Source organism: Thermococcus atlanticus (assembly GCF_054657855.1).
This window is the reverse complement of the sequence record NZ_BAAHXX010000001.1, coordinates 447,687-502,826: the sequence shown is the minus strand read 5'-3', so window position 1 is coordinate 502,826 and position 55,140 is coordinate 447,687. Positions and strand designations below refer to the sequence as shown.

The window sequence follows — 55,140 nt, the reverse complement described above, 5'->3', positions numbered from 1 at the left end:
CAGGCCGGGCATTAGGCCATTGCAGAGTGCGGCCGTGATAATACAAGGGGTGACATATCGTAGTGTGATATTTGCTTTTGTGAATTGTTTTTCAATTACGCTCTCTTGGCCACTACCGTAATTGCCGCAGTTTTGCTTGTTGAATGTTATACTTAGCACATAGCTCTGATATTTTGTACTATCTCCTTGTGTCTCGTTTATCAATTTGATTATATCTCCACATTTTTTATCCTTCCACTCCTCCGCATCCTCCACCCACACCCTCGGCTTTCCACCATCGAACTCTATCATGAAGTCGTAGTCCCTCTGGTCTGCCGGCCCGCCTTTCTTGGCGTAGTAGGCCAGAGAAGAGTATCCGACGTAGTAGTTCCAGTCGTATTCCTCCGTCTTGAATCCACCGTTCTTTGCACCGACGCCATCGCAGGGATCCTCTGCACCGAGCGCTGCCTGCATCACGGACCTTGTCACACTTGACAGGGGGGCAGGGATTAGTATCACCCTTTATTATTCCTGCCCGAATCCTAATAAGTTTTTCTTGGCGTGAATAAGTACGGAGCTTTCCAGAATGAACTTCATTTAGAGGGATATTGCATGTGAGATAATAGTTGGCCCCTCTTAACAACATTGGTGAGTGGAGATGAAGGTCAAGGTGGTTCTTGAGCCCCAGCCCGAGGGGGGTTATGTTGCCTACGTTCCGGCCCTTCCGGGATGCTTTAGTCAGGGGGAGACGAAGGAGGAGGTGCTCAAAAACATAAAAGAGGCTATTGAGCTCTACCTTGAAGTTCTCGAAGAGAAAGAATTGGGAAAGACGCTAAAGAAGTTTGTGCGCTCGGAAGGTAGCCAGATTATTGAGGTGTCCCTGTGACAAAGCTTCTGCGGGATGTTTCTGGAGAAGATGCAATCAGAGCCCTTCGAAAGTTGGGTTATTATCCTGTCCGCCAGAAGGATTCTCACGTTATTCTAATCGGTCCAACAGGAAAAATGATAACCATACCCTCCACAAAAGCTTAAAGACCGGCCTTTTGAGAGCCATCCTCAGGGAAGTGGTATTTCTGTTAGGGTGTTCATCGAACTCCTTGAGGACCCATGAGGCTCAAGGTTTCGATACTTATCATCATAAATCCTTTTTGAACGTCTTTTAATCTCGGGCCAATCATCGTCGAAGTCCCTGGTCAAGATATCAAAATGGGAATGGAATTTGTGTAAAGCTTTATCGAAGCCCTACGTCTCGTTCATCATCACCCTGAACCTCTTGGCATTGGCACACATGTCCGAGTTGTTGAAGAAGACGAAGCTCTCCCCTCTATTCCAGCCGAGGACGCGCTCCCTTATCTTCTGCAGCTCCTCATCGCTGTAGGAGTGGCGGTAGATTATCCTTCCTTTCTCATACTTCCCGTGAAGCCGGTAGTAGTTCACCTCGCCTCTGTGAGGCGGAACCCTCACGAGCGGGTCGGTCACGTCTATGACATCAAACTCCCTCACAAAGCTCTTAACACCGTTCTCACTCCAGCCCCTCAGCTCGACAGCTATCTCAAAGTCTCCCCTCCCCGCCACTTCGAAGAACCTTTCGGCGTTGGCGAAGCTCTCCTCGCTCTCCCTGAAGCTCCTCGGCAGCTGAATGAGTATGAACCTTGCTCCTAAAATTTCCGCTTCCCTGAGGGTTAAGCGCCAGAAGTGAAGGACATCGCTCGTTGGTCTCAGCAGGCCGACGCCTTTGCCCGGCTTTATGTTGCTCCTCCTCCATGTCGGGCTGTTCGGCGGATGGGTTACGCCCTGAAAGGCCTTGATGGCGAAGGTAAAGCCTTCAGGGGCCTCTTTACGCCAGCGTTCGAGCGTTTTTTCCCGGAGAACCCGGTAGAAGGTCTGCTGCACCTCTATCGCATCGAAGTCGCGGTAATAGCGGGAGTGACTCTCGCAGAAGCCGCATGTCCCGACGGAAATCATTAACCCCACCAAATTGGAATCAGCAGACCAAAAAATAAAGATATTGGTGAATCATAACTTCTGCTCCAGATGGGCTCTCCTGACAACCAGAACCCCCGAATACGTGTATCCGTCCCAGATTTTTTCAACTTCATCAAAGACTATCCTCGCCCTAAAAAACGGCGCGTCCCTGACGAAGGTCTCAAATTCCCCTCCTTCCCCGGCCACGTGAATTTTATACTTCCTGTGGAGTTTTAGGAGCTCCTCAAGCGCCTTCTCATCTATTTTTCTCCCCAGCCATCCCCCATCAAGGCCGTAAGCTGAAACCCCAACAATGACGGCATCGAAGATTCTGATTATCTCCCTCATGTAATCCACAGGGTCTCTGTGCCATGCGGGGGCAAAGCTCTCCAGTCCAAGCTCCTGGGCGACCATATCAACCCTTCTCTTCTGGTATTCACTCGCAAGAGCCCCTGCAACTATACCCTCCACATCCAGTTCCTCAAGGATGCCCCTGAGGTCTTCCACCTCCTTTTCCTTCTCACCGCTCGTGAAGCCCTTTATCAGCTGTATCCCTGTGGCCTCGGCCTGAAGCTCCGTGAGATGAATGTTCGGCACGTGATACATGTAGCTCTCCTCGCTTTCACTGATCATGCTCACGAGATATTTGACCTCAAACCCCTGATTCAGTGCCCAGTAAAGGGCATAGTTTGAGTCCTTTCCGCCTGAATAGAGGACAGCGACCCTCATAACACCACCCGAAAGTTTTAAATCACATTGGGTTAATTTAATTCTGTCTAAGAGTTCTCGGGTGGGCTTAAAAGTTTTTGGAGGTAGGACATTGAAAGCCGTGATTCTGGCAGCGGGCCTTGGAAAACGGATGGGTTACATGTCTAAGGGAACCATAAAGGTTGCGGGGAGGGAAATTTAACAAACCTTAGAGGCGACAGTCTGGTTGGTATGGAAAAATAGGGAGAACTAAACCAGGAACTCCAGCGCTTTCTCAGTCTTTTTATCGAAGAGGACAATTCTGTCTTCCCTGAGCTCCACGGTCACCTTTTCTCCAAAGCTGAAGTGCTCGCCCTCGGGTGCAAACACCTTAACAAACGCCCCATCAACCGAAACGGTGACAATCTGCTCCCTTCCCAGCGGCTCGAAGGAGTAGACCTCTCCCGCAAGACCTTCCCTTTTTTCCCTGAGGACCTCCGCATCATGCGGCCTGAATCCAAGGAGAACCTCCTTTATGCCGAGCTTTTCAACCAGTTCCCTGTACTGGGCCGGAACCGGTATTCTGCTGCCATAAACATTCAGATAGCCATTCTCAGCATCAACCTCCGCATCAACGAAGTTCATCGGCGGGTTTCCGAGGAATCCCCCAACAAACCTGTATTTTGGCCTGTAATACACATCATCTGGTGTTCCAACCTGGAGTATCTTACCCTCCCTGATAACCGCTATCCTGTCGGCCATTGCCAGCGCCTCGGCCTGATCATGGGTAACGTAGATGGCGGTAATGCCCAGCTCCTTTTGCAGCCTCTTCAGCTCTGCCCTGACTTCAATCCTGAGGAGGGCATCGAGGTTGCTCAGGGGTTCATCCAGAAGCAGGACATCGGGTTCTTTCACCAGCGCCCTCGCTATCGCAACCCTCTGCTGCTGGCCGCCGCTCAGCTGCCATGGATAGCGGTCGAGCAGATCCTCTATGTGGAGCATTCCGGCAACCTCCCTGACCTTCACCGTGATTTCCTGCCTCGGAACCTTTCTCAGCTCAAGCGGGAATGCTATGTTGTCGAAGACCTTCATGTGGGGATACAGCGCCCAGTTCTGGAAGACAAGCCCAACGTTCCTGTCCTTGGGGGGTATGTCCGTGATGTCCCTGTCATCAAAGTATATCCTTCCGCCTGTCGGTTTATAGATTCCTGCTATCGTGTACAGCAGCGTTGATTTTCCGCTTCCTGAAGGCCCCAGCAGAGCCATGAACTCTTTATCCTCAATTTTCAGGCTGATATCCCTCAGAGCAATAAAATCATCAAACTTCTTGGTTATGCCGTCGAGGATAATCCTAACCATCTCAATCACCCCTTAATTCCGCCCGAGTAACCCTGAAGGAGGAGCTGCTGGGCTGTGATGAAAAAGATTATAGTCGGGAGCAGGTAGAGGGTTCCTGCAGCAGCTATCATGGGCATGTGGGAGAATTCTGCCTCGATGTTTGCCTCGATGAATGTGGCAAGCGTCTGATCTATCAGGAATGTCCTCACGTAGATTATGTCCTGCCAGCCGGCCAAAAATGCAAAGAGGGCAACCGCCAATATGCCCGGCTTTATCAGAGGGAGCATGATTTTTCTCCAGACCGTTATCCTTGAGGCTCCGTCTATTATGCCGGACCACTCGAACTCCCAGGGTATTGTGTCAAAGAAGCCCTTCATCAGCCAGACCGACATCGGGATTTCAAGGGCAGCTCTCGCGAATATAACATACATGAAGGAATAGAGCCGGACGATGTCCATGCTCTGGGGAAATGTCAGGCGGTAGAGGAGGTAAACCCCAACAATCAGCGCAACTCCGGGGAATGCATGAAGAACCAGAAGGAGTATCATCATGTGCTTTCTTCCCCTGAAGTTGACCCTGGAAAGGGAGTAGCCGGCAAGGGCGCTGACTGCGGTTACAACCCCCGCAACGCCGAGGGCCACAATGAGGGTGTTGAGCGTTATCCTCAGGATCGGAGCCCGGATTCCTCCTGTCGTGGCCAGCTTCCCGTGGAAAACGCTGATCCAGTTCTCAAGGGTGAGGTGGAATGATGATGGATTCAGATTTGTCACCATCTCTGTGCTGAAGCTTGAGATTACGAGCAGGGAAAAACCAACAATCAGAGGCAGACTCGCGAGCAGGATTGCGAGTATTATAACCCTGCTGTACCTCCTCGGCCTTGTTTCAACGTCCTTCATCAGAAGTCACCCCTCGGTCTCTTCATCATTCTCTCAAACTTCAGAACCTTCAGGGTTACAAAGCCGCCTATTATGCCAATGACCGACAGGAGCACCGCAGCGGCAGCGGCCAGCCCCTGATCCTGCTCCCCCATTCCGAAGGCGGTGTTGAAGACATAGAGCGCCAGTGTTGTTCCGTAGTCCCCGTTCACAAGATCCCACTGCACGAGGAGGAAGAGGTGGGGATACGTCGTGAGGAGGCTGAGGAACTGCCATGTAAGGACATAGAGGAGGTGCCATCTAATCATGGGTATTAAAATCCTCCTCGATATCTGCCAGGAGGATGCTCCATCGACCCTCGCTGCTATCACAAGCTCCCTCGGTATCTGATTCAGGGCCGATGTAAAAACTATCATGCCGAAGCTAACACCCACAAGACCGTTAACAAAGATTATTATGCTCCAGGCCCCCCACGGGACAATCTGGCCCCATGGAATCGGCTGCGAAATTACGCCGAGCTTCATCAGAATCGAGTTCAGAGTTCCAATCTCGCTGCCGTGGAAGAAGTAGTACCAGACGAGGCTGTAAACGGCGATGGGAGACATTCTCGGCAGAAGCCACAGGAGCCTGAAGGCTGAGGCCGGTTTATCCTCTATGAAAAACGTCGCCAGAGCCAGAGCCAGACCTCCAAAAACATTGATGATGAGCGTAATCCCGACAAAAACCACCGTGGTCAGGAGAACCGCCTTAAACGTCGGGTCGTGCTGGAACATGTAAAGGAGTCTGTGATAGTTGTAAAAACCGACAAACTCCGTAAGATATTTGCTAACATTCCAGTTCCTCATCCGGGTGAAGCTTATATAAACCGTCATGATCAGGGGCACTAAATAGAAGAGCACAACCATAACCGCCATTGGAGAGAGAAAAAAGGAAAGGGTCGTGAGCTTTTCCCTCTTCACATTCATGAAATCACCCCGTCACTGCGGGAACTTCCAGTTCTCCGGAATCTCCCCGACAATTTCAACATTCTGGGCGAGCTCTGAATCGGCCTTCACCTTCTGGATTATAAAGTTAACCGCGTCTTTCGGTGTCATCTCTCCCCTGAGAACCCTGTCCACGGCCTCTTTGAAGATATCCGCAAGTGCCGGGTACTTCGGATGGGCGGGAGCAAGGTGGGTGTATTCGAGCATGTAGCTCACGTTTGCCAAAAACTCGGCGTTTATCGGGTTAACTGTAGCCTTCACGATGTCCTTTATGTTGTCCTTGACGGTTGGATCAAGGTCAAGGTTGAGCGCTTTGAGGTCATTGAGCCACTTTTCGTCCTTGATGAGCTTGGCAGCGGCCTTTCTGACCGGCAGGTGGGCTGAGATGACGCTGTGGATTGCATTTATATCCGGATCACTGGCCTTTACCACCATGAGGAACGCGAGCTCATGATATACGTCCTTGAGCTCATCGTATTTCGGGTTCTGCTGGCCGGCCTTGGAGTTGATCATCCAGATGAAGGGCTGGCTCAGCGTAACCGGCTTATCCCCCTTCTCTCCGGCCGGGAAGAGCGTGTAGTAGAACCACTTTTTAACTTCCTCGGGGGTCAAGCTTCTCCCATTGTAGTACTGCTTGGTCTGCCATTCCGTCCAGTACCAGGTTCCGCCTATGTCGAAGAGCGTTTTTCCTTCAACGACGGTTGGGTGTATCTGCTTGGCCCAGTCCCAGCTCATTATGTCCTTCGGGAGAAGGCCGTCACGGGCAAACTTCCACTCAACGTACAGCCACTTGTAAACTGCGGGAACGTCGACGACGAGCTTTCCTGTGTTAGGGTCATAGAGCTTTCCACCGAAGGCGAAGATGAACTGTATCAGGTCCGGGTGAGCCGAGCCCTTCCTGTGGATGAGACCCCACTCAACACCGCTTTCCTTGGCCTTCTTGGCCCACATGTAGACATCGCTCCAGGTAAATTCTCCATTCTTCACCTTCTCGTCAAGCCCGTTGAGGTTTAGACCTATCCTTGCCGCAACATCCTTTCTTATGTAGAGCGGCCTCGCCTCGGTGTCCTGCGGCAGGCCGTAGAGCCTTCCTTTGAACTTTGAAGCCTCGATAAGTGACGGGTAAAAGTCGTCGATGACGCTCTTGTATGCTTTGGCATAGTCGGTTATGTCGAGGATGTATCCCTCATCCGCCAGCGTCGGCAGGAATGCGTAGCTGTTCACAAAGAAATCTCCAGCCTGTCCGAGGGGCTGCTTGCTCAGATACTCCTTGTATGCATCCTGGAAAGAAGCGACATAATGGGTGTCCGTAATTGTTATCTTCACCTTAATTCCGTTCTTTTCCCAGATTCTGTTTATTCTCCTCGCCGCCTCAACGATTCCATAAACTCTCATGACGCTGTTTGGATCGCCCGAGCCCCATGCAGAAAACCTAACCTCGCTGATTCCGTTCTGCTGGAGAGCCTTACCCACGGCAACCGCATCCTTTGTGAAGTCTCCTGTAAGCTGGATTTTTGCAGAAGAAGTCTGCGTTCCTCCACCGCCGCTTATGCAGCCGCTGGCAACCACTCCGAGAAGCACCAGAGCCACCAGCCAGATAACCCTCGCCCTCATTGATATCCCCTCCAAAGCTTTCAAAACCAGAGCCCAGAAGGCTCTAAACTGTTATTCAAGAAAGCAGACAGGTGCCACCTTTTAGTTAGGATTTGTTATTTATAAAATTTTTGGAGTCCGGACAGATAATTTATAACCGAAAACTATTTAATGAACATAAAATATTGTATAGCAGAATAAGGAGGTGGAAAGATGGTGAAGGTTGTCATACTCGGACAGGGCTATGTTGCCAGCATCTTCGCGAGTGGCCTTGAGAAGATAAAGGCCGGAAAGATGGAGCCCTACGGCGTTCCCCTCGCCGACGAGCTTCCGGTTAAAATCAGGGAGATAGAGATAGTCGGTTCCTACGACGTTGATGCCTCCAAGGTCGGAAAGAATCTCCACGAGGTCGTCAGGAGTTACGACCCTGAGGCACCGGAGAGCCTCAAAGGCCTGACCATAAGGAAGGGGATTCACCTGAGGAGCCTCAGGAACCTTCCGATCGAGGCCACCGGCCTTGAGGATGAGATGACGCTCAGCGAAGCGGTAGAGCACCTCGTCAACGAGTGGAAGGAGCTTAAGGCAGAGGTGTTCATCAACGTCTGCACCACGGAAGCTTTTGTCCCCTTCGGAAGCAGGGAGGAGCTTGAGAAGGCCATCGAGGAGGACAACAGGGACAGGCTCACCGCGACCCAAGTCTACGCCTATGCCATAGCCCAGTACGCCAGGGAAGCCGGCGGGGCTGCCTTCGTCAACGCGATTCCAACGCTTATAGCCAACGACCCGGCCTTCGTCGAGCTCGCCAAGGAGAGCAACATGGTTATCTTCGGTGACGACGGAGCAACGGGAGCGACGCCGCTCACAGCTGATATACTCAGCCACCTCGCCCAGAGGAACAGGTATGTGCTTGACATAGCCCAGTTCAACATCGGCGGAAACAACGACTTCCTTGCCCTAACTGACAAGGAGAGGAACAAGAGCAAGGAGTTCACCAAGAGCTCGGTCGTCAAGGAGCTCCTCGGATACGATGCTCCCCACTACATCAAGCCCACCGGTTTCCTTGAGCCGCTCGGAGACAAGAAGTTCATAGCGATGCACATCGAGTACGTCAGCTTCAACGGTGCCAGGGATGAGCTCATCATAACCGGCAGGATAAACGACAGCCCAGCTTTAGCGGGCCTGCTCGTTGATCTGGCAAGGCTCGGAAAGATGGCGGTCGAGAAGAAGGCCTTCGGAACCGTCTATGAGGTCAACGCCTTCTACATGAAGAACCCGGGACCTAAGGAGAGGGGCAACATACCGCGCATCATTGCCAACGAGAAGATGCACATCTGGGCTGGCTTAGAGCCGAGATGGCTCTGACCTTTCCATCCATTTTCCAGGCGTGTCCAAAGTCGGGGTTGTTTCGTTTGATGCTTTATTGAAGTTTTTGCACTCCCAGGGAAAACCACCTGAGGGGCTAACCGCATAACTCAACCATCAACAATTTCAGACATTTTCCAAAAAGTTTTTTATTAAAGGCACAAACTTTTCTTGGGGAGGAAGAATGAGCTGGAAGAGGGGAGCATATCCGGAGTTCAGCCTTGAAGATGCACTTGCCGTTATCTTTATGCTGAAGAACCCGACTGGAAGAAAAGCCATATCCGATGAGCTCGGCCTTGGAGAGGGTAGCGTGAGGACGCTTTTAAAGAGGCTCTCGACCCTCGGAATCATAACCTCAACACAGAAGGGTCATTTTTTGAATGAAAAGGGGATTCAACTCCTCGGGAGAATAAAGGAGCTGTTCTCCGAGCCGGTTAAAGCTGAAAAAATTGATGGGATGCCAGCGGTCGCCCTGAAGGTCAGGAACCCGCCGGGATTCAAGAGCATAGAGCTCAGGGATGAGGCCATAAGATTCTTTGCAAGGGGTGCGATGATTCTGCTGATCAAGAACGGAGAAGCGGTTTTTCCGGAGGACGAGCGAAAGCTGAGGGAGACATTTCCGGAGATTGTCCGGAGCATAGAGTCCCTTGCACCCGATGAGGGAGATTTAATAGTAATCACATGGGCGGAAAAGGATGCAGATGCCCTGAAGAGCGCCATACACGTGGCGGTATCACTCAAGGAAGACGAGCTGCCCAGGGAAATCGTGAATCTGACGGGATGAAGGGGCAAATCATCAAGGGGCATGAGCTATCCGGGGATACCCTAAATCTAAAAACAAAATCCAGAATCCAAAATCTGAAGGGGTGGAATTATGAGCAGGTTGATTCTTGCGCTTGACGTGTACGAGAGGGAAAAAGCGCTGAAAATTGCCCGGGAGACCGGGGATTTTTTGTGGGGGATAAAGGTCAACTGGCCTCTGATTCTGGGTTCCGGCATTGACATTGTCGGAGAACTGAAGGAAGAAACAGGACTGCCAATAATAGCAGACCTGAAGCTCGCAGACATCCCTAACACCAACAGGCTTATAGCGGGGAGGGTCTTCGAGGCAGGGGCAGACTACATCATCGCCCACGGCTTCCCCGGGAGCGACAGCGTTAAAGCCGTGATGGAGCTCGGGGAGACGATAATCGTCGTGGAAATGAGCCACCCCGGGGCAGGGGAGTTCATCCAGCCGGTGACGGATAAACTCATAGAGCTCGCCAACGAGCTTGAGCCCTTTGGCGTTATAGCGCCTGCAACAAGGCCCGAGAGGGTCAGATACATAAGGAAAAAGCTCCACAGGAGCATCAAAATTTTAACACCGGGCGTCGGAGCGCAGGGAGGAAAGGCTAAAGAGGTTTTAAAGGCGGGTGCGGATTACATAATAGTCGGGAGGGCCATATACACCTCCGGGAATCCAAGGAGAGCCGCTGAAAATCTCTGGAGGGAGATGAATGCCGGCACTGAAGGTTAAACACCCCCTGAGCAAAAAGGAAGTTAAGGAGATAATGAGAATCATGAAGGAATCATTCGGAGAGGAAGCCGCTAAAAAGCTCATAAAGAAAAAAGATAAGGTTGAGCTGGCGGAGTTTGATAAAACAACCGAGATAATACTCGTAAACGGGAAGCCCGCATTCATAAAGAGGAGAGGGCTTATATTCCCCCTTGTTATCGCTCTCTACCGGATTTCAAATGAGAATGAGGAAGACCTCAGAAAATGGAGAAAGAGGGTAATAGTGGATGCCGGAGCGGTGCCGTTCATATTAAAGGGAGCCGATGTCATGGCGGCGGGAATAACGGATGCAGACGAGCAGATTGAGGAGGGAGATTTTGTTTTTGTTGCCGAGGAGGACTATGGAAGACCGCTGGCAATAGGTATAGCACTGATGGACGGAAGGAGCATGGTGGAAAAACCAAGGGGAAAGGCCGTTAAGGTCATCCACCACGCCAAGGATAAAATATGGGAGCTGACGGTGGGATAATGGGAACGGGAAGGAAAATAAGGGTTCTGGTTGGGGGGGTTTTTGACCTCCTCCACGTTGGACACATACACTTCCTGTCACAGGCCAGAAGCCTGGGTGACGAGCTTATAGTAATAGTGGCCCATGATGAAACGGTTAAAAGGATGAAAGGCAGAGAACCCATAAATTCAGCTGAGGACAGGGCGGAACTCCTGAGGGCCCTCAAGATGGTGGATGAGGTCTATATCGGCAATCCCAACGAGATAAGCTTTGAGCTGGTCAGGCGGATTAATCCCGATATCATAGCCCTCGGTCCCGACCAGTTCTTCAATGAGGAGAAACTGAAGAAAAGCCTGAGGGAGAGCGGAATAAACGCCGAGGTGATAAGAATACCGTACATGTACAAGAGGGACAGGGCAAAGACGAGCAAAATAATAGAGAGGATTGTAGAGACGTTCTGCGAGTGATTTCAGCATCTGATTTCATCACCGGAAGCATAACCCCGATTTGAGCGGATTAGGTTTAAATCCTGAGCTTTGATATGTGCTCCCTCAGGAACTCCGGATCCTCCCTTCTGACAACGCTCATAAGCTCGTCAAAGTTCTTTTCCCCGATGGCCTTTTTAAGGTAGTAATAGAGATTCACCGCGTCCTCAACAATTGTGCTCTGCCTTCTTCCCTCATCCCCGTAGAGTTCAATGAGCTTTCTGTTCATGTCGAGGCTTATATACAGCGTTTTCTGCTTCTTGATCTTCTTCATGTCCTCCTTCTTTTCACCTTTCTTTTTTGAAGGCCTTGTGAGCTCATTAACGGAGCCATCAAAAAGTTTGGGGATTTTATCCTTCTTACCCTTATCCCTATTATCCCTCGACAATTCCTACCACCTCTCTGGCGAGCTTGGCAAACGCCTTAGCGGCCCTACCATCACCCTCAAATTCAAATATGCTAACACCCTGTGACTGCGCCTTCTCAAGGGCTATTGACTTCGGGATTGTCGTGAGCAGGGGTGCATCGGGATACGTCTCCCTGAGCTCCCTGAGTCTGAGTGCTGGCACCTTCGTCTGCCTCGTGAATTTGTTGGGAACAAGCCCGAGGAGGGAGAGGTGCTCATTGGTCTCCTCGCGTATCATTCTCATCAGGTTAAACATGAGCTGCATCCCTATGACTCCAAAGTAGCTGAGCTCCAGGGGAATCAGCACATAATCCGATGTCGTCAGCGAATTGACGAGGAAAATACCCATGCTCGGAGGATTGTCTATGAGAACATAGTCATAGTCCGGCAGAACCGGCGTTATCGCCTTTTCCAGCCGCCGCTCCCTGTTGTATGCGTTTATTATCTCTATCTCCTTCGCCGAGAGGTTCAGGTGGGAGGGAACCAGATGAAGGTTTTTCCTGACCTCGACTATGGCGTCCTCAACGCTGCTCTCCCTCGTCATTATAGTCCCCACATTGTTTTCAGCATAATTCAGCACATCCATGCCTATGAGCCCGAAGGTCAGGTTGAACTGTGGATCAATATCAACCAGAAGAACCTTTTTACCCATCTGGGAGAGGGCAAACCCCAGGTTCAGCGCCAGGGTTGTTTTACCCACCCCGCCCTTTTGATTGGCTATGCTGATAACCCTTGCCATGCTATCACCTGACGGAGCTTAAAAGAGTAAAGGAAGATCAGGTCAGGTCCACAAAATCGCCCAGGACACGGCTGATTTCGGGTGAAAGCTTTCTTTTTCCTTCTCTGCTGCCGCTGACCGTCCTGAATATTGCGTCAAAGTCATTTTTCTTTCCGAGGAGCGGCTTTTCCAGCTCGGGCATTACTATTTTCTCCCCTGTTTGAAGGGCATTCTCCCCGCCGAGGATGTGCGGGGAATCCACACCCGTCATTATCACCATTGCCCTGACGACCTTACCCATGTCCTCATCGATCCTCGCACCCCATTTGATTTCGGATTTAGCGCCGAGCTTTTCGTAGACCAGATCCATAGCCGCGCTTATTTCGCCCAGGCTAACATCAGGCCCGACCGTGAAGTGAACCAGAGCTTTATCACCGCTGCCGAACTTGACATCGAGCATTTTGTTTTCAAGGGCGTTCTTCACGGCCTCGACGGTCTTGTTCGTGGAGTCGCTCTCCCCTATTCCAATTAACGCGGCACCCCCGTCCTTCATGACACTATAAACATCCGCAAAATCGATGTTAACCATCGACGGGAGCTTTATGGTCTCCGTTATCCCCTTAACCATCCTGGCTATAATCTCATCCGCAAATCTGAACGCCGCTGATATCGGCAGCTTGGGAACGAGCTTGAGGAGCTTGTCGTTTTCAATTATGACCACCGTGTCCGAGTAGTAGAGCAGGGCCTTTATACCAGCTTTAGCCTTCTCTATCCTGACAGTCCCCTCATTCCTGAAGGGAAACGTAACAACACTTATGACCAGAGGCTCCCTGAATCTGCCGTTATGCCTTGCACGCTCCTTTACAACCTTTGCAACCACCGGTGCAGCCCCGGTTCCGGTCCCGTTGCCCATCCCTGCCGTTATGAAAACCAGGTCAGCATCTCCTATTACCTCGGATATCTCATGGGCACTCGCTTCAGCAGCCCTGTAGCCGATTTCGGGATTTCCTCCCGAGCCTTTCCCCTGTGTTATCTCCCTCCCGAGGAGGAGCTTTTTATGGGCCTTGGTCCTTGCCAGGTGCTGGGCATCGGTGTTCATGGCTATCAGCTCGGCTCCCTGAACCCCGAGTTCATAGAGCCTTGTTATGGTGTTGTTTCCAGAACCGCCCACGCCAACTATCGCGATTTTTATCAGGCCCTCAACGCTTTCATCGAACAGTGCATTCCTTGATCTGGGCTCGTCGTCCAGATCGAGCTTTATACCAGCCTGCTCAAGCAGTTTAAATACCATCTACCCGACCCCCAGTAAATATTCATCTCGGCAAATATCTGATTCAAGCCTCTTATTTCAGGATGTATTCAGGAGTTGAGCGTTCTTCAGTTTCAAGGGCATAGAGCTCCTTCTTTAACAGCTCCCTCACAGCTTCTCTTATGACCTCACTTCTGCTCGGATATACCCCCTTTTTAACAAGCTGATCCATGGCGTTTATGAGCCCCTGGGGAAGCTGTACGCTGATTATTTTCATCCTGCTCATAGATGTACCACCCAATCCATGAAGAGGCTAATATAATCATGTGCTTTAATTAGTTAAATACTTTTTGCTGTCATCTTAATATTATAATATTATAAAACCCAAAAAAATTTTGGAAATTAGATTAATAATCAAAAAATTTAAAATGTTTAAAAATACCTGCTGGAGAAGGTTTAAATGAGCTAACCGCATATCACCTGAGGGTGGACTTTATGAAGGTTATAGAAACAGAGAATCACAGGCTGTGCATTGCCAGAATTCAGGTTGATGATGCAGGGAAGATGGTATCACGAATCGGCAGGGGACTCCAGATTGTGAATGCCGAATGCTGGAAGCATGTTGTATTTGCAGTAATCCTGGCATTAAGGGCATTTGAGAGGGGAACCAACCACGCCAGAACGGTAAACGGTGAAATCCTGCTCAGACTTGCCGGCACGCTTCAGATAGCTGAAGCCATCAGGGAGTATGGGGCACGGCCAGGGGAAAACTTTGCCGTTGCATACGGGGACAGATGTGAGGAGAGGCTGATGGAATTGCTGAATGCCGAAGAGCTGCCCCTAGGAGAATGCAGGGATGAAAACCTGAAAAGTCTTTTCGAAAGGGCAGCTTTGGTTGAAGTTTTGTAGTCACACGGCGGGTTTTTCTATATAATTTTCCAGATAACTTTATAAGAGCTTTCTTTCACCCTTAAATGCCCGGGGTGATGCTCATGAGATATAGAAAACGTAAATATTTCCTTGCAGGAAGAATAAATCTGATACAGCGCTCAAAAATCAGGGAGCTTTTTGAAAAAGCCTCGAAAATGGAAAACGTCATTTCCCTTGGGATAGGGGAACCGGATTTTAACACACCGGATGTCATAGTGGAAGCTGCCAAAAAAGCCCTCGATGAAGGCTACACCCACTACACCCCAAATGCGGGAATACCGGAGGTCAGGGAGGCCATTTCTGAGTATTACAGGGAATTTTACAAAACGGATGTCCCCTCAAACAACATCATAGTCACCGCAGGTGCCTATGAGGCCACATATCTCGCATTTGAAAGCCTCCTGGAAAAGGGTGATGACGTCATAATTCCGGACCCGGCTTTTGTGTCATATGTTGAAGACGCAAAGATAGCCGAGGCGGGAATAATCAGAATTCCTCTCAGGGAGGAGAACGGCTTCCAGATAGACCCTGATGAGCTTGTCGACCTCATAACCAAAAGAACCAGAATGATAGTCATCAACTATCCGAACAACCCAACAGGCGCTGTTTTGAGCAAGGAAACCGTAAAGGCCATCGCGGACATAGCGGAGGACTACAACATATACATCCTCAGCGATGAACCCTACGAGCACTTCCTCTATGATGGGGCCCGACATTACCCCATGATAAAATATGCTCCTGACAATACCGTTCTCGCCAACAGCTTTTCAAAGACCTTTGCCATGACAGGCTGGCGCCTTGGATTTGCAATAGCTCCGGAACAGATCATAAAGGACATGATAAAGCTCCACGCATACGTCATAGGCAACGTCACCTCCTTCGTTCAGGTGGCAGCCATAACAGCCCTGCGGGACGAAAGGAGCTGGGAGGCTGTTCATCAGATGAGGAAGACCTACAACGAGAGGAGAAAGCTCGTCCTCAAATACCTCAGGGACATGCCTCACATGGATGCATTTGAACCCAAGGGAGCTTTCTACATATTCGCAAGGATTGATCCAGAACTCGACATGAGCAGCGAGGATTTTGCAAACTGGCTCCTTGAAAAGGCGGGGGTTGTCGTGATTCCGGGGACCGCGTTTGGCAAGGCCGGAGAAGGATACGTCAGGATAAGCTATGCAACCAGCAGGGAAAGGCTGATAGATGCTATGGAAAGGATGAGAAGGGCGCTCTCAGAAATCTGACGGTGAGATGGGAATGGAGGAGCTCTTTGCCATCTTTGCTGCAATTTTTCTCGCCGAGCTTGGAGACAAGACCCAGATTGCCACAATGGCATTTGCCTCCAAATACGGGTGGAAAACCGCATTTTTTGGCGCAATTCTGGGACTGGCTGCGGTTAATATAATAGGGGCACTTGCCGGGGAGAAAATGGGGGACGTGCTCCCCCTCTCCCTGATTCACAAGATTGCAGGAGCAATTTTCATTATTTTTGGAGTGCTTATGATCGCTGGAAAACTCTGAAGGAGGGAATTAAATGGATAAAAGATGGATTACCGTCTTCCTTGACATGTTTGTGGTCGCTGCGGGATTCGGAACGATGCACATGCTGGAAAAATTCAAAGGACTTGTAATCCAGCACTACGGAATAAATGGCTCCGCACTCAGCTATCAGCAGGATGCGTTTGTTATAGGCCTTTTCGTCGCGTTCCTCCTCGGTGGAACCGGGATATTCAAGGGCTCCTTCAAGAAGAGCGTGGCGCTTATAGTTAGCTTTGCCGCCATACCCCAGTTCATACTGCCCTTCGTCGGCAGCTGGTGGATTGTCGTGGCCCTCAGGTTCTTCCAGGGATTCATAGTTGCACTGATAGCAGTGTTCAGCACCCAGGTTGCAAGGCTGTTCCTTGCAGAAAGACCCTTTGCCAAAGGTATAATCCTCTCAGGGATATTCTGGGGGGGTCTTTACGGGATAACATTCGCAAGGCTGTTTGTCCCGGCAGGTTCAGACTGGTCTGCAGTGGAGAGGGTGTTTCTGATTTCAGCGGGAATTATGTACCTCGCCCTTGCCCTCTGGTGGCTTGTGGTTGAGGACTTTGAAATACCCCACGAGGAGAAGGGGGGCTCGGGCGTCAGCGTGTGGAAGTTTCCGTTCACGTGGGTCTTCGGCTTCACGTTCTTTCCGGCCCTCTGGATAATCTTCACCCTCGGCTCCTTTACACTTCATCACGTGAATTTCACCGACTCCCAGGTCGCCAACCTTGTAACCGCCTTAGAAATCTCCATGGCACTGTGGTCAATAATCATGGGATATCTCGGCTACCGTCTTTCAGTTAAGAATCCATCCCACAGAGGGCTCTTCAGGGCAATAGTGAGCGTTATGATAACCTCGTATGCGATAGCATTCATAGGGCTCTTCATAGTGTGGAAGGGAATCTCCTCCGGCCAGTATATCATGGCTCTCATCGGCCTGGCCATCACGGGGATAGTGCAGGGAACGGGGCCTGCCTTCTGGACGACAGCTCCCGCAGCGTATCCGAAGGAGATTTACCCGAAGGCCAGCTTTGCACTTGGACTCCTCTCCAACAGCGCCAATGCGGTGGCGCCGAATGTAATGTTCATACTGGTATCAAGCGTGAGCGCCGGCATGGTAATATTTCTCGGAGTAGCCCTGCTCGGGATAATCCTGCTGCTCGTATCCCTGAAAATGAAGCTCCCCGTGGAGGAGCTGGGAGAATGAGGGTGAATGCAAAGACAACCGTGCTGGTGTCCCTAGGTTTTCTTTCCTTTTATTTCCTCGGCCTGGCAGTCCTGAGCATAAAAGAGCCTCTGATGCTCGGGGGCTTTACCGTAATCAGCATCCTCCATCTCGGGTTTGCCGTAGGGATAAAAAAAGGATACGAGGCCGTGATTGCTTTCTCGCCATATATAGCGCTGCTGGATTTTCTCTTCGGCCTTCTCTGGATCATGCTGGGTCTATCCATGCCCGCAGTTACCCTGACCCTCATCTCGGCGCTCCTGCTCTTTGCCCTCCTGGATGAGGACGTTAGAGCGGAGCTTAGAGATTGAATTGGGATTAGGATTGAATTTTAGGGGGTTTAAAGTTCAATAATAAGGTAAAAAGACAAAAGAATCAGCGTCTTCTGAAGAGGAGCGGAATCATCGCAAGGGCCACTATCACTGCAGGCCCGCAGACCGAGCCCGAACTTTTCGATGTGCTCGTCGTGTTTGCCGGCTCCCTGGATGTTGTGCTGCTCTCATTTCCCGGGATTGCAATCTGGGGAACTGAGCTGGTTATATTCTCTATGATTTTGGGGGCATTCACCTGTGTGAGGAACATGGTTGCCGTTTCCCTGGCATACTGGTAGAATATCATTGCGGTTTCGAGATCCTGAATATCGCCCTTCTTCTCATAGCTCTCGGCAAACTCGTAGTATGCAATGGCCAGAACGGGGTAGACGCCCTTGCTCTGGGCCATCGCTATCGCAACCTTTGCCGAGTCCTTCATCCGCTGGAGCTTGTTCTGGAGGATGGTCTGGTTGTCTATCCCTATCGTGTCCAGAATAACCTCAGACCTTATTCTCGCCTCCATTGCCGTGAAGAGAGCGGCCGAGTATTTGCCATCCTCATAGTACTGCTCTGCATTGTTCAGCTTGTCCAGCAGGTCATTTCCAAGTATATTCCCGAACATTGACTCTATGTACGTTACCACGAGCTTCGTGTTGTCTATGTACTCTCTGGCCGTGTCCCTGATCACCTCCCTGCTTATCTCGCTCCCGGTGGCATATCTTTCCCCGAGTTTTGCCCAGAAAACGGCTGTTTTTGCCCGCTCATAGGCAAACGCAGCGTTGCTCACAGCATCCCAGTAGTCATTCTGGTAGTAGTACTTCCTGGCATCCTTGAGCAGGCTCTTCGCTTCCTCTATCCTCTCCTCAGCGGCCGCTATGGCCTGCAGCATTGTGGTTCCCTTTATTGTGAGGTTTGATATGAACGCCTCATCGGCTTTGATTTCGGAATCCACCTGATTCAGCAGCTTTTCCATGTCTCCCCCCTGGCTGACGCTTAGAAGCCACTGCACATGTCTTATGGCGATTCTCGCCTGAAAGTCCTTGCTCAGCGTTGTGTAGTACATGCCCTGATCAAGGCTTGCTTTTGATTCGTTCAGAATTGAGCTGGCATCGTTGAGGGCAGCTTGGAGTGTCGTGTATGTGTCATAGCTAACGCTGCTGTCCTTGAGCTCCTTCTCCACCTCATCGTAATAAGCGGTGGTGTTTTTATAGTCATCCTCGGCATCTTTCTTGAGGAAAGAGGTCTCTATCCTGATGTTCTCGGGAACCCTCGGCCTCTCTATCCTGTGACCCGTGAAGTAAAAGACCGCATCATAAATGTCCCCTATCTCCTTGACTTCCAGCCCCCATCTCTCCTTCGCATACTTCGCAACATCCACCCTCTTGCTCGTGGTCGTTATCTGGATTATTCCTCCGATTTCTTTCTTTTTGGTCTGCTGAACCATCTGAATCCTCTGTCCCTCAGGGATTAGGAAGAGGGTTGCTCCAACGCTGTGTGCAGCTGAGGCCTTTTCAAGTATCCCACCAACAGGCCCGATTGTGCCGTCCGGGTTTATCATTCCGGTCATCATAACCTTCGGGTTGACCTTCCACCCCTTCAGGGCAGCGATAATGCCGACGGTCATTGTGCCGCCGGCGGAAGGCCCGCCTATTATAGGGGAATCAGCCTTTATCTGGATAAACACATCATATTTGCTCATATCAACCCCAAGGACCTTTCCTGCCACTTCCGCCGCAAGTCTTGCGGAGGCCTGCATGTCGACTTCAGCGAGCGGCCATGTCTCCACGTAGACGTGACCTGTACCCGGGGCCACTGTGATGACGAAATCCGTGGCAACTCCAACCAGCTCACCCGTTGATGTTTTTGAGACCGCAGGGGCCTTCATGACAACCGTATGTCCCTCAGCAGGACACTGTGCCGCTGCAAGCGGAGAGAGCAGGAGCAGCACAAAGAACAATGGTATCAGCTTTTTCACCTCTCCCACCTCCAGAAAACCTCTCCCTTAACCCTTAATAAATCTCTTGTGGTTCATCTTTCTAATCCAGGGAATTTTTAGATAACTTTTAAAAGCTCCTCACCCAATTGACAACACTGGGGATACCGATGAGCATCTTCTTAACTATAATCAACCGGAAATTCAAGAATATCGCCGGTACCCGATACGAGAGGATTCTGAAGAACTACAAAGAGTTTTTCCTGACGGAAGAAGAGCTTTCGCTCCCAGTGATAAAATCCATCCTCATGCCTGTAGACAGGAGCACCAGGAATGTTCCTGAGGAAATTTACGAAGTTCTCTCGGCCTGTGAAGATGCTGAGGTCACAGTGGTTTATATAATGAGTGAAGATGCATGTGCCCTGATAAGACAAACCCTGGGGGATGAGGCCAGCAGGGAATTCCGGCAGAAGGAAGAGGAAGCCGGCCGGGAACTGCTGGAGAGAATTGCCCGATCCCTCGAAGACTCGGGGCTTAAGGTACGTACGAGGATGTTTTTCGGGAACAAAAGTGAGGACGTCATAAGGCTCTCCAGGGAAAGGGATCTCCTGGTCATTCCCAGGCTTTATGGTTCCGAAATAACAAAAACACGTTCAATAAGCCCTGTCGTGATGAAAATCGTGCACCATGTTGATATCCCTGTGATAGTATATTAGGGGGCTTAAATATGGATCAGGCTAGCATAGCAATAGCAATATTCCTGTTTACCTATGCCCTGATAATGAGCGAAAGGATCCACAGAGCCGTCGCAGCACTCCTCGGAGCTTCCCTGCTCCTTATGCTGAAGATCGTCCCGTGGGAAAATGTCCCGGACTACCTTGACCTTGACACGCTGCTCCTTCTCACGGGCATGATGATTATAGTGAACACGGCTAAAAAAAGCGGCCTCTTTGAGTACATAGCAATAAAAACCGCAAAGATGGCGCGGGGGAATCCAATAAGGGTTCTGCTGCTCTTTTCATTTGTGACTGCTCTGGTTAGTTCCTTCCTCGACAACGTCACAACCGTCCTCCTCCTGACCCCCATGCTCCTCTATGTTACCAGACTGATGGAGCTCGACCCCGTCCCCTTTCTCCTTGCGGAGATTTTTGCCTCAAACATAGGGGGAACCGCAACCCTGATAGGGGATCCCCCAAACATAATGATAGGCTCTGCCGCGGGGCTCACGTTCAACGACTTCCTCATGAATATGGCCCCGATAGCCCTCGTAGACCTTCTCCTTGCCTTCGTGTTTATCTATCTCTTCTACAGGGGAGAGCTAAAGGTATCCCCTGAAAAGGAGGAAAAGCTTGGCTCAATACTCAACAGAATGGACGAAAAAGGAGCAATAAAAGACCTGAGGCTTTTTGAAAAGTCCGTGACTGTTATAATGCTCGTCGTTGTTCTCTTCTTCGTCCACGACAGGCTGAACATTGAGCCTGCAGTTGTTGCAATGTTCGGGGCGTCGGTTCTCCTTGTATGGTCCAAGGAAAGCCCTGAGGAGGTTTTTGAAAAGATTGAATGGCCTGCACTGTTCTTCTTCGGGGGTCTCTTCATCGTGGTCGGGGGGCTCGTCCAGACGGGTGTTATTGAAGGTATTGCCGAAAAGCTGGTTGATTATGTGCACACCGATGCGCAGGCCCTCCTGCTGATAACATGGTTTTCAGCATTCTCCTCCGCCATAGTCGATAACATACCCCTGACCGCCACGATGATACCCCTGATAAAGGCCATGGGGGCATTCTTCAATAACCGTCCTCTCTGGTGGGCCCTGAGCCTGGGGGCATGCCTGGGCGGCAACGGCACGGCAATAGGGGCTTCAGCGAATGTTGTTGTTATAGGAATTGCGGAGAGGGAAAGAATAAAAATAAGCTTCATGGACTTTTTAAAGGTTGGAATGATAATCATGGTGCTCACGGTTGGCGCCGGAGCGGCGATACTCTGGATCAGGTATATGGGGGTGTGAGATATGAAAATTCTGGTTCTGGTCGACGGTTCAAAATGGAGCCAGAAAGCGGCCCTTCACGCCATAGCCCTCGCCAGAAAAAATAAATCAAAGGTCATCCTCTTTTCGGTTCTTGACAGAAAGGAGGCCAAGGCCATAGCCTTCAGCATGACCATGAGAAGCGACAAGCTTGAGGAGATGGAGAGGTTCGAGGAGCAGGTATGGAGGGAAATGAAGAAGAGCGTTAAGGAAATAATGGCAGATATGCTCAACTTCTGCCACAGACAGGGGGTTAACTGCTCCATAAAGATAACCGAAGGAAACGCCAAGGAAAAGATTCTCAGCGAGGCCAACAGCGGCGAATACTCCCTCGTGGTCATGGGGGCCTACGGTAAGAGCGGAAAAACGAGGATAGGGAGCCTTTTGGAGGATGTTGTGGGCCTCATAAAGCCCCCCACGATGATAGTGCGCTAGCGCTCCCTTGTTATGGCAAGGAAAAACGCCGAGAGTATCAGAATCTCAAACACAGCCACCGTTGCATCCAGAACCTCCCGCTCCACCGATGTGAGGAGATAAAAGCTCTCAACAACCTTCTTGAGCGCAAAGAGCATGAACGCTATCAGCAGGTAAAGGGCGCTCCTGAGATGGCTCCTGCGGTATGCCACCCACGATATAAATGCCAGAACCACGGATATTGCAAGGACTATCAGGCTGAGCACCAGATTTAAACCCTCAAGCATCCTCCGCACCCCCCAGTTCCACAAGCATGTCGACGAGCTGTTCAGCCCACCTCTCCCATATCTTCGGCCTGTATTCCCGGATGATTCTCATCATGGTATCAACATCACAGTTGAGCGAATAGATAACCTTCCTCCCCTCTTTCCTGCTCTTCACAACCCCAAGCTTGAGTAGCTCCTTCATGTGGTGGTTTACAGTGGCCTGCGTTAGCCCCAGATTTTCAGCAAGCTCGCTCTGGTTCTTCTCTCCCCTCGCAAGGAGCAGCATTATCTTACGTCTCGTCTCGGTTGATATTGCTATCAGCATTCTCTGATACTCCCCCTCCATGTCCCTCGGAAACAGATACCTCCGTCCGCCCATTTTCCTCGAAAATATTTCGCCGCTTTTCTCCAGCCTGTACAGATGATACTGAAGGTCGCCAATGCCGAGATTGAGCTCTTCAGCGAGCTTTCTAAAGCTCACCCCTGGATGCTTCCTGATATGCTCAAGCACTCTCTCCCGGGTATCCATGCTACCACAACACCATCAAACTCTGGGTTTAATCCTCTTTTGGTACATCAATCTATATACTGTATGCGGAAAAGGATATAAAGCGTTTCCCTCTCTATGGTGCTGATGATGGAACTCATAAAAAAGGCGGAAAAACTCGCGGAGAAGTACGGTGTTGAATACTATGAGCTGACCTCCTCCCCTTTGCGGTGGGGAGGTTTGAGGGGTTTCATTTAGACCCACTAAAAAGTGGGTTTTCGACCCCTCTGGTCCGGTCTTAGGCCAGTTACCCCTCCCTTGAGCATAAAGCCCGCCCAAGTTCGGGGTTATCGTTTTTACCGCTTTCTTCAAAATGTTAAACGCTCCAACTAAGTCAGCGTTAAAGACAAGCCCCGTTGTAGGACACTTAAATAATCCACGAACGAAGCGAGCCCCCTTGTGGGGCTTCCCGCAAACGGGGCAAAGCTTTGAAGTAAAAGCCTCATTCACAACCACAACAGAGATACCATACTCTTCAGCAACCTCCTTGAGACGTTTAATCACGTAATTAAACCGCCACACGCGGGAAAGCAGAAAATTCTGCCTCCTTCCTCTTTCAGAGTTTCTGGCGATTCCCTTTGGATAACCAATCACAATTCTGCTAACGCCGAGTTCGTAAAGCTTCCTCACGGTTTGCCTTACTGTAGTGTTGATATAATGCTTCGCCTGAAGTTTGGCTTTAGCGTGCATTCTTTTAAGCTTCCTGCTCTTTTTACAGCTTGACTTGTTGAGTTTGGACTGGTATTCTGCAACCTTTTTCCTCCAGTAGAAGTCAATGCTCTTTAAAGGCCTCCCGTTCACGGGAAAGCTCTGGCCGTTTTCAACGTAAACAGCCATTAAATTGTTCACTCCCAAGTCAACTCCCGCCGAGAGACTTCCTTTTGGAGTCCTCGGGAGTTTAACCCACTCCTCCCCTTCGAGTTTTTCCTCTGTCGTAAGGCTCATGTGAGCGTACCATTTCCGCTTTACCTCATCGTAGGTTATTTCCAACCTTCCCTGCTTGCCTTTCAAGTGTATTCTGCCCTTGAATTGAACTTCCAAGCGTTTAAACCTTCCGAGACCTTTAAGGATTAGTCTGTTGCCATCAATCCGATACTGGTCGTTTCTAAGAATGATTAAGAACTTCCTCTTCCCGTCTTCTTTTAGGTAGTTTGGAGGTTTCGGTTTCAGCCCGGAGGGAAGTTCACCGTTGCGTTTTTTCCTCAGGAGGAAGAAGAAACTCCGCCAGCTTTCAGCATTCTTCCGGCAGATTTGTTGAACGGTAGCGGAGCCGACTTCCCCCTTAAACTCCTCATAAACGATTTTCTCGATTTTATTGAAGTCCACGATTTGCTCTCGGAAGTATTGTTGTCTCCTTAGATAATTTACCCTATTCCAGACTTTGGCGTTAATGTTAGCTAACTCGAAGAGGATTTTCTCCTGCTTTTTTGAGGGTTGGAGTTTAACCGTTACCGAACGCTTCATCTCAAAGTATGGTATGATTTTTAATCTTTAAAAAAGTGTTGCTTTCCCGTTCAAAGGCCGGTTTTAGAACTCCCGCATCTCCTCCCCGAGGCTTTCAAAAGAAAATGTAATAATGGACCCCGAGCTGGCGGGAGTTTTCATCCACGAAGCTTTAGGGCATGCGAGCGAGGGGGACGCGGTAAAGAACGGCGAGAGCATACTGGGGGATAAACTCGGCGAGAGGATAGCGGTTGAGGGGCTTACCGTCGTGGACGACCCGACGTTGAGGGGCAAGTTCGGGAGCTACATCTACGACGACGAGGGGATAAAGGGCAGGCGCGTGGAGATAATAAAAAACGGCGTTCTCAACGAGTACCTCCTCGACAGGGAGACGGCCGCATATCTTGGGATGGAGCCCAACGGGCACGGAAGGGCGCAGAGCTACAACTACCAGCCGCTCGTGAGGATGAGCAACACCTACATAGAGCCGGGGGACTGGGGCTTCGAGGAGATGCTCGGTGAAGTGAGGAGGGGCCTCTACCTCATAGGGGACAAGGGTGGAGAGGTTGATATAGCGAACGGGACTTTTATGTTCGGGGCCAAAGAGGGGTACCTCATTGAAAACGGGGAGATTAAAGCACACATAAGAGATGTAGCGCTATCCGGCAAGATTCTGGACGTTCTGATGAGCATAAGGGCAATTGGCAGGGACCTGAAGATTGAGTTCCCCGGCTACTGCGGCAAGGGGCAGTGGGTGCCCGTGGATGACGGAGGGCCCCATGTGCTGACGAGGGCTCTGGTGGGTGGACTGAGATGATGGACGAACTTGCGAGAATCCTCAATCACAAAAACGTCGAGTGGGAGATTTACTGGGAAATAGGGACAGGCAGTTCTTTCAAAATAGAAAAGTACGAGATTGTGAGGGCCCAGCAGAAGTTCCACTCCGGAATAGGCCTGCGAATTGGATACAGGGGGAGGACGGGGTTTTCATACATTACGGGAGTCTCGCATCGGAGGGAGGAGCTTGAGAGGTTCGTCGAGAGAACCATAAAGCTCGCCAGGGTTAGTGAGGTTCCCTTCCGCGGCTTTCCGGACAGCAAAAAGAAAAACAACGTCCCTGGACTTTATGACAGGGCGACAGCGGAGATGTCGTTTGAGGAGGGCTATGATGCCGCCACAATGATGATCGAGAAGGGAAGGGAAATTCTCGGGGAGGAACATACATTCTCAGGGGGAATTGCCTTCGGGACTGCAGAAGATGGGGTTATGAACTCCAACGGGATTGAGAAGACCATGAAGAGCACCGGGATCAGCATGGGGGTTTACGTGCTGAAGAAGAACGGGAGGAGAGGCAGCGGAAGCTACTACAGGAGCTTCAGGAGGCTGTCAGAGGCTGAGGGGGAGATGAAGAGGGGCATTGAAGAGGCCAGAAGGGATGCCGAATTGAGCTGGAGCGCAGGAAAAATCTCTCAATATGAAGGGGAGCTGGTGCTGGAGCCGCACGCCGTCTCATCAGTGGTGAGCATCCTGATGCACAGCTTGTACGGGGACAGTGTCTATCACGGACAGTCACGCTTTCAGAAAATCGGGGAGAGAATCAGCAGCGAGATTCTGACGCTTGTAGATGATTCCACCATTGAAGGGGGTGCCAGGAGCTACCCATTCGATGGTGAGGGTAATCCCGGCAGGAGAAGCGTGCTGATCGAGAAGGGAGTTCTCAGGGGGTTTCTGCTCGATGAAACATACGGCAGGCTTATGGGCATGGAGAGCACCGCCAATGCAGCGAGGGATTTCAGGACGATGCCCCACATAGCGGCCAGCAACGTTATAGTCGACGGGAAGCGGGAGAATCTGGAGGAGTATGAGGGCATTGTAATAAAGAAGGTCTTTGGAGAGCATACGGCCAACCCGATAAGCGGGGACTTTTCCCTAACCGTGGAGCTGGGATACAGAATCGAGAACGGAGAGCTGATTCCATTCAAGGACAACATGTTTGTGGGCAACATCTTTGAGATGCTGAACAGCATCGCAGCCCTCGGCAGAAAAGATGAAGATTTGAGTGGGTTTATATCGCCAAGGATGCTTATATATGGAAAAATAGTTTGATGTTCTCTTGTTATTTTGCCAAAACCGGACAACATTTTTATACATGGCTGTCGTTAACTCTATCCGGAGGGATAGCATGGGCCATGAACAGCTGGAGAGAATTCTCGCGGGCATAAAGGCAGGAGAAACGGTTTTAATAGAATACGAGCCTGTATCTTCCCCCGAACTGCTCCTCCATTTTATGGTCAGATACTGCAGGAAAAATGGCAGGGAGCTAATCATCGACGACCTCGCCGACACACTGGTTGAATTCATGACGAGGCTGAAGCTGAAGGGGGTTCCGGTTCAGCATCTTGAGAAGGCCAGTGTGATGAAAATCGGGGGATACCGGAACGTTGGAAAAATCATAAACACGATTGAGCTTGATAAGTACACGCTGGACTTCAAGTATTACGGGAAGGTCTACGACAGATGGCGGGCAGGAAAGGATACCCTCTTCAACCCTGTTCTAGGGATATACAAGGTCTTCCTGATGTCCGAGCACACGGAGGCAATAAGGCTCGTGAGGAACATCTCGACGTTCGTGGGAAACACCACCCGCATTGCATTCTACTTCATAAACAGGGAAACCATTAAGAACAGAAACCCCGATGCGTTTTCCCTGCTCGAAGAAATCGCCACGAGCATTTTATCATGGGAGAGGAGATGCGACAGTGTCGTTCTCAGGGTTGTGAAATCAGCCAACGAGGAGATATGCGGCAGCACCGCAGAGGTTCCGGTTGAGGATATAATAGGATACTGACCTCCAGCACATGGGGACTTGAACACTGAACCCTGTGATGAAATAACACCAACCCTAAACACGCTCGGAAGCTGCAAAAAGGTTATAACTTCTCTCTTCTACCACTTTCGGTGATACAATGAGGAAAGTGCTGGCTGTGCTGTTCATATTCATACTGCTTGCTCCGGGTGTTCTGGCATACCAGATTCCTGAAAAAGGAGTCATCTACCAGATTATGGTCGACAGGTTCTATGATGGAAATCAGAGCAATGACCGGCCGTTCTATGACCCAGACCACAGAGATTATTACCTCTACTGGGGCGGCGATCTGCAGGGCATAACCGAGAAGCTCGACTACATCAAAAGCCTCGGCGTGAGCATGATATGGCTCTCACCCATCAACGACAACATAAACAGAATGGCCGGCATCTCGGCTCCCTATCACGGCTACTGGACCCATGATTACAAGAGGATAGAGGAGCACTTCGGAAACTGGAAAACATTTGAGCGCCTCGTGGAGGAGGCGAAGAAGAGGAACATGTGCATAATCGTGGGATTTGTCCCAAATCATTCAAACCCCGAAGACGATGGCGAATTCGGTTCCCTCTACGACAACGGAACCAAGATAACAGATTTCTTCAGGGACGAGAAAAACGCCACCGTGAACCCCTACACAGGGAGTCTCGAATACATCTACCACCACAACGGCAACGTAAAGAACTACTACGGATGGGAGATGAAGTCAAAGAGCATCTTTGGCCTGGCGGACTTCAACCAGCTGAACCCTTGGGTGGATAGCTACCTGAAGGAAAGCCTGAACCTCTTCATAAAGGCCGGTGTTTGCGGCTTCAGAATGGATGCTGTAAAGCACATGGATCTGGGATGGCTAACGAACTTCTATGCATATGCATACAGAAGAGCTCCTCTGCTGATATACGGGGAATATTACAGGCTCAAATATGCCGAGGATGCAGACATGTACGATTTCTACCGCTACTCCAACATATCTCCCCTCCTGAGCATCCCGATAAGGGACAGAATCGTCTCAACTCTGGGCTTCGGGGGGAGCTTTGCGGAGCTGGCCGATTACCTCCACGAATACTATGCCCATTTCGTCTATCCTAACAAGGCGGTCAATTTTATCGACAACCACGACCTCCCGAGGTTCCTGAGCGAAAGTCCCGGCAGGGAGGGCTACCACATGGCTCTGGGGCTTCTGATGACCCTCCCGGGAATTCCCGTCATCTACTACGGGGACGAGAGCTATCTGGTGAGCAGGGAAGGAAAGGGCGACCCCTACAACAGGCCCATGATGGTCTTCAACAACACCACCGAGGCGGCGAGGATAATAAGGACTCTAGCGGAGCTCAGGAAGGAGAACAACGCTTTGGCCTACGGGGACTTCAGGGACATCTATAAGAGCTACACGACATGGGCATTCGAGCGGAGCTTTGGAGGGGAGCGTGTTTTGGTGGTGCTCAACAAGAGGGAGGACAGAGCCCTGGAAATTCCGCTCAACTGGAGCGATGGGGCCTATAGGGACGTGCTCTACGGTGTGGAGATGAGCGTTAAGGATGGAAAAGCCACTTTGGAGGCCCCAAAGAACAGGATTCTGGTGTTCTCCTTCAAGGGAAGGCAGGAAAAGCCGCTTATAGGTTCGGTTACCCCGTATCTCGCCCAACCGGGAGATAAAATCGTCCTCGGAGGCGTCGCTTTTGGAAAGGGAGGAAAGGTCACAGTCGGGGGCAGGGATGCCCGAGTTCTCGAATGGAGCGATGGCATGGTGGTCTTCGAGATGCCAGAAATCAGGACGAAAGAGGCATGGGTCAACGTAACCGTCGAGAGCGGCGGAAAGAGGAGCAACGCTGTGAGAATAAGATATCTGAGCGGAGAGCAGAGGGCGGCGCTCCTTGTGGTAAACGGGAGCTACGTAAATGCAACAGGGCAGCTCTGGATCAAAGGGGACATACCCGAGCTCGCGGAGCCCATACCCCTCTACAAATCGCCAACCGGCTACTACTTCCAGGTCGTGAGCCTTCCCGTAGAAGCCACTTTTGAGGTTCAGCTCTACAGGGGGAGCCCATGGGGCGAGCTTGAGCCCCTGAACATCACGCTATATGGGAAGAGCAACGGCACCGTCATCCTCAGGAACAGGCCATATCCAAGAGAAAAGCATGAATACCGGCCGGTCTATGGAGCCATTGCAGTTCTCGGCCTGATATTAATACTGCTCTCTTTCAGGAGGCGCTAGTCCTCCTCCCACATGCTTTTCCACTCGAATGCATCCTCCCCCGCTTCTCCATCCGCCTCAACTTCAATCTGAATCTCCGGCTCCGCCCTGTGGAGTGTGAATGCCAGCCAGAGGAAGGCAAATGGACCCGTTAGAATAAGCAATAACAGGAGAAGAAGGGCTTTTTTGGTTTTTCCATCCGTGCCCTTCATATTATCACTCAAATCCGCTCTAAGAGCTTCTTTCTCTTTTCTTCGTACTCCTCCTGGGAGAGGACTCCCATGTCGTAGAGCTCCTTGAGCTTTTTGAGCTTCTCAAGGGGATCCTCCTCTTTTCTGCTCGCAATCCTTCTCGCCTCCATCCTTATGCTCCTGCTGACGACCTCCTTGGGCTTGTGTATCCACATCTCCTGACTCGTTAGATGCTTTTTATGTTCAATGCCCACGGGTTCAACCGCGATTCTGTTTATGGCCTCCTTTATGGCCTCAATTGCATCCCTGCTCTTTGATTTGTCCATCCTTTCAAGCTTTATCTCCTCCCCATCCTCCTTCCTTATGATGAACTCGGCATACATCTTTCCTATCTTCACATAAACCTCTTCGAGCTTTTCATATGGAACGGCCTTCATGTCGTATCTGCCGAACATCTTCTCATCAAAATAGATTATTCTCCTGTCCGTAACAATGAGCCATTTCGGCTTCTCCACACCCATTTTCTTCTTAATCGCAAACAGCACGTCTTCTCCGGGCTGAAGGTTTTCACCAATCCCTTTTGGGAGCTTTTCAACCATAAGTTTCACCTGTATCAGGTTGTGGATTGAAGTATATTAAGGTTGTTAAATGATGCTCACCGGTACCTACAGGATAGGATTGAGGCAGACGGAAATATGGAGAACATAAAAAATTGATGCGGTCTTCGGTATGTGGGCGTTTTAAGCCCGAATGGGGACTGAAAACGGAAGATGTGGGGCCCCGAAAGCTCTCCAATGAAGATGGGAGGAGGGAATGCTGGCCATAATGAGGCTCACAAACTTCATAAAAGTTACAGCTAACCAGAACGGATACATATACCGTCACGATAAAGGCCTACAGACTCACAAAGAGGTAACATCTTTTTATCTTTCCATTCCTGCCGCAATTTTATTATATCCCCTGAAGCATTTTATTTCGGTGATTCAATGAACTTTGAAAGAAAGCTTCTCATAGGTATGGTGCACCTCAAACCCCTGCCGGGCTCCTATCTCTATGATGGGAACCTCGATGGGGTCATTGAGCACGCCGTGAGGGAGGCTAAAAAGCTTGAGAGGGCTGGCTTTGATGCCATAATGGTCGAGAACTTCAATGATGTGCCCTTTCCAAAGACGGTGGATAAAACAACGGTGGCTGCATTTACCGTTGTCGCCAGAGCCATTAGGGAGGAAACCTCCCTCCCCCTTGGAATTAACGTTTTGAGGAACGACGGGACAGCGGCTTATTCGATAGCATACGCCGTGAAGGCGCACTTCATAAGGGTGAATGTGCTGAGCGGCGTAGCCTATACAGACCAGGGCATCATTGAGGGAATCGCCCATGAGCTGGCAAAGCTGAGGAGGTTCCTCCCTTCAAAAATCCGGGTTTTTGCCGACGTCCATGTCAAGCATGCCCATCACTTCGGAGACTTTGAAGATGCACTGAGCGACACGGTTGAGAGGGGACTGGCTGATGCCGTGATTGTAAGCGGGAGGGCAACCGGAAAGCCCGTTGACATAGAAAAACTCACCGTTGCCAAGAAAATCTCCCCGGTTCCCGTGATAGTGGGCTCGGGCACAACCTACGACAGCCTGCCGGAGCTCTGGAGGTATGCGGACGGCTTCATAGTGGGAACCTGGATTAAGGAGGAGGGAAAAACGAAGAATGACATCGATTTTGAGAGGGCTAAAAAACTCGTCGAGCTTGCAAAAAATCTTCGTTCAAGTTATGTTTAGTTGTTTCAGCTTTGAATTTTCTTTTCCGAAAGGCTTATTACCAAAGAATGCGTAGTATGTTGTCAAGTCTCGGCTGTGCTTTCTTCAACCGTGGCTTATGGGAACTCCCAGGTTTTCCCTTCGGTTCCCAATGGAGGAGAGAAAGTATGAAGATAAGAACTTTCACCACCATTGTGCTAATCCTCGTGGCTTTTTCCTATCTGGCCGGCAGTGTTGGTGCCGTTTCGCTTGAATGGGAAAAGCTCTTGGGAAATGAGACAAAGGGCAATACCGGCTATATGAATGGCGTGCAAATGTATTCTGACTTTAAAGGCTACGCACTCATTCCATCGGAGGATGGCTATCTCATCATCGGAACAATCTCGGCAGTCTACGACGACAACATCCTGCTGATCAAAACCGATAAGGAGGGCAACCTTCTGTGGCAGAGGATGTACGGCGGAAAATATCCCGGTGTCTACGGTCCCGAGGAGGGAAGACAGCAAGGTTACGCCGGGATTCAGGTTAGGGATGGTTACCTCATATGCGGCTATGCAGATAAGATAGATAACTATGACGGGAACCCGAAAACCTATGACTACTCCGACATATGGATTTTAAGACTCGATAGGAATGGAAATGTCCTCTGGAACATGACCGTTGGCGATGACGGTCCAAACGACCAGCAGTGGTGCAGAGGCGTAGCTCCCGCGCAGGATGGTTATATCCTGGCAGGCTACACAAGAACCGATGAGAAACCAGACTACGACGGCTATCTCGTCAAAATTGACGGAAAAGGAAACGTTATCTGGGAAAAACGCGTCCCCCTTAAAAGTGAAGACTCAACTCCCCATTGGAATGGCTTTGAAACCATAAAGCCCGATGGAAACGGTTATATCCTCACAGGCCTTATCGATAACAGTTACGGATGGCTCGTTAAGATTGATGATGATGGGAACGTGTTGTGGGAGAAGGAATTCAGCTCCCCTACAAAGAAGATTCTGGATGCAGAACCCATAGGAGATGGATACACCCTGACAGGGTTCTTCGGGAACCAAGGGCTGCTCTCCATAGTTGATTCCAGCGGAAAGGTCCTCTGGGAGAAAGGTTATCCCAGTGTGGCCGCTAACAGAGCTGGCATGTTCTCCCACGCCACATTTAATTCAGTGAAGTTCCTTGGAGATGGATACGCCCTCACCGGAACAGTTCATCTGTCCGAATCCGATAAGTTCCCCTACATCGTGATTCTGAATAGCAGAGGAGAGATGGTATGGAACAACACGAAAGATACCATTACATGGAACACCACAATCCGCTCGTCCAGTGGGGAGGCTCATGCCGTAGTTGAGGACGATAATTCCATAGTTGTGGTGGGAACCGCCAATGGAAGGGTTTACCTGGCAAAGGTGTCCATTGGGAGTATCCCCTTGTCCCAGGCCGAAGGCTCGACCCCTGAAGAAACCTCGTCAACACATTCTGAGTCAACACCTTCCGAACCTCAAACAACGGCAACATCCAAGCCCCCAACACCATCCAGCCCAGAGATATCTTCCCAGACGACAAGCTCGGAAGGGGGTTCAGCTTCTTCAGGCACTGCATCTCAGCAGGGGGATGGCATTGAGTTTAACTTTACCTGTGGCCCGGGCATACTGGTGCTGCTGGCGATTGTTCCGGCGGTTTACATCAAACGCCGCAGGTAATCCAGTGTTTTTTCTTTTCGGATGATTTCTTTTTGTCTTTGCATGCTTCTCCCGAATTTTATTTTCCGAAAGGTTTATTACGCATGACTGCGTAATTTGTAAAATAAAAAATAACGGAGGAACCTGTCCCGCTATTCTGCGAGATGGTTTCTTTCGGGGAGGAATGACTTTGGAATCGCCCCATGAATACCTGACCGGGCCTCTGATTGGAACCCTCATATTACTGGCGGTTTTCATCGTCTTTCTCCTGTGTATAAAATACGCGATAAATGTGATACGGAGGAGAAAAAGTTGAGATTAAGGATTATTTTTGGTTCTCTGGTTCTCATTTTCCTTTACACAGCCTCATTGGGCCCCCTGAGCGTCAGCGGGCTGCCGAAGGATGAGTTCAACCCGGTTAAAGACTCAATGGAGGCCCTCGGAATAAGGATAACTGACTTCTACAACGACACCAACCTAATCTCGATCAGCGGGATGTACACTGGAAGGGATGGCCTCAACGCCAAGGTCACGGTTAAACTCAGGAGATACTCTAGCAGTGAGGACGCCAGAGAGGCTTATGACAGGGAGATAAACAGCCCCCTATCGTGCCTGAACGCCAAGGACGAGCCAGCGGTGCTCTATTCAAAAAAGAGCACCGAAGGAAACCCGGGCTGCTACAGGTTTTCGACCATGATACGGCAGGAGGATGGCGGGAAGTACTACCGCTCCAACCCATGGTTTTCCTACGAGAAATACGTGCTCTCCGGAAATTATCTCCTGGCTATAGCGATTCAGGGAAAGTGGGACAACGAGCGCTACAACGATGGGAACTATTCTCAGGTTGTATGCACGCACGGTGCCAACTCGGACTGCTGGGTTGAGTACGATGAGAACTCCTACGCGAACTATCTGAAGCTCCTCGACTCACTCCGGAGGGAAACCGAGGCTCTTTCAAACTCCATCGGAGAGCGGGTCACAGGCTCCGCCCTCCCTCTAATGGCTCCTAAAGGGTCAAACACCTCTACTGCTGGCGTCAATGGTTCACCGGCGGAATATTCCGTGAGGATATACTCCCCGGGCGATGGGGCTACACTCAAACAGCTCTTCGAGGGATACTTCACGATATCTCTGTGGGCCGACGTCAGGGGAAAGGGGGCAGAGAACCTCTACGCCGTTGTCACGCTTCCAGATGGCTCGAAGAGAAGGGTTGAAGTGCTCGGCGGTAGCATTGCCGACATAATCTCTGCGAATGACCCTTCGATCAAAGGGGGAATCCTAAAGGTTGACCTCTATGGGGAGATTAACTCGGCAAAAAAGCTGCTCGCCTCCGACAGCGTTCGGGTTAGCTTCGTCTCAAAGGAAGTGCCCGGAGACGGCATAGACAACGACCTCGACGGTCTGACCGACTGCGACGACCCGGATATAGCGACCTGCGAGGCATGCGTGCAACAGAAAAAGCTCGAATGGGCCGAATCGCTGATGGAGCGGCACATAGATTACCTGAAAAGGATGATAGAAGCCACCCCCGGAATGCGCTCGGTTTATGAGGTTTACATAGACGAGCTTCACGCAATTCACGACAGATATAGGGACGACCCTGAGAGAATGGCGGAGGAGATGAACTCGTACATGGAGGAGAAGGTCTACCAGAACCAGAAGATCAACGGCTACCTCTCCATCTTCAAGGATGACCCTGAAAAGAGGTATCAGCTCAGACAGATAGCTATCAAATACAGGTACGACCCAATAGCCAGGGACATCGCTATGAGGAACTTCATATACGAGAACTCGAAGAGCGAGGCGGAAAAAACTGCAACGATGAACGCGATACTTACGGGCGTTTTGAATCCGCCCAAATGGCTCGTTGGCGGACAATACGGTTCGGGGGGAGCCCTGGACTGGGCGCAGTTCGTGGCGACCAATTTTGAAACCGCCGGGAATACCGTCAAGCTGAAGGGGGCGGAGAAGGTCAGGTTCTTCACGACTCCGACGAAGATATACCTGGTTGCCCTCGATGCAAAAGCCCTCATGGATCACGCCAACGAAGTGAAGAAGATGAACCTCAACGAGGGGACGAAGGTCTCGATCATAGTTCTCGACGGGGCGACCAAGATAGGGAAGCTCCTCGATCCGACGGGCTACTTCGGGAACATGGCCGACGCGACGGTTGGTTCTCTCATAAACCTGCGCAAGAAGATAGAGGAGAGGAACCAGGGCTGGTTCACCTGGAACGGATACGTTCTCCACGAGACGTCAACGCCCGGCATCTACGAGGACTACGAGACCGGGAAGAAGTTCAAGCGCGTGGGCGGCGGCTGGCTCGGCGGGGCGAACTTCGTGGAGGTGAGCAAGAATGGGTAAGGGAACGGCGATACTCCTTGTACTCCTTCTGCTCACCGCCGGCTACATCTACCTTTCCAATCCAGAGGTCATAGATAAGGTGATTGACAACGCCAAGAACATCAAAGCCCCCGGAAAGGGCCAGAGCAAACCCCAGGTTCAGGAAAAGGGCTGGAGCGACACCGATGGCGATGGAAGCCCCGACGTATACATGGGGGACGGCACTGACGCCATCCGCGTGAACTCGACCTACATAATCTTCGCGGACAGGAATAAGGACGGGAAAATCGACGCCATCTATCTCGACACCACGGGAGACGGGAACTACGACACCGCCTACCTGGATGAGGACTACAACGGCAAGACAGATACCTGGAAAACAGCCCTCAACGGCGTGGAGAGCTATGCCTGGGACGTTACCGGCGATGGCATTCCCGACCTCTACGACACCAACGGGGACGGAAAGGTGGATGCATGGGACATAAACTCCGATGGGGCAATAGACGAGCGCGATATAGACTTCGACGGAAATCCGGATCTCCACGACTACGACTTCGATGGAACCTTTGACGAGTTTCAGGAGGGAACGAATTTTGCCCCGCCGTCGAACGGAACCTCTGCATGCCCCCCAACCAAGGAAGAGGCATACAGGCTCTTTGTCAATGCTTACAACAACGTCACATCACTTCAGCAGGCAAACGCAAGTCAGGAAGCTTTAAATGAAGCCTACGAGAGGTATCTCAATGCAAAGGCATGCTACGACTCATTCAGCGGTTCCGGGGAGACGGCATCATCGAATACTCCCGGGATGAGCCTTGGGGATATAAAAGAGGCAACACTAGAGACGCCGGATGAGATGGCAATAAAGTTCTCCACGGGTGAGCTAAGAGCAGGCGGAAACTGGAATGAGATGGATATAGGGCTTGAGCCGTGGTGCGTTGATTACGCCGCGGTTATCGGGCACTACATAGACATCGGCGAGAAAAGCCTCGAAAACCTCACCTCCAGCGACATCCCTTCATCGAGCTACCCCACGGATGAGGTGAGCGGAGAGGTGAAAACGGGCCACGTTTACATCAACAAAAACTCAGACGGCACATATACAGCGTTTGAAATCCTCTCCCACGAGAAGCTCGGAGACTGCAATCACAGGGCTGTAATCAGATACAGGAACATTGGTGAAAGGTGAAGAAAATGAAAAATGTGAAAAATGTAAAGATTTTGATAGCCCTTCTTCTGATGGGCTTTGTGGTGCTGGTGAGCGGGTGTGAGAGCCCGGATGTGAAAAGCACCGCCACAGTGGAGAAGAGTCTGACGCTGAACGGCATAACGGTGTATTATTCAGGCGATGCATCCCTCTCAGATGCCAAGGCAACCATAAGCTTTGTGAGAGACGTCATCAACCCCGAGAAAGAGATGGATGTCTACCTGAAGAAGAGCGGCGGAGCATACACAGTTGGGCTGACGAGCACATACAAAAGCGCCGACGAGATAGAGGACTTCCTGAAGTTCTACCTTCCCATGATTGCATCCGAAATGTCGCAGGATGTTTTTGGAGGGGCGCATGTGACGCTTCAGATCCTCGATGATGAAAGGAACGTCCTGGAATCAACGGAAAGCAAATATTCATACGTGAACTCGGGCGACATCTACGTCTGGTACTCCGGGACCGGCAAGGAGGACGCTCAAAAAGTGCTCGATTATGCGGTGTCCCTCGTCGGGAACGGCTCATGGGACATAATCCTTGAGAAGAGCGATGTGTATCACATTAAGGCAATGAGCGCATTTAGAAGCCGTGAGGAGATTGGAAGCAGCAACGAGGAGATATACAAAAAGATGGCATCGGATTTGAGTTCGAGGCTTGAAGGAAAGGTAATGCTGCATGTTCTTGACCCGAACGGGAAGGAGATAGCCGTCTTTAACGGCTGATCTCCATTTATTCCGCACCGCCCAGTCCCTGAATTATGCGCTCCATTCTCTCCTCCTCATTTTCCCTTCCCCAATAGCCAAAGTCACCTCAAGAACCAGGATTGCAAAAAGCACACTCGCCTTCGGATATGTAAATTCTTCAACCATGCAACCACCCAAAAAAATTATATTCACAGCTGGTAGATTGTTCTCCCATGCCATTTTCAGGTTAGTTGAGCCCGTAGATAAGGGCTACGCCTTAGCTGGAACCCTGTATCAGGACGACGCGGTGTATCCCTTCATTGCAGTTCTCGACAAAAATGGGAACATGGTGTGGAACAACACAAAGTTAACCTGGGGGATAGAGTGGAACACCACAACAAAAGCCACCGGCGGCGAGGGACGGTGACGCTGTAGTAGTCGCTGGAGCCGCGAACGAGAAGGTTTATCTCGCGAAGGTTTCCCTCAAAGGTATTTCAGCTGCTGAAACCTCAGAGACGGCTTCTCCTGAAACTTCAACGTCCTCCTCGACCATACCAACATCAACATCAGAGGTGACATCCTCAGAGCCTTCAGCTTCAGGTACAGCAAGTCCAGAAGAGACCTACACTCCATCCCAGAAATCCTCCACAGAAGGTGGGGAGTATCCTTTAACTTCACGTGCAGGCCCGAATACTGGTGCTCTTTGCCATAATTCCCGCCCTCATGCTGAGAAGGCGGAGATAATTCCGCGGTTTTTATATTTTCTGGATGTTTTTTGTTTGCAATTCTACTGTTCCAAATTTTATTTTCCGAAAGGTTTATTACCCATGAATGTGTAACATGTAAAAATCAAAAGCCTGTCCCGCTTTCCTTTTCTGCGAGATGGCTTTTGAATGGTGGTGAAGGCATGAATAAATATCTGATGGTAGCAGGGCTTTTTATTGGCTCTCTGCCGGGCGCACTCTGTCAGGAGGATGATGGGTATCTAACGGGGTTTCACGTGAGTGGACCTCTCATCGGCGTTGCAATAATCCTTGGCTTGATACTACTGCTCTGGCTCATTCTAAAGTTCATGCTCAAACTCATAGTCGTGGGGATAACGAGCCTGACCTTTGGTGGTGTTGGCTATCTCGTGGGCACGATGTTCCTCTCAAGCCTCGCTATATACATTGGAGGTGCATTCTTTATCCTCGGCCTGTGGCTTTCCCTCAAGCTGCTGAGAGCGCAGGGAGGAAAGATAGCTGTGGTCAAAACTTCATCGGAGCACGATGAGAGCTTCTTTAACGACGACTGGGGAGATGATGAAGCTGTCTGAATAACATTTCACAGGTTTTCACGTTTTTAGCCCGCTCCTGGGACTTTTTCTCTGGGCCAGATGGAAGGTTGTGAAGTGGATAACAGGAAGAGGATGGGTGGAAAAATGAGAAAACTTAAGGGTTTGATTGCGCTCTTCATTATCTTGAGCTTATTCCTACCTTTCGTTAGCTCATCGGACGCGTGGGAGGTTATCTACAGCGTCCAGCGTGATAAAACTATGTTCGACAGTCCCTACAACCCTGTGGCGTTCATCCCTGGGAACGCAGGTGACTACTACCTCTTAGGGAGTCACGGGGCTGGACTGGCGGTTTTAATACACCTCTCGCCGATGGGAGAAGTCATCTGGGCCAAGAACTTCAGCCTCAGCCAGAAGCTTCCCCTCAACCTCCCCTACGGGCAGTATCAGGTGATATCGGACATTGCCGTCGGAAATGACGGTATATACGTGGTCTTAATGACAAGCGGCGTCGTCAACGTATCTGTTCCAAACGACTGGCTCAGAGGAGACCCGCTCTTCACTCTGGTCAAGTTTGACTTCTCGGGAAACCCGGTCTGGACGAGGGCATTCAAGAACTCAAAAGGTGGCTATTCTGGCATCAGGGTTCAGCCTACCGGCGATGGGGTCATAGTGGTCGCTCCCCTTTACGCTCACATGCACCATAAAAACCCGGACGACTCCTATGACTCGGATTACATAGCCCCTTCCCTTGACATAGGGGCGGTAAAGTTCGACTCCTCCGGAAACTTGGAGTGGATTCACATCTACGGCAGGGAAAATCTGCACGAGCACGTTATGGCTGTGGGCTTCGACGGGAGTGAGGTTGCCATAGCTTTCTCCTCTCCCGGGGGTCCTGACATAGGATTCCTGGCCATAGACCCCGAAACTGGAAAGCCGAAATGGGTCAGGGAGTACAAACAGGTGGTGGATGGAGCTGAACTCTGGAAGATGGGGCGCTTCAACAGCCTCTCGGGCGGAAGGCCGATGCTCTACAGCGTCCCGGACGGATGGCTCTACACCAATGGCCTCCCCGGGAAATACGACGGTGGGGCCTCAATCTGGATGAAGCTCGATAAGAAGGGCAACGTCCTCTGGAGCGGCTTCTGGAACACGACCCTCTATCAAGGTGAATCCCCAGCGGACTTTGCCCTCGCTGACGATGGAAACTACGTCTTCTTCGACCCGCTCGTCAAGACCTCCCCCTCGGGGGACATCCTGAAAGTCTATTACGACGTTCAGCCCCACAGCAGATACATATCCCGCGCAGGAGACGGCTTCGCCATCTTCCTTCCCCCCGACAGGCTCCTGAAACTCGGCCCGAACATGGAATTTGCCGGCTGCGACGTCCACCATGTCGAGCAGGGCGGAGAACTGGCCGCCTGGGTTCCCAACTTCGTGGAGCTTGGAAAGGACGACGTGAAGTTCGTGAAGGTGCCCTTCTACTCGGAGGCCAGCTTTGAAGGAAAGTTCGAGTTCGACGATCTCCCGACATGGGAGTGGTACAGGGTCGCTCCGGTGAAGATATGGGTTCACGACCATCCGGGCGAGTACTTCCACCTTAAAGAAGCCTGCAACCAGACCGGGACCGGGGGCAACTCTTCAACTGGAACCCAGAGCTCCAGCCCAGAGTCACCTACCCCCTCTGAGTCCGGATACTCCACACCATCTCCGACCTCAAGCACCGGGAGCCTTGAAGGGAACACAGAAACCGGCTCTGGTAGCAGTCATTCGATAGGCTTTACCTGTGGGCCTGCCATAATCGTGGCTCTCGCACTCCTCCCAACAGCGTTCTTCAGGAGGAAGAAGCAATGAGGGGAGTTTTGACGAGCGCCTTGGCTGGTCTCCTCCTAGGAGCTTTACTGATATCCCTGCCCGTTTCTGCCTCCCAGTTTCCGGAGCAGTTGCCCTCGATAACCAAGGAGGAAGCTAAATCCCTCGGCCTGATACTCACCTTCAGCAACGGTGGGGGTGGCTCGAACTACATCAACTTCTACCAGGACTTCATGTGTGCCAACCATAACCCGGAGGTCACCAACTACATCCGGGTGATGGTAACCTACTACACCGATAACGAGGCCGTTGAGCAGTTCAGGTGGTTCATCAAGCAGGGGGAGAACTACACGGATTACGAGTTCGACATAACCGACGACTACGGGCAAAAAGTAGGCGTGGATTTCTGCCACTTTGAGTTCGACTCTGGAAGGAACTACGCTACGTTAAAGGAGGTCTGTGGTAAGAAATACTTTGACGGAAGTGGCTTTGAAGGGGTGCGTCGCCTCCACGAGGTTCTCGTGGGCGAGCACTACCTGGTGAGTGCTGAAGTTTCATACCTTGTCGGATCGAACGCCTGCAACCTTGAGGGCCTCGCCCCGGTTCTACTCAACATGTATCTGAGCAGGATACCCAACAGCACGGTAAGGGTTCTGGTTAATGATTCCGTCACCGTTCCCGAAAACCCGGGAGGCTCTTCCAACGGCCTGAGTCCCGAGGCTGCCAAACGGATGAAGGATACCAACGAGGGACTCAGGGGACTCGGTGAAAAATGGGGGGGCTTTGTGGTCATAAAAACGCCGAAGGGAGAGGTCGTCAGGGTGGTCAACTCAAACCCGGACTATTCCGGGGCACTCGGCTGGAAGGCCAAATACTACGGCAACAAAGCCCTTGATGCCTTCATCGATCAGGTTGCCAACTACCTTCCCAAGCCACTGGGGCTCTTCAAGGACTACTTCAAAGCCGACAAGGACATCAACGTCTTCTCAGACGATGAGATGGTGAAGAAGACCGCCAAAGACCTGCACGTGGACGAAAAAAGTGCTTCGCTCTACAACGGCATGTCCGACATAGAGAACCGCGAGAAGGCAATGTCACCCTACAAGAACGCCGTTCCATCGAACATTGAGACGAAGCCAATAGAGATGGTTCTCAACTCGATGGGTGTGGCAATAAAGAAGACTCTTGCTCAAGACTACAGGTGGGAGTTTGAAAGGGCCGCAGAGATTGCCATTCGCTACAAAAAATCCGGCATGAAGTACCGCGACATCATCAGGAACACGATCGACGAAATGAGTGACACCACCATGGGGATGCACAGGGTAAACATGATGAACAGGAACTCCAAGGGCGACTTTAAGAGCCAGGAAGCGAGGGTACGATTCTACATCAACAAGCTCTTCGAGGAGGGAGTGATATGAAGGGAAAAGTCCTCCTCCTAATACTGCTCATCATCGGCGGATACATCTACTTCAATACGGACTTCCAGATTCCAGACGACCTAAGCCCCGAACAGGTCATAAATACCGCTAAGAACGTGACGAATAACCTTGGAGAGACTTCCAGCGCCACCGAAACCCCGTCCTCCAGAGCTGAAACCTCGGGCACTGAGATAGCTGAGAACGTCACCGTACTCAACTCCGACAACCGGACGGTCATTCGGTTCAAAACAGAAGTCATTGACGAAAGCCTGATGGGTGTGGCGTATGCCCTCGCGGAGAAGGCGCATGAAAACGGCTCGGAGAACATCCGGGTGGAGGCATACTTTGGAGACGAGCCTGTAATCGCGCTGACGGTCAGAAACGGCGACCTCGACAACGCTACCTTCGAGGACATTAGAAGGCCTGAGTTCAGGATAGAGACCGACTTGGGCCTCTTCGATGTACTCGTGCACAACGTGACGATCACGAACGATACCGCAAGTGTTTCCCTTGAGTATCTCGCTGGAGAGGACTCCTTCTGGAGGGACTACATGAGGATGAGCTTGGCCATCCTTCAAGATGCTCCCTGGGTGGAGAGGGTTGAGATCCTCTATCTCGGAGAGAGGAACGTTAGCATTTCAGTGTTAAGTGAAGATCTGCTGAAGGCTCTCTCTGGAAACCTCACCCCCAAGGAGTTTGCAGATGCCGTGAAGATAGTCGAGCTTGAAAAGGAGTAAAGGGGGTGATTAGATGGGGATTCTCAAAAAGCTCATCGTCGGCTTTGTCCTGCTAATTGTCATCGGCATAGTCGGCGTCTTCGGGATGCAGTACTACTACATGCACGCATACACACAGGTTCCTGTCGACGTCAGGACTGAGACTGTTACGGGCGATGTCTATTACATCTCGGACGTCCTCGAACCCGGCAGGTATCTCATAAAAGCCGGTGGCGAAGGTACAGTCGAGAAGATAACGATACTGGACAGCGAGGGCAATGCCGTCACCGAGTCAGATACGGACAACCTGATTTACAGCTCTTCAAGTCCGTTCAAGGTCAGGATAGACTACAAAGCTGCCCGCAACGGCAATTACAAGGTTTCAGTTGGCATATACAGGCTCGTGAAGAAGTGAGGGGGTCAATCCCCTCCTCCCAGCCCCTGAATTATGCGCTCCATTCTCTCCTCCTCATTTTCCCTTCCCCTGTAGCCGAAGTAAAAGCCTATTATCGTTGATAGAACGCCCAAAAAGTAGTCCCTGAGCTCCGGGGGGATTGAAAGGTACTGGCTGCCCAGCACGATTACCATGAACGTTGATACCAGAGCCGCCGTTATGGCGCGCCGCATCTCCCCCTTATCGAGCTTCTGGTTGCTGCTCCATCCGAGGAAGAGAACCACGAGGAACACCAGAAGGGGCAGGGAAATGAGGGTTATCCTCAAATCGGAGTACAGCCCTCCAAAAATGAGCACTGCCAGAACCAGAATTGCGAAGAGGACACCCGCCTTTGGATACTCCACCTCCATGGAACCACCCAAAGAATTATATTCACAGGTGGTAGATAAGTGTTTAGTATTCTGAGGGGGCATGAGGATGGGGAAGTACTTTGGCACGAGCGGAATAAGGGAAGTTGTCAATGATAAGCTCACCCCGGAGCTGGCACTGAAGGTCGGAAAGGCGCTGGGTACCTATCTCGGGGGAGGAAGGGTTGTGGTGGGCATGGACACAAGGACGAGCGGCGAGATGCTGAAAAACGCCCTAATAAGCGGACTTCTCTCGGCAGGGATAGATGTGATGGACATCGGGCTCTCCCCCACCCCGCTAACGGGCTTTGCGATTAGGCTCTACGAAGCGGATGCAGGGGTCACGATTACGGCTTCACACAACCCTCCCCAGTACAACGGGATAAAGGTGTGGCAGAGGAACGGGATGGCATACACGAATGAGATGGAGAATGAGCTTGAGCGCATCATTGAGGTGGGGAAGTTCAGGAAAGCCGCCTGGAACGAGATAGGGAGGCTCAGCCATGCCGACCCAAGGGGGGAATACATTAAAAAAGCCCTGGAAGCTGTAAGCCTCGACGGCTCCTACACCATCGTCCTCGATGCGGGCAACGGTGCGGGCTCCATTTTAAGCCCCTACCTCCAGAGGGAGCTTGGCAACAAAGTGATAAGCCTGAACGCCCACCCAAGCGGTTACTTCGTGCGCGAGCTTGAGCCAAACGCCGGGAGCCTCGAAGGGCTGGCAAAAACCGTGAGGGTTATGAAAGCGGATGTAGGAATTGCCCACGATGGTGACGCGGACAGGATTGGGGTCGTTGATGATGAGGGCAACTTCGTTGAGTACGAGGTTATGCTGAGCCTGATTTCAGGCTACATGCTCCGCAGGTTCGGGAGGGGAAAGGTTATAACGACGGTTGATGCGGGCTTCGCTCTTGACGATTACGTTAAACCCCTTGGAGGGGAGGTCGTCAGGGTTAGGGTGGGCGATGTTGCCGTTGCCGAGGGAATCATGAGGGAGAACGCCGTCTTTGGGGGCGAACCTTCGGGAACGTGGATAATGCCGCAGTGGAACCTCACGCCCGATGGAATCTTCGCCGGAGCGCTCGTTCTTGAGATGATTGACAGGCTCGGGCCTTTGAGCGAGCTCGCGAAGGAAGTCCCGAGATACGTGACGCTCAGGGCAAAGATACCATGCCCCAATGAGAAGAAAGCAAAGGCGATGGAGCTCATAGCGCGTGAAGTTCTTGGGAGCTTTGACTACAAACGGCTGATAGACATCGACGGCGTTAGAATAGAGAACGACGAGTGGTGGATACTCTTCAGGCCGAGCGGGACGGAGCCGATAATGCGCATCACCCTTGAGGCGCACACGAAGGAGAAAGCGGAGGGTCTGATGAGGAAGGCGAGGGAGCTCGTGGAGAGGGCGATAAAGGAGGCATAGCCTCTGCTTCTTGTCGTTTAGTTCTTCTTCACCCTCAATTCACCCTTCATTCTCAGGTATTCTTCCTTCGTCAGCGGGAAGTCTCTGGCAGACCTGAGGAAGGAGTTCACAAGCTTGGTCTGCTGTTTGAAAATCCTGTCCGGATTCTCCCTGAGCTTTTTAACGTAGAACCTTATGAAGGATAGCCTCTCCTTCATGTCGCGCCTAGAACGGAATTTCAACCCCAAGCCTCCCCGCATACTCTTTTAAGACCCCCCATTCAATTACTTCCCTAAACAGTTCATACAGAAAGAAGGCATCTTCTATGTCCTTGTCGCTTCCAAGATAGAGCTTATAGGCGATTTGGAGCTCTATCGGGGAGATGTAAATGGTGTTATCATTGAGACTTACAGGAATTTTCTTTTCAAGTGCATCTCTATGGAAGGCGTCCTTTGGAAATTTTATCTCCGCATTGGGGATTATCTCCCCCATCCGTGCCATTCTAATTGCCATTCTCTCTTCAAGCATCTCATAAAGACCCTCGCAGTTTTCGGGATTTATAAATTCAAAACCTCTTTTGATAGCTTCCCGACAGAGTTTCTCAAACTTTTCCTTCTCAACTTCCGGTATCACTATATCGATATCCTCAGTACCACGCGATCGCCCGAAGAGTATCGTAACATACCCGCTGACAATGACATAGGGAAAGAACTCTTCGATGAGTCCCACGACGTCGAGGACAAATCTATCCAGGTCCGTAAGCTCTTTTGAAAGGGATACCTTCCCTTTTCTTATCTCCATTCCCATTTTTTCACCTATCTACATTTGGTGGAAGTGTTATTTATCATTTTCCCAGCAGTTCTTCTAAATGCTTCAAATCAGACCATTAAGCAATCATTCTAAGCCTCTCAGCAAACCTCCTCGCCCTCTCCAGGTCCCTCTCGTTTGGATGCCCCCGGTTTATTCCCCCTATCTTCGCAAGCCAGCCGTTTGTGTCCCATCCCCTGCACGAGAACTCGCCAACGATTTCAAAGCCCTTCTCTTTGAGTCTTTTCTTCAGAGCCCTGTGGTTGTACCGGGGAATGTTCATTCCGGCTGTTGAGAAGATAAAGGCCTTCTTTCCCTCCATTCCTGGAAGATCCTCCACGAGCTTGAGGAGCGCCCAGTGGTGCCTCCACCAGTAGATTCCGGAGCCGAAGCCCACGAGGTCGTACTCCATAACCTCCTCCGGCTTTATTTTCCACGGTTTGCTCAAATCGGCGTTCAAAACGTCAGCCATCGCCTTTGCGACTTTTTCCGTGTTTTTGTGGTGGATGGAGACGTACACGATGAGCGCCCTCATGGCCCCTCCTCCAGTGCAGCTTTCATCCTTCCCAAACCAAGTGGAACAAAGCTGATAATAGAGCAATCACAACCATCCCAGATTTCGTAAAGACCTTCACATTATGATGATTCTCTGCTCTTTTACCATTTTGTACTGTTCTTCTGGAAGGTACTGTACTGATAATCCCCTTAGCTTTAATTGATGTTTTTTATACTGGATAGTGGCCTCTACATGAATATGGTATGCCCTCCCTTGTACGTCCACCAGTTTGAATACCCCGTTTAACCAAAGGATCATTCCACTTTTTAACTTTTCAAAGCACTCAGGGAAACTAACTAATGGTATCCCTTCTTCGTCTATAAGGCCTTTATTTGAGAGTTCTTCCCATTTAGATTCTCCTATAGGTTTAGCAACTGACTCATCTTCTTCAAATAATGAGATCTGAAAGACACCTTCTACAAAATGCAAGAGATATTCAGGGGAAGATAAAATAAGGTTTTTATTCTCAATTCTAAGTTTAATGTTGTTTATAACTTCGTCTGTTCGAGTTTCCTCAATATAATACCTCAAAATAGTATTAAACTTCCGAGCCAATTCCAACAGAAATAAGCCCAATACACATATACTTATACCCTCAAAAAGAAATGCTGCAAAATAAATTCCAGTATTTCTGCTATTTGTCCCATATGAAAGACCAATAAAAGATATAAGAATTGTAATTATCAAAAGCAAAATGGTCAGCTCTAAGTAATCAAAATGAAATTCTTTAAACAACACTATTACCTTCTTTGGGAGCACGACAACAGAGAGACTTAAAATAACAATTATAACACCCAAAATCGCCCCGTTTAGCTGGATAATAGTGCTATAAAACCACATAACAAAATTAAAATCTTTAGAGGGCATTATATTGATTAATATGGCCATCATTAAGGATAAATATGTAACAATAACTACCACAAGTACAGCTTGATAAGGTCTCTTCTTTAAATGGCCAACTCTTTGTGTAATCTTCCATTTCAATGCTCTCATATACTCCCCTCCAGCGCGGCCTTCAATCTCTCCATACTCCCCCCAATGTCGTCCTTGTCGAACTCCACATACAGAGCGTTCGGAAACCTCGCCATGAGGATTTCAAAGAGTATTCCCGGCCTTTTGATAATCCGGAACCCCTGCTCCTCCACGAGCATTCTGGACCTTTCAATCCTCTCCTCCTTCCCCATGTAGCGGAACTCCTGCATTTCCCTGTAGGGATAGCTCTCCGGGTCGCTTGAGCTCGTGTGGAAGACCCCGCAGGTCGGGGAGCCCTTAACCCCCACGAAGATGACCTTCGCGGGCTTTTCCTCGCCTATAATCCGCCCTATGAAGTCCGCTATTATCTTCGCCCTCTCCCGCATGCCGAGCCTCTCATAGACCTCCCTGCTCGCAGGGGCCCTCGGCCATCCCATCGCCTCAAACTCGGGGCACGGGTATGCCAGGACATGCCATTCCCCACCGAGCTCTCCCATCAGCCCCCTGATTAGCTTGGCCGTCTCGTACTCCTTCCCCTTCGGCCCCCTGTAGACGTAGAAGGGGCTGAGGAGGCAGGGGGCGATGATGATGAGCTTCACGGTTTCACCTCCTCACTGTCAGCATCACCGCGATGATTTCCTCCACCTTCCGCTTCAGCTCCTCAAGGGTTCCGTTGTTCTCTACGATGACATCGGCCAGATTTTTAAGCGTGCTCGTGCGGTAGAGCTCCTCCTCTGCATCATCCATGGCCTTAAAGTCCTCAAAGCTCCTTATTTCCCTGTCCTTGCTTGCATTTCTCCTCATCAGCCTCTCATATCTGAGCTCGGGTCTGGCATCGACGTAGATGATCATGCCGCCGCGTTCTTTGATTGCCTCAATCTCGCCCCTTGAGCGCACACCGTCAATGACCACGTTCCTGCAGTGCCTCATTTTGTCCAGCGTGAGCCTTATCAGCACATCCTCCCCGTACCTGTCCTTGAGATATTTCCCGTACTCTATGAGCCTCTCCCTTGAGGGTTCGGATTTTTCGGGCAGCTCCGGAATCCATGAGTACCCCCCAACCCGGTGGGTCAGCAGGTCTATCAGCGGATCGCTGCAGCTTATGCGGCAGAAGCCCTTTTCCTCAAGAAACTTTGCCACCGTTGTCTTGCCCGCAGCTATCTTTCCGACAATCCCGACTATCATTTTGATTCCCTCAGCTGATTAATTGCTTTTAAAATCCGTTCTCCCTTAGGGCATGGAGAATTTAAAGATTGTTCCTGCCCAGCTGATGCCCCGGCCCGTCTTCTTTTGAGCCATTACTGGGTTTATCCCCAGAATACCAGTCAGCTGATGATTTCAAACTCCCTGAGGAGCATGTTGAGCTCCTGTTCACTGAGAGCCCTGCTCTCCACGGGCATCAGGACGATTGAGTTCGTCAGCAGGGCATAGTCCTTCAGGGTTGTGAGGAATTTAAAGACTGCAGGGAATCCGTTCTCAAGAATCAGATATTCCATGCCATCCAGAAGGACGGTCTTGGGCATGTCACCATCCTCAAAGAAGCTAACGAGGGTGTGGAGGAGGTAAGGCAGATTCGTCGGGTGTACTGTGTTCTCCCCTCCGACCTTGGTTATCCAGAGAACCGGCACCTCCTCAATCCCGATTCTGGCCCGGGTTATATCCGGAGGACTCCTCGATATAACCAGACCCGGCCGCTGGCGCAGGAGGGAGGCAAATATAGTATGGCAGGCATCGTCGTTCGTGCTCAGATAGAGGCCCGGGTCAACGTGAACCGTGTGTTTTTTATTGTCTTGCAGTTTAACAAGGGGTATTTCAACCTTTCTGCTTGTGATTGTTTTTAAGGTTACTATCCACCCTATACTGATGATTCCTATAGAAATCGCAAAAAGCCAGCTTTCAATTTGACTTAGGAAGGTACTTTTGATATAATATCCATTTATCTCAACGTCATCTGCAACGTCTAAGAGATTTCCAACTAAAGCAATTGCAAAACTGAAAAGGATGAGATCATAGAATCTCTTTAATGGGGGGAATCTTTCTATAAACTTCCCCCGATAATTCAGGGTAATCACGGAGACTATTAAGATGAACAGCAAATTCAGTGCATCTGAGAGGAACATTACCTTGTCTAAAATACTGACGGACACCTCACTCCCCCTGAGTATAACATAAAGTAATAACTATAAAAATGTTACCTCCACATCCGCCATATCAGGTTTGCCCCGTCCGTGGACTCCATCAGCCCCTCATAGACGAGGGCTGTTATGAAGTCAATGAGAGCTTTTTTATCGTAAATCACCGGCTTTTCAAATCCGAAGAGGTATTTGAGCTCGAAAAAGCCGATGTGGAAGAAGCGCATTGGATTGAGGAGTGCTATGGTGCCCGCAAACTTCAGGTCAAATGGGAAGTCAGACATGACTATTCTAGCCCCCACTTCCCGCGCCAGCTTCAGCAGCTTCTCCTCATCGGGAAAGAAAATCTCCCCGGCATTTCCCTCAATCGCCTCATACTCAAGCCCTGGAAAGGCGTATTTTATCCCCACAGCTCTGTATTCCATGCCGAAGCTTTCAGCGAATCCCAAAAGGGCTTTTGCGTTGAAGCTCAGAAAGAGCAGTCCCCTCTCTCCCGTCCTGACTTCCGGCCATTTTCTCGGTGGAAACCTCATCTCCGCTTCCACAACCGGTTGCAGAAACTCAAGAAAGGTGCCTGCAATCCTTCCGGAGTTCTCTCTGAGCTTTCTCCTCTTTATCTCCAGGTCGAGGTTTGAATAAACCGTGACCTGCTTTACACCAAGCTCCTCTCTCAGCTTCCCGATTACAAAGCTGTTCCCTATGATGACGCTTTTATCCGTCCTGTCGTGGGCGATTATAAAAAGCTTGTCTCCCTTTTCCTCGTATCTGATTTCATCTATTCTGAACGGCGTATCGGGGAAACCATTCTCCAGCCGGATTCTTCTGATGGTTTCGGCTATTTCCTCGGGGACAAACATCATATCACCCTGTAGGCCTGAAGGCATTCGTAGATATCAGTAGCTATCTTTAGGGCCTCCTCCCTGTCGGAGGTGTCCTTCACGATTATTTTGCCGCTCGGAAAGATTGTTATATCGTGCTCCCCTGAGAGAAGCGCGAGGAATCGGGTAACCCTCTTTATCCTGTAGCCCCGTCCGGCCAGGCATTCGCACAGCTCCTCAAGATCGGCGTCGTACTTCTCCCGGGGGGTGATGACGATACCTTTCATGCTTGTGCATGGTTTGGCAATGAGCATCAGAACCACCTCATACAATCCTCCTGAAAAATAGATAAAAAGATTTTCATAGCTTTTTCTTCATGTTAAAGATTGCTAAGCCCAAAAACAAAATTCCAAAGAATATTAAAACAGCGACGTCATGCCATACCTTCTCTATTCCCCATCCCCTTATAATAACGGATCTCAGAGCACCGACGGCGTAGGTCGGCGGCAGGATGTAGGAGAACGGCCTAAGGTATTTTGGAATTGCCTCCACCGGCCAGAATATTCCAGAGAGAAGAAATGTTGGAACCACCACCATTGGAACAAACTGGACAGCCTGTGCTTCACTCTTTGCTGTGTTTGAGAGGAGCATTCCAAGGTTTACACCAACCACTGCAAGCAGGGAAACTATGAAAAATGCCAGAACAGGGTTTCCAGCAATTCTAACATTGAAACCGAAGATGCCTATGATCAGCATTATCAAAGCCTGAATAACTCCAACGATACCGAAAGCGAGTGAATACCCCGTAACTATCTCCTCTTCCCTCAGGGGAGTGGCCAGAGCCCTGTCCAGCGTCCCCATGTTCCTCTCGCCTATAAAAGACAGAACCGAAAGTATTGTGGAAATCAGGAACACGGCCAGCGAGACAACTCCGGGTAAGAAAGTATCCATGAACTTCGCCTCTCTTCCATAGACGGCAGTGTATTGCACGCGAACTGGAAGTCTGGCACCATTTTCCGCCAGAGTTTTTATTAAAGCCCTGTTAACCCCCGACATAACCGTCTCGGCAATGTTGATATTGCTCCTATCGAGGTAAACTTTCATTGAAGATTTTCCATGGAGAATATTCTCCGTAAAGTTTTTGGGGAAGTATATCACCGCCCAGCACTCCCCGTTTTTAAGACTCCCAATTGCGTTTTTAATGTTCATATTTTCCTCTATGACAAAAGTTCCCCTGTCAAAGTTTTTTATAATATCTGCAGCCATATGTCCATTATCTTCATTGACGACTATTATTTTAACATCCTGCACATGACCTCCAAATGCCAGACCAAAGAGCACCATCAAAACCACGGGAGTCACCAGTGCATAAACCAGAAGCCTCCTATCATGCCTCAGTTCCCAGAATACCTTTCTGGAAACAGTTAAAATCCTTCCCCAGTTCATTTTCTCCCCTCCGTATAGCCTGTTAGCTTGAGAACAGCCTCTTCAAGATTCTTGGAATGGGTTTCTTCTATAAGTTTTTGCGGGTTGGAAACAGCCACAATCCGTCCTTCGGACATTATGGCTACTCTGTCACAGTTAATGGCCTCATCCATATAGTGAGTTGTGAGCAGAATAGTCACACCTCCCTCCGAGAGCTCTCTGAAATGTCCCCAGAAGCTGGCCCTCAAATGGGGGTCAACACCCACAGTGGGTTCATCCAGAATTACAAATTCGGGTTCATGTAACAGAGCACAGGCCAGAGAAGCCCTTCTCTGTAATCCCCCGCTCAGCTCACCCACAAGCCTCTTTTTGAATCTTTCCAACCCAACAAATTCTAAAATTTCTTTCTTCCTCTTTTCAAATAGCTCTCCTGAAATCCCATACATTCCTGAATAAAATTTTAGGTTCTCCTCCACCGTCAGGTTCAGATAAAGTGCCAGCTCCTGAGGCATGTAGCCGACTCTCCCTAAAACATTTTTATCCGGCATTCTTCTTCCGAGCAGGCGCACCTCTCCGGAGTCAGGTCTCAGGAGTCCGATGATGCTTTTTATTGTGGTGGTTTTTCCAGCACCGTTCGGCCCCAATAGCCCGAAGATTTCCCCTTTCTCAACTTTAAACGAGATGCCATCAACAGCAGTTAGGTTTCCATAGCTTTTTCTTAGATTTTCAATGAGTAGAGCCTCCCTGCCCATTTAAATCACCTGACCTTCAGTACCATGGGAAGATATATAAGATTGTTGTAACCAAGTGAGTTACAAAATTAAGAGGTGGGTAAAATGGTGATAGTTAGCGATGATGTTATTGAAAATATGAAACTCCTCGGCCTGAGAGAGTATGAGGCGAGGATTTATGCAACTCTGGTGGTGCTGGGGCCATCAAAAGCAAGTGAAATAGCCAAGGAGAGTGGAGTTCCAAGACCGAGGGTTTATGACGTCTTAAAAGAACTTCACAGGAAGGGTTTCGTAGATATAAGTGAAGGAAATCCTGCATATTTCAGAGCAGTTGAACCTGAAAAAGTAATCGCTTCATTGAGGGATAAATACCTGAAATCCTCTGAAGATGTCATAATCAAGCTGAAAAGTTATCAGAGAGAGCAGAGAGGTGAATGGCTCCCGGTTTGGTCTCTTCAGGGGGAATGGAACATAAAGAGCAGGGTTGAAGACTTAGCAGAAAGGGCAGAGAGAGAATTCATGGCGGCTTTCATTGATGGAAAACTGGCTTTGAAATTTAAGAAAGTTTTTGAAATGACAAAACACAGGGGAATAGACGTGAAGATACTCCTCCTAAAGAAAAACCGGAGATATCCCTCCCTCCTGGAGAGGTTTGGAGACCTGACATTTTTCTTTTGCAATCCCTGCCCTTTAGGGTGGGGTACGGTGTTCTGCAAATTAGCCATTAAGCAGGGAAGCGACACTCTTTTAAAGCTTAAAACCAATACTATTCACTGAGATGAAGCGTTCAGTAACGGTTAAACTTCAACCTTCAAAGGAGCAGGAGGAAATTCTCTTCGAATTAGCTTACGCTTCAGCCATAATCTGGAACAGACTCAATTATCAGCGCTTAAAACAGTTCAAGGAATTCGGGAAAATAGACTTCAACGGAACGGAAAAGGAAGCTTACCACCTTTTCAAAAACTGGACTGGTGGTTCAACTGTTCAACAATTAGCCGGAAAGAACGCTGAGGCGTGGCGGAGCTTCTTCTCCCTCAACCGGAAGAAAAGGAAAGGAGAACTGCCGGAATGGTTCAAGCCAAAACCACCCAAATTCGTTAGAGAAAAGAACGGCAGAAAACTCTTCATAATTCCACTCAGAAACGACCAGTATAAAATTACGGGAAACGTCATCGAGCTCAGGAGACTCGGAAAATTTGGCAGGCTTAGAATTCAATTCAAGGGGAGAATTCACCTGAAGGGCAAGCAGGGAAGGTTGGAAATAACTTATGATGGGGTAAAGCGGAAGTGGTATGCTCATCTAAGCTTCACGGTCGAGGAGAAACTGACCAGCGATGGCTGGGTTGCACTCCCGAGAACTCCAAAAGGAAATCTCTCAGCTGGAGTTGACTTGGGAGTGAATAACTTAATGGCCATTTACGTGGAGAACGGCGAAAGCTTCCTCGTGAACGGGAGGCCTTTAAAGAGCATTGACTTTTACTGGCGGAGGAAGATTGCCAGTTACCAGTCCAAACTCAACAGGAGTGGGGCTAAAACGAGCAGGAAGCTTAAGAGAATGCACGCTAAAGCCAAACTTCAGGCGAAGCATTACATTAACACCGCAGTTAGGCAAGCGGTTAGAAGACTTTACGAATTGGGAGTTGGCAGAATTGTCGTTGGTTATCCCAAGGGAATTGCAAGAAACTCGGACAAGGGGAAAAAGCAAAACTTTATTCTCTCCCACGTGTGGCGGTTCAATACTCTGATTCAAAGGCTCAAAGAAGTGGCCGAGGAGTATGGTATTGTTGTTGAAGTCGTGAATGAAGCTTTCACGTCTAAGCTTTGCCCTCTCTGCGGCCAACGCCACTCTGATGGTAGAGTCTTTAGGGGTTTGTTTAAGTGCCGCGGAGAGGGCGTTGTCTTGAATGCGGATTTAGTTGGAGCGTTTAACATTTTGAAGAAGACTGTTAGAACGATAACCCCGAGCCTGCCTGCTCTGGCGGGTAGGGGTAACTGGCTCAAGACCGAGCCGGAGGGGTTCGAAGAACCCTTTTCAAGGGTTACCCTGATGAGAACCCCTCAAACCTCCCCGTCATTGGCGGGGGGTTAAGCTGAACCCTCGCAAAGGGGAGGAGGTCAGATACATGCCTCTTGAAAGGGTCTTGAACAGAAAATCCGAGGATTTCATGGATGTGCTCGCTGAGGCGATGTTTTCAAATAATGCGTATGATGTGAAAAGTCTCTTCATCAGGGATGGAGAAGAGTCAATTTTAATCTACGAGGAAAATGGGGCCCTTAAAGGACTGATTGTAAGAATTCCTTTCGTACCCATAATTCAGAGGAAGATGTTGCTCTACTTCATTGAAAAAAGTAAAGAAAAAAACTAACGCAAACTTTTAACAAGCTCCTCCATGACTCCAAGGAATGTCTCAACCTCGTCAAGGCTGTTGTAGACATGGAACGAAGCTCTAACAGTTCCGTTTATTCCGAGCTTCTTCATAACGGGCAGGGCGCAGTGGTGGCCTGAGCGCACCATTATGTTGTGGTCGTCCAGAACGGCGGCGACATCGTGCGGGTGAAGAGGCGGAACGTTGAAGCTCACAACTCCGGCGTGCTTTTTCAGATTTCTCGGCCCGTACCACGGAACCTCAAGCTCGGTTAAGCCCTCGGTTGTCCTCTTAACGAGCCTGTGCTCCTGCTTTTCAATCCGCTCAAGCCCGATTTTCTGGATGTACTCTATCCCCGCAGCAAGACCTATCGCACCGCCTATGTTCGGTGTTCCCGCCTCAAACCTCTCCGGAGGTTCCGTCAGGGTGTAACAGCAGAGCTCAACATCCTCGATCGTTCCCCCGCCTATGAACGGAGGCTCAAATACGTCGAAGAACTCCTCCCTTATGTAAAGCACGCCTATCCCCGTCGGCCCCAGCGGCCCTTTATGCCCCGAGAAAGCCAGAAAGTCGGCGTGGAGCCTGTTGACATTGACCTCCATGTGGCCGACGCTCTGGGCGGCATCAACCACAAATATTGCCCCCTCCTCCTTTGCCATCTTTCCGAGCTCCTCCACCTCGTGGATGACGCCGAGGGCATTTGAGACGTGCTGGATGGCAACAAGCTTCGCCCCTTTAATC

63 protein-coding genes and 1 pseudogene (2 of these 64 running past the window's edge) are annotated in these 55,140 nt (G+C 50.3%); 34 read left to right on the top strand and 30 right to left on the bottom strand.

The genetic code is table 11. The features are described from left to right. Positions 1-498, bottom strand: partial view of a hypothetical protein gene (locus ACYQ27_RS02680; protein ID WP_460040956.1) — the beginning only. The gene continues 903 nt to the left of window position 1, outside the view; 498 of the gene's 1,401 nt are visible here — the first part of the coding sequence; its start codon is at positions 496-498; its stop codon lies beyond the left edge, outside the window. Positions 499-637: 139 nt separating this feature from the next. On the opposite strand from ACYQ27_RS02680, the gene ACYQ27_RS02675 reads away from it, so the two are divergent. Then, positions 638-865, top strand: a complete 228-nt coding sequence (locus tag ACYQ27_RS02675; RefSeq protein ID WP_460040955.1) for a type II toxin-antitoxin system HicB family antitoxin — start codon at positions 638-640, stop codon at positions 863-865. Beyond that, the gene (locus tag ACYQ27_RS02670) at positions 862-1,011 is read left to right on the top strand and encodes a type II toxin-antitoxin system HicA family toxin (RefSeq protein ID WP_460040954.1); all 150 of its coding nucleotides are present in this window, start codon (positions 862-864) and stop codon (positions 1,009-1,011) included. Before ACYQ27_RS02675 ends, ACYQ27_RS02670 begins: the two co-directional genes overlap by 4 nt. Positions 1,012-1,221: 210 nt before the next feature. Here the strand turns inward: ACYQ27_RS02670 and ACYQ27_RS02665 are convergent, their stop codons facing one another. The 6 genes from ACYQ27_RS02665 to ACYQ27_RS02640 form a co-directional block, all read right to left on the bottom strand. Continuing rightward, positions 1,222-1,944, bottom strand: a complete 723-nt coding sequence (locus ACYQ27_RS02665) for a DUF72 domain-containing protein (protein ID WP_460041768.1) — start codon at positions 1,942-1,944, stop codon at positions 1,222-1,224. Positions 1,945-1,995: 51 nt separating this feature from the next. After that, a complete protein-coding gene (locus tag ACYQ27_RS02660) occupies positions 1,996-2,673 on the bottom strand; it encodes a diphthine--ammonia ligase (RefSeq protein ID WP_460040953.1) in 678 nt (225 codons plus the stop codon). Between the two features lie 228 nt (positions 2,674-2,901). Then, positions 2,902-3,990, bottom strand: a complete 1,089-nt coding sequence (locus ACYQ27_RS02655; protein WP_460040952.1) for an ABC transporter ATP-binding protein — start codon at positions 3,988-3,990, stop codon at positions 2,902-2,904. A gap of 5 nt (positions 3,991-3,995) precedes the next feature. Next, complete coding sequence (locus ACYQ27_RS02650) at positions 3,996-4,865, bottom strand: carbohydrate ABC transporter permease (protein ID WP_456397134.1); 870 nt, start codon at positions 4,863-4,865, stop codon at positions 3,996-3,998. Further along, positions 4,865-5,809 (bottom strand): carbohydrate ABC transporter permease, encoded by a 945-nt coding sequence (locus tag ACYQ27_RS02645; RefSeq protein WP_456397136.1) that lies wholly within the window; start codon positions 5,807-5,809, stop codon positions 4,865-4,867. Before ACYQ27_RS02645 ends, ACYQ27_RS02650 begins: the two co-directional genes overlap by 1 nt. Positions 5,810-5,821: 12 nt before the next feature. Further along, complete coding sequence (locus ACYQ27_RS02640) at positions 5,822-7,441, bottom strand: ABC transporter substrate-binding protein (RefSeq protein WP_456453535.1); 1,620 nt, start codon at positions 7,439-7,441, stop codon at positions 5,822-5,824. Between the two features lie 192 nt (positions 7,442-7,633). Here ACYQ27_RS02640 and ACYQ27_RS02635 point away from each other — a divergent pair, with 192 nt between their 5' ends. From ACYQ27_RS02635 to ACYQ27_RS02615, 5 genes are all read left to right on the top strand, one after another. Next, on the top strand, positions 7,634-8,782 hold the full coding sequence (locus ACYQ27_RS02635; RefSeq protein ID WP_460040951.1) for an inositol-3-phosphate synthase: 1,149 nt from the start codon (positions 7,634-7,636) through the stop codon (positions 8,780-8,782). Between the two features lie 184 nt (positions 8,783-8,966). Further along, positions 8,967-9,566, top strand: coding sequence for a DUF4443 domain-containing protein (locus ACYQ27_RS02630; protein WP_456454029.1), 600 nt, complete (start codon positions 8,967-8,969; stop codon positions 9,564-9,566). A gap of 90 nt (positions 9,567-9,656) precedes the next feature. Then, on the top strand, positions 9,657-10,298 hold the full coding sequence (pyrF, locus tag ACYQ27_RS02625; RefSeq protein ID WP_456454030.1) for an orotidine-5'-phosphate decarboxylase: 642 nt from the start codon (positions 9,657-9,659) through the stop codon (positions 10,296-10,298). Beyond that, positions 10,279-10,806: an RNA-binding protein gene (locus ACYQ27_RS02620; RefSeq protein ID WP_456454031.1), complete on the top strand. Its 528-nt coding sequence runs from the start codon at positions 10,279-10,281 to the stop codon at positions 10,804-10,806. Before pyrF ends, ACYQ27_RS02620 begins: the two co-directional genes overlap by 20 nt. Then, positions 10,806-11,252: an FAD synthase family protein gene (locus ACYQ27_RS02615; protein ID WP_456397148.1), complete on the top strand. Its 447-nt coding sequence runs from the start codon at positions 10,806-10,808 to the stop codon at positions 11,250-11,252. Before ACYQ27_RS02620 ends, ACYQ27_RS02615 begins: the two co-directional genes overlap by 1 nt. A 55-nt stretch (positions 11,253-11,307) precedes the next feature. Here ACYQ27_RS02615 and ACYQ27_RS02610 read toward each other — a convergent pair whose 3' ends face one another. From ACYQ27_RS02610 to ACYQ27_RS02595, 4 genes are read right to left on the bottom strand one after another with little or no spacing between them, the layout of a single operon-like run. Next, positions 11,308-11,658, bottom strand: coding sequence for a CopG family transcriptional regulator (locus tag ACYQ27_RS02610; protein WP_456397150.1), 351 nt, complete (start codon positions 11,656-11,658; stop codon positions 11,308-11,310). Continuing rightward, complete coding sequence (locus ACYQ27_RS02605; RefSeq protein WP_456454032.1) at positions 11,645-12,415, bottom strand: ParA family protein; 771 nt, start codon at positions 12,413-12,415, stop codon at positions 11,645-11,647. The genes ACYQ27_RS02610 and ACYQ27_RS02605 overlap by 14 nt, the downstream gene beginning before the upstream one ends. A 37-nt stretch (positions 12,416-12,452) precedes the next feature. Then, positions 12,453-13,685 (bottom strand): cell division protein FtsZ, encoded by a 1,233-nt coding sequence (gene ftsZ / locus ACYQ27_RS02600; RefSeq protein WP_456397154.1) that lies wholly within the window; start codon positions 13,683-13,685, stop codon positions 12,453-12,455. Positions 13,686-13,737: 52 nt separating this feature from the next. Next, positions 13,738-13,929 carry a ribbon-helix-helix domain-containing protein gene (locus ACYQ27_RS02595; RefSeq protein WP_456397156.1) on the bottom strand — a complete coding sequence of 64 codons (192 nt, stop codon included), beginning with the start codon at positions 13,927-13,929 and terminating at the stop codon, positions 13,738-13,740. A 209-nt stretch (positions 13,930-14,138) separates the two neighbouring features. Here ACYQ27_RS02595 and cgi121 point away from each other — a divergent pair, with 209 nt between their 5' ends. The 5 genes from cgi121 to ACYQ27_RS02570 all read left to right on the top strand — a co-directional run bounded on the left by cgi121 (position 14,139) and on the right by ACYQ27_RS02570 (position 17,633). Beyond that, complete coding sequence (gene cgi121, locus ACYQ27_RS02590; protein ID WP_456397158.1) at positions 14,139-14,552, top strand: KEOPS complex subunit Cgi121; 414 nt, start codon at positions 14,139-14,141, stop codon at positions 14,550-14,552. A gap of 83 nt (positions 14,553-14,635) precedes the next feature. Beyond that, on the top strand, positions 14,636-15,814 hold the full coding sequence (locus tag ACYQ27_RS02585) for an aminotransferase class I/II-fold pyridoxal phosphate-dependent enzyme (protein WP_456454055.1): 1,179 nt from the start codon (positions 14,636-14,638) through the stop codon (positions 15,812-15,814). Between the two features lie 13 nt (positions 15,815-15,827). After that, positions 15,828-16,091: a TMEM165/GDT1 family protein gene (locus ACYQ27_RS02580; RefSeq protein WP_456454057.1), complete on the top strand. Its 264-nt coding sequence runs from the start codon at positions 15,828-15,830 to the stop codon at positions 16,089-16,091. A 13-nt stretch (positions 16,092-16,104) separates the two neighbouring features. Continuing rightward, the gene (locus ACYQ27_RS02575; RefSeq protein ID WP_456397162.1) at positions 16,105-17,304 is read left to right on the top strand and encodes an MFS transporter; all 1,200 of its coding nucleotides are present in this window, start codon (positions 16,105-16,107) and stop codon (positions 17,302-17,304) included. Further along, positions 17,301-17,633 carry a hypothetical protein gene (locus ACYQ27_RS02570; protein ID WP_456454033.1) on the top strand — a complete coding sequence of 111 codons (333 nt, stop codon included), beginning with the start codon at positions 17,301-17,303 and terminating at the stop codon, positions 17,631-17,633. The genes ACYQ27_RS02575 and ACYQ27_RS02570 overlap by 4 nt, the downstream gene beginning before the upstream one ends. 64 nt (positions 17,634-17,697) lie before the next feature. Here ACYQ27_RS02570 and ACYQ27_RS02565 read toward each other — a convergent pair whose 3' ends face one another. Continuing rightward, a complete protein-coding gene (locus ACYQ27_RS02565) occupies positions 17,698-19,608 on the bottom strand; it encodes a S16 family serine protease (RefSeq protein WP_460040950.1) in 1,911 nt (636 codons plus the stop codon). Between the two features lie 128 nt (positions 19,609-19,736). On the opposite strand from ACYQ27_RS02565, the gene ACYQ27_RS02560 reads away from it, so the two are divergent. From ACYQ27_RS02560 to ACYQ27_RS02550, 3 genes are read left to right on the top strand one after another with little or no spacing between them, the layout of a single operon-like run. Beyond that, positions 19,737-20,282, top strand: coding sequence for a universal stress protein (locus ACYQ27_RS02560; protein WP_460040949.1), 546 nt, complete (start codon positions 19,737-19,739; stop codon positions 20,280-20,282). An 11-nt stretch (positions 20,283-20,293) separates the two neighbouring features. After that, on the top strand, positions 20,294-21,571 hold the full coding sequence (locus ACYQ27_RS02555; protein ID WP_460040948.1) for an ArsB/NhaD family transporter: 1,278 nt from the start codon (positions 20,294-20,296) through the stop codon (positions 21,569-21,571). Positions 21,572-21,574: 3 nt separating this feature from the next. Next, positions 21,575-22,024, top strand: coding sequence for a universal stress protein (locus ACYQ27_RS02550; RefSeq protein ID WP_456397171.1), 450 nt, complete (start codon positions 21,575-21,577; stop codon positions 22,022-22,024). On the opposite strand, the gene ACYQ27_RS02545 is transcribed toward ACYQ27_RS02550, so the two are convergent. Genes ACYQ27_RS02545 through ACYQ27_RS02535 form a run of 3 tightly spaced genes read right to left on the bottom strand, consistent with a single transcriptional unit; the run spans position 22,021 to position 24,280 of the window. Continuing rightward, the gene (locus ACYQ27_RS02545; RefSeq protein ID WP_456397172.1) at positions 22,021-22,290 is read right to left on the bottom strand and encodes a hypothetical protein; all 270 of its coding nucleotides are present in this window, start codon (positions 22,288-22,290) and stop codon (positions 22,021-22,023) included. The two genes, ACYQ27_RS02550 and ACYQ27_RS02545, sit on opposite strands and share 4 nt — an antisense overlap. After that, positions 22,283-22,798, bottom strand: coding sequence for a winged helix-turn-helix transcriptional regulator (locus ACYQ27_RS02540; protein WP_456397173.1), 516 nt, complete (start codon positions 22,796-22,798; stop codon positions 22,283-22,285). Before ACYQ27_RS02540 ends, ACYQ27_RS02545 begins: the two co-directional genes overlap by 8 nt. A gap of 15 nt (positions 22,799-22,813) precedes the next feature. After that, entirely contained in the window at positions 22,814-24,280 is a 1,467-nt protein-coding gene (locus ACYQ27_RS02535) for an RNA-guided endonuclease InsQ/TnpB family protein (protein WP_460040947.1), read from the bottom strand. A gap of 103 nt (positions 24,281-24,383) precedes the next feature. Between ACYQ27_RS02535 and ACYQ27_RS02530 the strand changes: the two are divergent. From ACYQ27_RS02530 to ACYQ27_RS02515, 4 genes and pseudogenes are all read left to right on the top strand, one after another. Beyond that, a pseudogene (locus ACYQ27_RS02530) lies at positions 24,384-25,076 on the top strand (TldD/PmbA family protein); the annotation flags it as partial. Then, on the top strand, positions 25,073-26,365 hold the full coding sequence (locus ACYQ27_RS02525; RefSeq protein WP_456454039.1) for a TldD/PmbA family protein: 1,293 nt from the start codon (positions 25,073-25,075) through the stop codon (positions 26,363-26,365). The pseudogene ACYQ27_RS02530 and the gene ACYQ27_RS02525, both read left to right, overlap by 4 nt. A gap of 43 nt (positions 26,366-26,408) precedes the next feature. Beyond that, a complete protein-coding gene (locus tag ACYQ27_RS02520; RefSeq protein WP_460040946.1) occupies positions 26,409-27,107 on the top strand; it encodes a DUF257 family protein in 699 nt (232 codons plus the stop codon). A 118-nt stretch (positions 27,108-27,225) separates the two neighbouring features. Then, entirely contained in the window at positions 27,226-29,337 is a 2,112-nt protein-coding gene (locus ACYQ27_RS02515) for an alpha-amylase family glycosyl hydrolase (protein ID WP_460040945.1), read from the top strand. On the opposite strand, the gene ACYQ27_RS02510 is transcribed toward ACYQ27_RS02515, so the two are convergent. Beyond that, positions 29,334-29,528: a hypothetical protein gene (locus ACYQ27_RS02510; RefSeq protein WP_460040944.1), complete on the bottom strand. Its 195-nt coding sequence runs from the start codon at positions 29,526-29,528 to the stop codon at positions 29,334-29,336. The two genes, ACYQ27_RS02515 and ACYQ27_RS02510, sit on opposite strands and share 4 nt — an antisense overlap. An 8-nt stretch (positions 29,529-29,536) precedes the next feature. Beyond that, positions 29,537-30,106 (bottom strand): PH domain-containing protein, encoded by a 570-nt coding sequence (locus ACYQ27_RS02505; protein WP_460040943.1) that lies wholly within the window; start codon positions 30,104-30,106, stop codon positions 29,537-29,539. Between the two features lie 387 nt (positions 30,107-30,493). On the opposite strand from ACYQ27_RS02505, the gene ACYQ27_RS02500 reads away from it, so the two are divergent. From ACYQ27_RS02500 to ACYQ27_RS02450, 11 genes are all read left to right on the top strand, one after another. Continuing rightward, complete coding sequence (locus tag ACYQ27_RS02500; protein ID WP_456454046.1) at positions 30,494-31,279, top strand: BtpA/SgcQ family protein; 786 nt, start codon at positions 30,494-30,496, stop codon at positions 31,277-31,279. A gap of 146 nt (positions 31,280-31,425) precedes the next feature. Further along, positions 31,426-32,958 (top strand): outer membrane protein assembly factor BamB family protein, encoded by a 1,533-nt coding sequence (locus ACYQ27_RS02495; protein WP_456454048.1) that lies wholly within the window; start codon positions 31,426-31,428, stop codon positions 32,956-32,958. A 291-nt stretch (positions 32,959-33,249) separates the two neighbouring features. Next, positions 33,250-35,301: a hypothetical protein gene (locus ACYQ27_RS02490; RefSeq protein ID WP_460040942.1), complete on the top strand. Its 2,052-nt coding sequence runs from the start codon at positions 33,250-33,252 to the stop codon at positions 35,299-35,301. Then, complete coding sequence (locus ACYQ27_RS02485) at positions 35,294-36,469, top strand: calcium-binding protein (protein WP_460040941.1); 1,176 nt, start codon at positions 35,294-35,296, stop codon at positions 36,467-36,469. Before ACYQ27_RS02490 ends, ACYQ27_RS02485 begins: the two co-directional genes overlap by 8 nt. A 5-nt stretch (positions 36,470-36,474) precedes the next feature. Continuing rightward, positions 36,475-37,209: a hypothetical protein gene (locus ACYQ27_RS02480; protein WP_460040940.1), complete on the top strand. Its 735-nt coding sequence runs from the start codon at positions 36,475-36,477 to the stop codon at positions 37,207-37,209. A gap of 184 nt (positions 37,210-37,393) precedes the next feature. Further along, positions 37,394-37,597, top strand: a complete 204-nt coding sequence (locus ACYQ27_RS02475; RefSeq protein WP_456454211.1) for a hypothetical protein — start codon at positions 37,394-37,396, stop codon at positions 37,595-37,597. A 480-nt stretch (positions 37,598-38,077) separates the two neighbouring features. Continuing rightward, a complete protein-coding gene (locus ACYQ27_RS02470; RefSeq protein WP_456454213.1) occupies positions 38,078-38,485 on the top strand; it encodes a hypothetical protein in 408 nt (135 codons plus the stop codon). A gap of 105 nt (positions 38,486-38,590) precedes the next feature. Next, positions 38,591-40,297: a CGP-CTERM sorting domain-containing protein gene (locus ACYQ27_RS02465; protein ID WP_460040939.1), complete on the top strand. Its 1,707-nt coding sequence runs from the start codon at positions 38,591-38,593 to the stop codon at positions 40,295-40,297. Continuing rightward, a complete protein-coding gene (locus tag ACYQ27_RS02460; protein WP_460040938.1) occupies positions 40,294-41,676 on the top strand; it encodes a hypothetical protein in 1,383 nt (460 codons plus the stop codon). The genes ACYQ27_RS02465 and ACYQ27_RS02460 overlap by 4 nt, the downstream gene beginning before the upstream one ends. Next, positions 41,673-42,413 (top strand): hypothetical protein, encoded by a 741-nt coding sequence (locus tag ACYQ27_RS02455; protein WP_460040937.1) that lies wholly within the window; start codon positions 41,673-41,675, stop codon positions 42,411-42,413. Before ACYQ27_RS02460 ends, ACYQ27_RS02455 begins: the two co-directional genes overlap by 4 nt. A gap of 13 nt (positions 42,414-42,426) precedes the next feature. After that, entirely contained in the window at positions 42,427-42,807 is a 381-nt protein-coding gene (locus tag ACYQ27_RS02450) for a hypothetical protein (RefSeq protein ID WP_456394240.1), read from the top strand. 5 nt (positions 42,808-42,812) lie between these two features. On the opposite strand, the gene ACYQ27_RS02445 is transcribed toward ACYQ27_RS02450, so the two are convergent. Next, complete coding sequence (locus ACYQ27_RS02445; RefSeq protein WP_456394242.1) at positions 42,813-43,196, bottom strand: hypothetical protein; 384 nt, start codon at positions 43,194-43,196, stop codon at positions 42,813-42,815. Between the two features lie 67 nt (positions 43,197-43,263). Here ACYQ27_RS02445 and glmM point away from each other — a divergent pair, with 67 nt between their 5' ends. Further along, entirely contained in the window at positions 43,264-44,613 is a 1,350-nt protein-coding gene (gene glmM, locus ACYQ27_RS02440; RefSeq protein WP_460040936.1) for a phosphoglucosamine mutase, read from the top strand. Positions 44,614-44,630: 17 nt separating this feature from the next. On the opposite strand, the gene ACYQ27_RS02435 is transcribed toward glmM, so the two are convergent. The 11 genes from ACYQ27_RS02435 to ACYQ27_RS02385 all read right to left on the bottom strand — a co-directional run bounded on the left by ACYQ27_RS02435 (position 44,631) and on the right by ACYQ27_RS02385 (position 52,054). Then, positions 44,631-44,834 carry a DUF8150 family protein gene (locus ACYQ27_RS02435; RefSeq protein ID WP_456453959.1) on the bottom strand — a complete coding sequence of 68 codons (204 nt, stop codon included), beginning with the start codon at positions 44,832-44,834 and terminating at the stop codon, positions 44,631-44,633. Further along, positions 44,818-45,399, bottom strand: coding sequence for a hypothetical protein (locus ACYQ27_RS02430; RefSeq protein ID WP_460040935.1), 582 nt, complete (start codon positions 45,397-45,399; stop codon positions 44,818-44,820). Before ACYQ27_RS02430 ends, ACYQ27_RS02435 begins: the two co-directional genes overlap by 17 nt. Positions 45,400-45,478: 79 nt before the next feature. Further along, positions 45,479-45,934 (bottom strand): flavodoxin family protein, encoded by a 456-nt coding sequence (locus ACYQ27_RS02425; RefSeq protein WP_460040934.1) that lies wholly within the window; start codon positions 45,932-45,934, stop codon positions 45,479-45,481. 96 nt (positions 45,935-46,030) lie between these two features. Next, a complete protein-coding gene (locus ACYQ27_RS02420; protein WP_460040933.1) occupies positions 46,031-46,948 on the bottom strand; it encodes a hypothetical protein in 918 nt (305 codons plus the stop codon). After that, the gene (locus ACYQ27_RS02415; protein ID WP_460040932.1) at positions 46,945-47,526 is read right to left on the bottom strand and encodes a hypothetical protein; all 582 of its coding nucleotides are present in this window, start codon (positions 47,524-47,526) and stop codon (positions 46,945-46,947) included. Before ACYQ27_RS02415 ends, ACYQ27_RS02420 begins: the two co-directional genes overlap by 4 nt. 4 nt (positions 47,527-47,530) lie before the next feature. Next, positions 47,531-48,112: an AAA family ATPase gene (locus ACYQ27_RS02410; protein ID WP_460040931.1), complete on the bottom strand. Its 582-nt coding sequence runs from the start codon at positions 48,110-48,112 to the stop codon at positions 47,531-47,533. A 140-nt stretch (positions 48,113-48,252) separates the two neighbouring features. Beyond that, positions 48,253-49,074, bottom strand: coding sequence for a DUF835 domain-containing protein (locus tag ACYQ27_RS02405; RefSeq protein ID WP_456452240.1), 822 nt, complete (start codon positions 49,072-49,074; stop codon positions 48,253-48,255). Positions 49,075-49,118: 44 nt separating this feature from the next. Then, the gene (locus ACYQ27_RS02400; RefSeq protein WP_460040930.1) at positions 49,119-49,916 is read right to left on the bottom strand and encodes a hypothetical protein; all 798 of its coding nucleotides are present in this window, start codon (positions 49,914-49,916) and stop codon (positions 49,119-49,121) included. Further along, positions 49,916-50,191, bottom strand: a complete 276-nt coding sequence (locus tag ACYQ27_RS02395) for a hypothetical protein (protein ID WP_456394254.1) — start codon at positions 50,189-50,191, stop codon at positions 49,916-49,918. The genes ACYQ27_RS02400 and ACYQ27_RS02395 overlap by 1 nt, the downstream gene beginning before the upstream one ends. Before the next feature lie 46 nt (positions 50,192-50,237). Next, positions 50,238-51,323, bottom strand: a complete 1,086-nt coding sequence (locus tag ACYQ27_RS02390; protein ID WP_460040929.1) for an ABC transporter permease — start codon at positions 51,321-51,323, stop codon at positions 50,238-50,240. Next, positions 51,320-52,054: an ABC transporter ATP-binding protein gene (locus ACYQ27_RS02385; RefSeq protein ID WP_456452234.1), complete on the bottom strand. Its 735-nt coding sequence runs from the start codon at positions 52,052-52,054 to the stop codon at positions 51,320-51,322. Before ACYQ27_RS02385 ends, ACYQ27_RS02390 begins: the two co-directional genes overlap by 4 nt. A gap of 84 nt (positions 52,055-52,138) precedes the next feature. Here ACYQ27_RS02385 and ACYQ27_RS02380 point away from each other — a divergent pair, with 84 nt between their 5' ends. Genes ACYQ27_RS02380 through ACYQ27_RS02370 form a run of 3 tightly spaced genes read left to right on the top strand, consistent with a single transcriptional unit; the run spans position 52,139 to position 54,399 of the window. Beyond that, positions 52,139-52,810 carry a TrmB family transcriptional regulator gene (locus ACYQ27_RS02380; RefSeq protein ID WP_456452232.1) on the top strand — a complete coding sequence of 224 codons (672 nt, stop codon included), beginning with the start codon at positions 52,139-52,141 and terminating at the stop codon, positions 52,808-52,810. A 1-nt stretch (position 52,811) separates the two neighbouring features. Further along, positions 52,812-54,122 (top strand): RNA-guided endonuclease InsQ/TnpB family protein, encoded by a 1,311-nt coding sequence (locus tag ACYQ27_RS02375; RefSeq protein WP_460040928.1) that lies wholly within the window; start codon positions 52,812-52,814, stop codon positions 54,120-54,122. A 34-nt stretch (positions 54,123-54,156) separates the two neighbouring features. Then, on the top strand, positions 54,157-54,399 hold the full coding sequence (locus ACYQ27_RS02370) for a hypothetical protein (RefSeq protein ID WP_456453398.1): 243 nt from the start codon (positions 54,157-54,159) through the stop codon (positions 54,397-54,399). Here the strand turns inward: ACYQ27_RS02370 and ACYQ27_RS02365 are convergent. Continuing rightward, positions 54,396-55,140: the 3' portion of an aminotransferase class V-fold PLP-dependent enzyme gene (locus ACYQ27_RS02365; RefSeq protein WP_460040927.1), read on the bottom strand. Its footprint extends 452 nt past the window's final position; 745 of the gene's 1,197 nt are visible here — the last part of the coding sequence; the start codon falls outside the window, past its right edge; its stop codon occupies positions 54,396-54,398. The two genes, ACYQ27_RS02370 and ACYQ27_RS02365, sit on opposite strands and share 4 nt — an antisense overlap.

Coding starts and splice junctions, on each gene's coding strand:
- ACYQ27_RS02395 (WP_456394254.1), bottom strand. CDS start 50,191: ATGCTCATTGCCAAACCATGCACAAGCATGAAAGGTATCGTCATCACC.
- ACYQ27_RS02635 (WP_460040951.1), top strand. CDS start 7,634: ATGGTGAAGGTTGTCATACTCGGACAGGGCTATGTTGCCAGCATCTTC.
- ACYQ27_RS02650 (WP_456397134.1), bottom strand. CDS start 4,865: ATGAAGGACGTTGAAACAAGGCCGAGGAGGTACAGCAGGGTTATAATA.
- ACYQ27_RS02660 (WP_460040953.1), bottom strand. CDS start 2,673: ATGAGGGTCGCTGTCCTCTATTCAGGCGGAAAGGACTCAAACTATGCC.
- ftsZ (WP_456397154.1), bottom strand. CDS start 13,685: ATGGTATTTAAACTGCTTGAGCAGGCTGGTATAAAGCTCGATCTGGAC.
- ACYQ27_RS02410 (WP_460040931.1), bottom strand. CDS start 48,112: ATGATAGTCGGGATTGTCGGAAAGATAGCTGCGGGCAAGACAACGGTG.
- ACYQ27_RS02615 (WP_456397148.1), top strand. CDS start 10,806: ATGGGAACGGGAAGGAAAATAAGGGTTCTGGTTGGGGGGGTTTTTGAC.
- ACYQ27_RS02525 (WP_456454039.1), top strand. CDS start 25,073: ATGATGGACGAACTTGCGAGAATCCTCAATCACAAAAACGTCGAGTGG.
- ACYQ27_RS02570 (WP_456454033.1), top strand. CDS start 17,301: ATGAGGGTGAATGCAAAGACAACCGTGCTGGTGTCCCTAGGTTTTCTT.
- ACYQ27_RS02430 (WP_460040935.1), bottom strand. CDS start 45,399: ATGGGAATGGAGATAAGAAAAGGGAAGGTATCCCTTTCAAAAGAGCTT.
- ACYQ27_RS02385 (WP_456452234.1), bottom strand. CDS start 52,054: ATGGGCAGGGAGGCTCTACTCATTGAAAATCTAAGAAAAAGCTATGGA.
- ACYQ27_RS02500 (WP_456454046.1), top strand. CDS start 30,494: ATGAACTTTGAAAGAAAGCTTCTCATAGGTATGGTGCACCTCAAACCC.
- ACYQ27_RS02450 (WP_456394240.1), top strand. CDS start 42,427: ATGGGGATTCTCAAAAAGCTCATCGTCGGCTTTGTCCTGCTAATTGTC.
- ACYQ27_RS02495 (WP_456454048.1), top strand. CDS start 31,426: ATGAAGATAAGAACTTTCACCACCATTGTGCTAATCCTCGTGGCTTTT.
- ACYQ27_RS02545 (WP_456397172.1), bottom strand. CDS start 22,290: ATGCTTGAGGGTTTAAATCTGGTGCTCAGCCTGATAGTCCTTGCAATA.
- ACYQ27_RS02640 (WP_456453535.1), bottom strand. CDS start 7,441: ATGAGGGCGAGGGTTATCTGGCTGGTGGCTCTGGTGCTTCTCGGAGTG.
- ACYQ27_RS02370 (WP_456453398.1), top strand. CDS start 54,157: ATGCCTCTTGAAAGGGTCTTGAACAGAAAATCCGAGGATTTCATGGAT.
- ACYQ27_RS02595 (WP_456397156.1), bottom strand. CDS start 13,929: ATGAGCAGGATGAAAATAATCAGCGTACAGCTTCCCCAGGGGCTCATA.
- pyrF (WP_456454030.1), top strand. CDS start 9,657: ATGAGCAGGTTGATTCTTGCGCTTGACGTGTACGAGAGGGAAAAAGCG.
- ACYQ27_RS02655 (WP_460040952.1), bottom strand. CDS start 3,990: ATGGTTAGGATTATCCTCGACGGCATAACCAAGAAGTTTGATGATTTT.
- ACYQ27_RS02505 (WP_460040943.1), bottom strand. CDS start 30,106: ATGGTTGAAAAGCTCCCAAAAGGGATTGGTGAAAACCTTCAGCCCGGA.
- ACYQ27_RS02445 (WP_456394242.1), bottom strand. CDS start 43,196: ATGGAGGTGGAGTATCCAAAGGCGGGTGTCCTCTTCGCAATTCTGGTT.
- ACYQ27_RS02480 (WP_460040940.1), top strand. CDS start 36,475: ATGAAAAATGTGAAAAATGTAAAGATTTTGATAGCCCTTCTTCTGATG.
- ACYQ27_RS02420 (WP_460040933.1), bottom strand. CDS start 46,948: ATGAGAGCATTGAAATGGAAGATTACACAAAGAGTTGGCCATTTAAAG.
- cgi121 (WP_456397158.1), top strand. CDS start 14,139: ATGAAGGTTATAGAAACAGAGAATCACAGGCTGTGCATTGCCAGAATT.
- ACYQ27_RS02630 (WP_456454029.1), top strand. CDS start 8,967: ATGAGCTGGAAGAGGGGAGCATATCCGGAGTTCAGCCTTGAAGATGCA.
- ACYQ27_RS02400 (WP_460040930.1), bottom strand. CDS start 49,916: ATGTTTGTCCCCGAGGAAATAGCCGAAACCATCAGAAGAATCCGGCTG.
- ACYQ27_RS02645 (WP_456397136.1), bottom strand. CDS start 5,809: ATGAATGTGAAGAGGGAAAAGCTCACGACCCTTTCCTTTTTTCTCTCT.
- ACYQ27_RS02580 (WP_456454057.1), top strand. CDS start 15,828: ATGGAGGAGCTCTTTGCCATCTTTGCTGCAATTTTTCTCGCCGAGCTT.
- ACYQ27_RS02575 (WP_456397162.1), top strand. CDS start 16,105: ATGGATAAAAGATGGATTACCGTCTTCCTTGACATGTTTGTGGTCGCT.
- ACYQ27_RS02460 (WP_460040938.1), top strand. CDS start 40,294: ATGAGGGGAGTTTTGACGAGCGCCTTGGCTGGTCTCCTCCTAGGAGCT.
- ACYQ27_RS02560 (WP_460040949.1), top strand. CDS start 19,737: ATGAGCATCTTCTTAACTATAATCAACCGGAAATTCAAGAATATCGCC.
- ACYQ27_RS02585 (WP_456454055.1), top strand. CDS start 14,636: ATGAGATATAGAAAACGTAAATATTTCCTTGCAGGAAGAATAAATCTG.
- ACYQ27_RS02620 (WP_456454031.1), top strand. CDS start 10,279: ATGCCGGCACTGAAGGTTAAACACCCCCTGAGCAAAAAGGAAGTTAAG.
- ACYQ27_RS02555 (WP_460040948.1), top strand. CDS start 20,294: ATGGATCAGGCTAGCATAGCAATAGCAATATTCCTGTTTACCTATGCC.
- ACYQ27_RS02665 (WP_460041768.1), bottom strand. CDS start 1,944: ATGATTTCCGTCGGGACATGCGGCTTCTGCGAGAGTCACTCCCGCTAT.
- ACYQ27_RS02535 (WP_460040947.1), bottom strand. CDS start 24,280: ATGAAGCGTTCGGTAACGGTTAAACTCCAACCCTCAAAAAAGCAGGAG.
- ACYQ27_RS02455 (WP_460040937.1), top strand. CDS start 41,673: ATGAAGGGAAAAGTCCTCCTCCTAATACTGCTCATCATCGGCGGATAC.
- ACYQ27_RS02675 (WP_460040955.1), top strand. CDS start 638: ATGAAGGTCAAGGTGGTTCTTGAGCCCCAGCCCGAGGGGGGTTATGTT.
- ACYQ27_RS02380 (WP_456452232.1), top strand. CDS start 52,139: ATGGTGATAGTTAGCGATGATGTTATTGAAAATATGAAACTCCTCGGC.
- glmM (WP_460040936.1), top strand. CDS start 43,264: ATGGGGAAGTACTTTGGCACGAGCGGAATAAGGGAAGTTGTCAATGAT.
- ACYQ27_RS02510 (WP_460040944.1), bottom strand. CDS start 29,528: ATGAAGGGCACGGATGGAAAAACCAAAAAAGCCCTTCTTCTCCTGTTA.
- ACYQ27_RS02550 (WP_456397171.1), top strand. CDS start 21,575: ATGAAAATTCTGGTTCTGGTCGACGGTTCAAAATGGAGCCAGAAAGCG.
- ACYQ27_RS02470 (WP_456454213.1), top strand. CDS start 38,078: ATGAATAAATATCTGATGGTAGCAGGGCTTTTTATTGGCTCTCTGCCG.
- ACYQ27_RS02605 (WP_456454032.1), bottom strand. CDS start 12,415: ATGGCAAGGGTTATCAGCATAGCCAATCAAAAGGGCGGGGTGGGTAAA.
- ACYQ27_RS02465 (WP_460040939.1), top strand. CDS start 38,591: ATGAGAAAACTTAAGGGTTTGATTGCGCTCTTCATTATCTTGAGCTTA.
- ACYQ27_RS02540 (WP_456397173.1), bottom strand. CDS start 22,798: ATGGATACCCGGGAGAGAGTGCTTGAGCATATCAGGAAGCATCCAGGG.
- ACYQ27_RS02515 (WP_460040945.1), top strand. CDS start 27,226: ATGAGGAAAGTGCTGGCTGTGCTGTTCATATTCATACTGCTTGCTCCG.
- ACYQ27_RS02485 (WP_460040941.1), top strand. CDS start 35,294: ATGGGTAAGGGAACGGCGATACTCCTTGTACTCCTTCTGCTCACCGCC.
- ACYQ27_RS02425 (WP_460040934.1), bottom strand. CDS start 45,934: ATGAGGGCGCTCATCGTGTACGTCTCCATCCACCACAAAAACACGGAA.
- ACYQ27_RS02390 (WP_460040929.1), bottom strand. CDS start 51,323: ATGAACTGGGGAAGGATTTTAACTGTTTCCAGAAAGGTATTCTGGGAA.
- ACYQ27_RS02520 (WP_460040946.1), top strand. CDS start 26,409: ATGGCTGTCGTTAACTCTATCCGGAGGGATAGCATGGGCCATGAACAG.
- ACYQ27_RS02375 (WP_460040928.1), top strand. CDS start 52,812: ATGAAGCGTTCAGTAACGGTTAAACTTCAACCTTCAAAGGAGCAGGAG.